Consider the following 56597-nt stretch of genomic DNA (forward strand, 5'->3'; position numbering starts at 1 on the left):
TGAACGGACCCCGTAAAGTTGGACGGGTAACTTAGGCCGCCAAGGGCTGAGTTCTGTACTTCACGGGACTCAGCCCTTTTAGTTTGAGCTTGATGCGGTCGTGATTGTAGTAGTGAATGTATTGGCGCAGGCCTTGCTGTAGCTCCTCGACGCTGGCGAACTTGTTCAGGTAGAAGAACTCGGACTTCAGGGTCCCGAAGAAGCTTTCCATAACGGCGTTGTCAAGGCAATTGCCCTTGCGTGACATGCTGGGACGGATATTGCGCTGCTTGAGCATCCGCTGGTAGGCCGGCATCTGGTACTGCCAGCCTTGGTCGGAATGCAGGACCGGCCGGTCCTGCGGACATAGGCGCCGGAACGCTTTCTTCAGCATGCTGCTCACCATCTCGAAGGCCGGCCTGTGGGCGGTCTCGTAGGCGATGATTTCGCCGTTATACAGGTCCAGCACCGGGGAGAGGTACAGTTTCTCGCCAGCCACGTTGAATTCGGTCACGTCGGTTACCCACTTCTGATTCGGACGCCTGGCCCGGAACTGCCGTTGCAGAACGTTGGGCGCGACACGGCCTACCGTGCCCTTGTAGGATCGGTATTTCTTTGGCCGTACCAACGACTTCAGTCCCATCTCGCTCATGAGGCGCTGGACCGTCTTGTGGTTGACGATCATGCCGCTTTGCCGGATTGCTGCTGTGATGCGGCGGTAGCCATAACGGCCCATGTGTCGGTCGAAGAGGTCGCGAATGCGCGCTTTCAGGCCCGCATACTTGTCTTGGGCCTGGAGCACCGCCTGCTGGTAGTAAAACGTGCTGCGCGCCAGCCCCGCCGCCTTCAGTAAGCCGACCAATGGATACTGCTGCCTCAGCTCAAGCACTATTTGCGCTTTTTGGGTTGCGCAGATGTCTTGTTCGCTTGAACCAAGGCGTCGAGCTTTTTTAGATACGCCACCTCCGCGCGCAGGTTCTCGATCTCCTTGAGCAAGTCCTTGCGGGAGCGCTCGTCGTCGGGGACTGGGGTGTCGGTTGCAGGCTTGCGAGGCGTGGCTTGTGGCATCGTCTTGGGGCGCCCGCGAGGTCGGGGCGACAGGGCATCCATACCGCCACTATGATAGCGGCGCTCCCAGACCCCAATGCAGCCAGGGCTGCGAATGTCGAACAAAGCGGCCGTCTGTCCGATCGACAAACCATCTCGCCACATGCGCCGCAGCACCGCCAATCTGAATTCGGCGCTGTAGTGGCTGAATTTTTTGCGCAGCCCGTCTCGGCCATGCTGTCGGTAGCTGGCCACCCAACGCTCCACCAGACTATGGCCAATACCATGCTCGGCTGCGATTGCGTTGAAGCCGGCTCGACCGGCCAGGTACTGCCTTACCACTCTGAGCTTGAATTGCTCATCGTACTTCGCCATGAAAAACACCCCAAAGGTTGGATGGATGTCCAACTTCTGGGGTGCAGTTCATTAGCGCCCGTTGTGACTTTCGTGGGGTTTCAGGTCAGCCCGTTGTCTCGGACTCCGGACCGTCGTCCGGCGGCACACGCGACGCTAGCACCTTGTCGATGCGCTTGCCGTCCATGTCGATGATCTCGAACTTCCAGTCGTTCCACCGCACCGTATCGGCAGTCTGCGGCAGGCGGCCAAGCAGCAGCAACAACATGCCCGAAAGCGTGTGATAGCGCTCCTTGTCCTCTTCGGGCACGGAGCGCAGGCCGGTGCGGTCCTTTAGCTCGGGAATCGGGATCAGGCCGTCGAGCAGCCAGGAGCCGTCGTCGCGCTGCACCGCCCATTCCTCTCCCGCCGTCTCGGTCTTGAACTCGCCCGTGATGGCTTCGATCAGATCCTGCAGCGTGACCAGGCCCAGAACTTCGCCGTATTCGTCGATCACGAAGGCAATCTGGCCGCCCGACGAGCGGAAGTTCTCCAGCAATTCCATGCCCGTGACGCTTTCGGGCACGAACACGGCCGCCTGCAGTACGGCCGTCAGGTCGGCCTTCTCGCCGCGCAAACGGCGGCCCAGCAGCTGACGCGCGCTGACCACACCCAGGATGTCATGCATGCCACCCCGCACCACGGGAAAGCGAGAGTGATCCGATTCCTCGATGCGGCGCAGGTTATCTTCCTCGCTCAGTTCGACGTCCAGGTACACCACGTCACCACGGGGCACCATCAGCGACGCCAGCTGGCGATCGTCCAGGCGGAACACGTTGCGGACCATCGTGTGCTCGTGCCGTTCGATGACACCCGCTTCCGAGCCTTCCACAAGCAGGGCGTGAATTTCCTCTTCGGTCACGGCCGGGCCGCGGTCGGACTTGACGCCCAGCAGGCGCAGCACCAGTTGCGTGGAGCCAGACAACAGCTTGACGAACGGTTTCGATGCCGTCGCCAGAATGGAAATGGGACGTGCGACCAGCCGTGCGATGGCTTCCGGCGCCAACTGGCCCAGGCGCTTCGGCACCAGCTCGCCCAGCACGATCGAGAAATACGTCAGTCCCGCAACGACGATGGCCGTAGCCATATAGCCTGCCGTGGTGGACGGGATGCTGAAGCCCTGCAGCCATACGGCCAGCGGCGCTGCCAGCGTCGATTCGCCGACCACGCCATTGAGCACGCCGATCGACGTAATGCCGATTTGTACGGTGGACAGGAAGCGGGTGGGGTCCTCGCCGAGCTTCACTGCTTCCATCGCGCCGCGATCGCCGTCTTCGATCTGGCGTTGCAGACGGGCCTTGCGGGCCGTGACCAGCGCGATTTCAGACATGGCGAACAGGCCGTTCAGCAAGATCAGCGCCAGTAGTATGGCTATTTCCATCAGGGTGCGCGCCCTGCGCGCGCGGGAATTGAAAAATCAGAGCATACCATCCGCATGTGACGCCGCATCCGTTGTTGTGGCTCACGCATCACCCAATTGAGGGTGCACGATTCATGCCGTGAGCGGCTGCACCTCGCGGTCGATGGCCGGGCCGGCCTGGGCACGGGCCACGCGCAGCGCATAGCTGGCCTCGAGCCGCGTCCAGAACTCGGCCGACGTGCCGAAATAGCGGGCCAGCCGTAGTGCGGTCTCAGGGGAAATCGCGCGTCCGCGCCAGACAATGCCCTCGATCCGGGCCACCGGGACCCGGAGCGCCAGTGCCAGGGCGCTGGCCGACAGCTCGCTGGGCACCATGAATTCATATAGCAGGATGTCACCGGGCCGGGTGGGCGGGATCGGATCGCCAGCCGTGACGGGGGTGAAGTCGGTGTCGGGTAGGTCTTCTCGCTTGATGGTCATGCCACCTCCTCGGGCCGGTATTGCACGATCTCGACATCCCAGGCGTTGCCATGCGCAAAGCGGAAGCAGAGGTGCCAGATGCCCTCGATCCGCACGCGCCATTGCCCGGACTTTTGTACGAACATGGGCACTAGCTCGTTTGCAGGCGCCGCCAGCAGGTCTGGCGGTGATGTCACGGCGTCCAGCATGGCGAGCTTGCGCAGGGCGCCTGGCTGGATGCTGCTGGGCAGCGTATGGACATGGTGGCCGCAGAAGACAGCGGCCGTCGACTTGTTGGCGAGGGAGCGGATCATGGCGAGCGTTTACCGATGGGACGATGCGGCAAGCTTAAGGATCGCGCCTGGCCAACGGAATGCGACGAATCTGAAAAGCAAAGGCCGAGAAGACGTTCGAAGCGCGTCGCGCGCGGCTCAGTGAATATTCGTCATTACCTCTCAGGTAGTCGTTGGCCGGCCGCCGGTGTGCTGTAATGCATCGCATGGAAACGCTCACGCCCGGCTCCGAGGCCGCCATCGATTTTCCCGGACTCCTGCGCTACTGGCGCGGCAAGCGCGGTTACAGCCAGCTGGCGCTGTCGCTGGCGGCCGGGGTGTCCCAGCGCCATATCAGCTTTCTGGAATCGGGCCGCGCCCGGCCCAGCCGCGAGATGGTGCTGGCGCTGGCGGACCGCCTGGGCGTGCCGTTGCGGCAGCGCAACCGGCTGCTGCTGGCCGGCGGCTTTGCACCGGCCTACAGCGAAAACACGCTGGCGGCGCCCGCGATGCAGATGGTGCGGCAGGCCATCTCGCTCATCCTGACCAAGCAGGAGCCGTATCCGGCTGTTGTGCTGGACCGCTTCTGGCATCTGATCGATGCCAACGATGGCTACCGTCGCATGCTGAGCCAGCTGATGGGTAATCGCACGCCGGCCACGCTGGACGGCGAGGGTGGCCGCATCAACCTGATGCTGGCGGTGTTCGATCCCAACGGGCTCTGGCCGGTGCTGGAAAACGCGCGCCAGGTGGGGCGCTACCTGTTGCGCCGCGTGTGGCAGGAGTTGCAGGTGCAAGCGCATGACCAGACCGCGCGTGAAATCTTCCGCCGTATCGCCGAATGGCACCCGGACCTGGTCGATACCGGCGGCGTACTGCTGGTGGAGGACGATCCGGCGGAAGGCCCGCTGCCGCCGGTGCTGCCTGTGATCGTGCATGCCGGGCGCTTCCGAGCGTCGCTGTTTTCCACGTTGACCACGCTCGGCAACCCGCAGGACATCACGCTGCAGGAATTGCGGATCGAGTGCTTCTACCCGGCCGACGATGCGACGAAGGCGCTGTTCGAAGCGCTGGCGGCCACACCCGTGCCGTCGAATAACCCTACGGCATCGTAGTAAGGCCAGAAAAGCACAGTCGTGCTACCATCGCCCGGCCGCTGTGGCATGCATGTCACGGCGGCTTCGTTACGTCTTCAGGGCGGGGTGAAAGTCCCCACCGGCGGTATGTGGCAATTGCCGAAAGGCAGGGTCGCCACGAGCCCGCGAGCGCCCGCACTCCCGTGCGGGGTCAGCAGACCTGGTGAGAAGCCAGGGCCGACGGTCATAGTCCGGATGAAAGAAGATGGGCGGCATTCGCATGGCATTCCCAGGCGCGTACGGCGTTGTCCGTCCGCGTGGGCGGAGCGTTGTGCGTTGCCGCTGATCATTCCCCTGAAACGCCCTTGGAAACTTTATTGCACGGAGCGTTTCATCAATGCTGACTCTCAACAAAAGCCATCTTTCCGAACTGGCCGCCGGTGACCTTGCCGTGGCCGATGCCGACCCGCGTCCGCTCGACGAGCGCATTGCGCAGGCGCTTGACGCCATGCGCGAGGGGCGTCCCGTCGTACTGCTGGACGACGACGACCGCGAGAACGAGGCCGACCTGATCCTTGCCGCCGAACGCCTGACCAACGCCAACATGGCGATGATGATCCGCGAATGCAGCGGCATCGTCTGCCTGTGCCTGAGCGCCGAAAAGGTGCGCAAGCTCGGCTTGCGGCCGATGGTCGAGAACAACCGCAGCCAGTACGGCACGGCGTTCACGGTTTCGATCGAGGCGCGCGAAGGCGTGACCACCGGCGTCAGCGCCGCTGACCGCATCACGACGATCCGCGCCGCGATTGCCGACGATGCGGGCACGGACGCCGTTGTCAGCCCGGGGCATGTGTTCCCGCTGGTGGCGGTGGATGGCGGTGTGCTTCAGCGCCGCGGCCATACCGAAGGCTCGGTGGAGCTGGCCCGGATGGCCGGTCTGTCATCGGCGGCAGTGCTGTGCGAACTGATGAATCCGGATGGCACGATGGCACGCCGCGCGGAAGCGCTGGCATTCGCTGAGTTGCATCGGTTGCCCGTGCTGACCATCGCCGATCTGGTCGCGTGGCGCGAGTTGCATGGCTGAGCGAAGCAAGATTGACGGGCGACTGCTCCAGGGCAAACCGGGGGCAGAAATCGCGCAATCGCGACGTGCGGATTGGCTTTGTCGGGAGATTCCGCACTTCCCAGGGCTGTCGTGACCAGTGGGTGCTGTGCGAAAATGCGCGGGCTCTTCCCGTCCTTAAGAGGGTTTCCTCCGATGTTTTCCCGCATTTTCGTACGCACGGTCCTGCTCGCCGGTGCGTGTCTCAGTCTTGCGGCGCATGCCGAATCCAGTGGCTCGCCATCTCTTTCCAGCACCGCTCGCCCAGCCGCGGCGAGCGCGCTGTACCAGTGCCAGGGGCCGAATGGCGGCACCGTGTTTCGTGCTTCGCCGCGCGATGGTTGCACGCTGGTAGCCTCGCCCGACCCCGCCGCGCCAGACCCACAGCGCTGGTTGCCGCTGATGGGGGCCAATGGCGTGATTTCCTATCTTGATCAGACTTCGATTCGCCGTCGCGGCACGGAGGTGGGCGTGGTGCTGGTCCACAATTCACCGCCTGGCGTCATCAAGACCACGAGCGGCGACATGATCCGTTCCTCGCTGAAACGGATGGTGCTCAACTGCGCCACATCGATGTATTCGGTGATCGAGCAGACGCTGTATGCCAAGCGCTATGCGCGTGGCGAGTCGCTCTACACGATCCGCGCGTCGCAGGCAGGCATGCCGCAGCCAGCGGTGTCCGGCACGCTGGCAGGCGAACTTGTGACGCGCCTTTGCCATTGAGCGCTGGCGCAAGACGCCAGCGCGATACCAGCTTCAGCAGGTCAGCTTACTCGGCAACATGCCGGGCTTTCCACGTGCCGTTCGACTGCTTGCAGAACCAGCCCGACCACGCCTCGGTGGCGCTGCCGCGCTTGAGGTCCGACTTCAGCCGGCGGCAGGTCTGACCGTTGTCGGTCTTCGTGGCCACGGGAGTGATCGTCCCATCCACGGCCTGGCGGCGGTTCTCGGCCGGGTAGTGCCATTCCACCACCTTGTTGTCCTCGGTGTCGTTGAGCGCCGTGCGGACGGAGCTCTTCAGCGAGGCCGCTTCCTTCTGGGTGAGCGTGCCGACGATGCTGCCGGACAGGTAGGTCTCGAAATAGGCAAACGCGGGCTGCATGGTGCCCAGAAGCAGGGCGCAGCCAAGGCTGGCCGCCACGGCCAGCCGGGTTTGTCGCGAAGTGCGCATGACAATTCCTTTTCGGATGAATAACGTAAGTGACGGTGCCGATTGTAAGCGTGCCGTACGCGTTCCGGTGCATCGAAATGCACAAGCCGATGGCATGCGCACCAGAGTCAGGCCGCCGGGTCAAACAAGCCTGAGCGCCGGTTCAGCGCGCCGGCCCTTGCATGACCTATCCTTGACTTTAGCCTTTAAGCGCACGCGCGGAGCGGCGTCCGGCCCACAGGCGAGACATTTTGTTGCAAACGTTGCGGCGTCGAAACGTGACTTTTAAGTCTCGAATTGTTAAGGTTTCGCATCGCATTGCAACAATCCCGACAAACGTTCGTTGCCCGACGCACTGATGCACTGGTGTCGCTCATCGGTCGATGCGCCTGACGCAACGCACTATGGTCCGTCTTTTGCTGTAGCCACTCGTTGAAGTCTTCCAACGTATTCCGCGGCGACCGTATCGTCCGGTCGCCTGATTCCCCGCCAACCCTGCCAACGGCCTTCATGTCCGCAAATCCGACGTCGTTCCGCCCGATCCAACGCCCGACCGCAGCGCCCGCGCGCCGCTTATCCGGCAGGATGGCGGGGCTGGGCCGCTGGATCGGCGGCGGCATGCTGGCCGTGCTGGCGTTGACCGCGCACGCCTTCGACTTCGAGACGGTGGCGGCGCGCGCGCGCCAGTTGTCGGCGTCGCCGTACAAGCCGCCCAAGGCGCAGGAACTGCCGCGTGAGTTGAAGGAACTGTCGTACGACCGCTATCGCGAGATCGAGTACAAGCCCGAGCGCTTTGCCTGGCGTGGCGCACGTCTGCCGTTCGAGATTTCGTTCTTTCACGAAGGCATGGTGTTCGACCAGCCCGTGAAGATCAACGAGGTGGTCAGCAACAGCGTGCGCGAATTCCGGTTCGATCCTGCCGCGTTCAACTACGGTAGCCACCGCGTCGATCCGGCCAAGCTGAAGGGGCTGGGCTTTGCCGGCTTCCGGCTGATGTATCCGCTGAACCAGGGCAAGCGCAAGGACGAACTCGCATCGTTCCTGGGCGCCAGCTACTTCCGCGCGGTGGGCAAGGACCAGTGGTATGGCTTGTCGGCACGCGGCCTGGCGGTGGATACGGCCTTGAACTCAGGCGAGGAGTTTCCGCGCTTTACCGAGTTCTGGATCGAGCGCCCGGCAGCCAATGACAAGCAACTGACGATCTATGCGCTGATGGATTCGCGCCGCATGAGCGGGGCCTACCGGTTCATCATCAAGCCCGGCAACGAGACGGTGATGGAGGTGAAGTCACGGTTGTTCCTGCGCGAGCACGTGACCAAGCTCGGCCTGGCGCCACTGACCAGCATGTATCTGTTCGGCGAGAACCAGCCTTCGGGGAATCCGGACTTCCGGCCCGAGATTCACGACTCCGATGGCCTGTCGGTACAGCTCGGCACGGGTGAATGGATCTGGCGTCCGCTGGTCAATCCGAAGCGGCTGCTGGTGACGTCGTTCGCCGCGACCAATCCGCAGGGCTACGGCCTGATGCAGCGCGACCGCAGCTTCGACAACTATCAGGAAATCGGCAGCTGGTATGAGCGCCGGCCTAGTGGGTGGGTGGAGCCGAAGGGCAACTGGGGATCGGGCCGCGTGGAGCTGGTGCAGATTCCGACGCCGGACGAAACCAACGACAACGTCGTGGCGTATTGGGTGCCGGACAGCCCGCCCAAGCCCAAGCAGGCTTTCGATTACGAGTACCGACTGAAATGGCAGAAGGACGGCGAGAACCTGCCGCCGCTGTCGTGGGTCACGCAGACGCGCCGCGGCCAGGGCCTGACGCGCAAGCAGGACGACACCAGTTTCTCGCTGGTGGTGGATTTCGAAGGACCGGCGTTCAAGAAGCTGCCCGAGGAGGCGCGTCTGGACCCGGTGGTATCGGCGGACGCCAATGGCGAACTGCTCAAGACAACAGTCCAGCGCAATGAGGCCACGGGTGGCTGGCGCATGACGATGTTCATGCGGCGCAAGGATGAGAACAAGCCGGTTGAGTTGCGCGGCTATCTTCGCAACGGCAATACAACCCTATCCGAGACATGGAGCTACATCTTACCCCCAGGCTAAAGCAGCGCCCGGCCCAGGCGGCGGCGGCATGCCAGCGCTATGTCGATCGCCTGCCGGCTTCACCCGAACTGCGTAGTGAACTGCTGGCCGATACTCCGAAATCGCTGATGTCCAGCGTGCCGGCAGAGGGTATCGAAGTGCCATCGGCCATGATCGAATTGCAAACGCGCCTGGCCGGCCGCGACCCGAAGGACAAGGAAGCTACCGATTTGATTCACGGCAGTGCCCCAGGCGGGGCAACCTACGCATCGGTGGGCCGTCGCTTTGCGATGGCTTATGGCAACCCGCAGGTGGACGGCAAGCCGTTGCTGCAGCGGCATGACGACGGCACCGTGCGCGTGGATACCGGGCCGGAACCCGAGCGCGCGTCGATGGTGCCGCGCCAGTGGCCGCCGCATATCGTCTGGGGCGGCATTCGCAACACCTGGCGCAAGCTGCTGGGTCGCCCGCCCGTGCCGGAAACGTGGGATACGCTGCATGACGGCCCCGATGCCGAGGGCAAATGGCATCCGGCCGGATCGCACCGCCGCTGGTTTCTGCTGTTCCTGGTGGTGGTGCAGACCATCACGGCCACTTTCTTCATGTCCAAGGTGCTGCCGTACCACGGCGCGGACCCGCTCGAAGTGGCCATTTTGTCGCTGTTCGCGATCCTGTTCTCGTGGGTGTCGGCTGGTTTCTGGACCGCGATGATGGGGTTCCTGGTGCTGTTCAAGGGCGGCGACAAGCATCTGATCTCGCGCAGCGCCGCCAGCGATGCGCCGATCGATCCGTCCGCGCGCACCGCGATCATCATGCCGATCTGCAATGAGGACGTGACGCGCGTCTTCGCAGGGTTGCGCGCCACGTATGAATCGCTCGAGCGCGCCGGCGAATTGCAGCACTTCGATTTCTTCGTACTGTCCGATAGCGGCAATCCCGACCTGCGCACCGCCGAGCATGACGCCTGGATAGAGCTGTGCCGCGCGGTCGGTGGCTTCGGCCGCATCTTCTATCGCTGGCGCCGTCACCGCGTGAAGCGCAAGACCGGCAACGTGGCGGACTTCTGCCGCCGCTGGGGCAGCAAGTATCGCTACATGATCGTGCTCGATGCCGACAGCGTGATGAGCGGCGACTGCCTGGCCACGCTGACGCGCCTGATGGAAGCCAACCCCGGCGCCGGCATCATTCAGACCGCACCGCTGGCCGTGGGCCGCGACACGCTGTACGCGCGCGTGCAGCAATTCTCCACGCGCGTATATGGTCCGCTGTTCACGGCGGGCCTGCATTACTGGCAGCTTGGTGAGTCGCACTACTGGGGCCACAACGCCATCATCCGCATCAAGCCGTTCATGGAACACTGCGGCCTGGCGCCATTGCCCGGCAAGGGGCCGCTGTCCGGTGAAATCCTCTCGCACGACTTTGTGGAAGCCGCGATGATGCGGCGCGCGGGATGGGGGGTGTGGATTGCCTATGACCTGCCTGGTTCGTTCGAGGAATTGCCGCCGAACCTGCTGGACGAGGTCAAGCGCGACCGCCGCTGGTGCCAGGGCAACCTGATGAATTTCCGCCTCTGGATGAAGCAGGGATTCCATGCCGTGCACCGTGCCGTGTTCCTGACCGGCATCATGGCCTACGTGTCGGCGCCGCTGTGGTTCCTGTTCCTGCTGCTGTCCACGGCCGCGCTGGCCAAGCACGCGCTGGTGCCTCCCGAGTACTTCACCAAGCCTTACCAGTTGTTCCCGACCTGGCCGGAATGGCATCCGGAAAAGGCGCTTGCACTGTTTTCGGCCACTGCCACGCTGTTGTTCCTGCCCAAGCTGGCCAGCGTGATCCTGTTGCTGAAGGATGCAAAGCAGTATGGCGGCGTGGTGCGCCTGTTCCTGAGCATGCTGATCGAGATGACGCTGTCCGCGCTGCTGGCGCCGACGCGCATGCTGTTCCATACCAAGTTCGTGATCGCGGCCTACAGCGGCTGGGGCATTTCGTGGAAATCGCCGCCGCGTGAAGATGCCGAGACCACCTGGGGCGAGGCGTTCCGCCGCCACGGCGGGCATACCCTGCTGGGGCTGGTGTGGGGCGCGGGCGTGTACTGGCTGAGCCCGGGCTTTATCTGGTGGTTGCTGCCGATCGTCGGCTCGCTGGCCTTGTCGATTCCGTTGTCGGTCATGCTGTCGCGCGTCTCGCTGGGCCGTGCCGCCCGCCGCGCCGGCCTGTTCATGATTCCCGAGGAAACGAACATGCCGCGCGAGATCGTGGAAACGCAGCAGCATGTGGAGAGTGCCCGGGAAACGCCGCGCTTTGTCGATGCCGTCGTGGACCCGGTCACCAACGCGCTGATGTGCGCGACGGGCACAGCGCGCACGATCCAGCCGGAGCCGGCCAGGCTGCAGCACGCATCGCTGGTGCAGCATGCGTTGACGCATGGTCCCGGTTCGCTGTCGCCGGCGCAGAAGCATGTGCTGCTGGGCGACCCGTTCGCGCTGTCGAAGCTGCACGAACTGGTGTGGGGATCACCGCTGGCCGATGCGGCGTGGAAGGAAACGCGGGTGCTGATGCGCCGCGCTCCGAACGTGCTGCCATTGCGGCCCCGGGCGGTGTAACTGGCCACCACGGCAACAAAAAAACGGCAGGCGCCAAGCCTGCCGTTTTTTATTGCCGTTCGCCGTTTGGTGTACCGGTTGTTCCCGCTCCCGCTGCGGGATTCGTAGTGTTTTAAACTTCAGCGCAGCGCCGACACGCAGATCGGCGCATTGATGTAGACATCGCCCACGCGGCGTTCGCCGCGGTCGTTACGGGTCATGTAGCGGAACATCATGCTGACGCCGATCTTGGTCAGAATTTCCACGTCGCGGTTCGCGCAGATATTGCGCTGGAGCGGGGCGGCGTAGTTCACCTCGAAGCTGGCCAGGTCGAGCATCGGCCCGCGATAGTTGGTCAGCTCCAGCTGGAACAGCACGTGTTTGCCCGGTATCGACTGGCACCGGCGCAGGCGCGTTTCCCCATCGATCTCGATTGGCAGGGCGTCGTTGAGCTGGCGGCAGGCGCGCGCCAGCACGCTGTCCGGGCGATTGGTGTTGCGCAGCAGTTCGGGTACACCGGCAGCGCCGGTGTTTTGCCCGGTGGCCGCGCCTTTGAGCATGCGTGACAAGGCTTCGGCTTCGTCGACCACCACGGGCGCGGGCAACGGAGCCGATGCCAAGACGGGCGGCCTGCCAGGCGCGGCCCATGCGGGCAACGGCGGCAAGGCTGCCAACGCAACCAGGCTCAGCGAAACAATAAACGGCTTATGTCGTATGGTCATGCAGGATAACGTTGCCGGGGACGGGTCCCGTGATCCGTCTCCCGCGATGCGTCTGACTGCGTGGTCTGGATTACATCCGTCCCGACAGGCACGCATTGTACCCTCCACCTTGGTGCACGTGAAAGCCACGCCACCCGTCACGCCGCACCCGCAGACGGTTTGCGGCAGATTTCCCACGCTACTTCCGGCGACTTGACGCGCGCGCCGCCAGACGCTTGCGTGCTATGCAACAATTGCCGCTTGCCTAACCGGAACCCCTTCATGACTTCCTCTGCAAGTACGCATGCCAACGCGCGCTTTCCGCTCTGGCTGCTGATCTGCGCGTCGTTGACCGCCATCGCGCCGCTGTCGATCGATATGTACCTGCCGAGTTTTCCGGCACTGGCCGCCGATCTGCATACCGATATCGGGCGGGTCCAGCTGACACTGGGGACGTTCCTGGTGGGGCTGGCGATCGGGCAGGCATTCTATGGCCCGGTCAGCGACCGCTTCGGCCGCAAGGCGCCGCTCTATGCGGGGCTGACGATTTATGGCGTGGCGGCGGCAGGGTGCGCGATGGCATCGAGCGTGGAGTCGCTGATGATCTGGCGCTTTCTGCAGGCGCTGGGTGGTTGTACCGGGCTGGTGGTGTCCCGCGCGGTGATCCGCGACCGGCTCGAGGCGCGGGAGTCCGCGCGCGCGTTCTCGTCGCTGATGCTGGTGATGGGGTTGGCGCCGATCCTGGCGCCGCTGATCGGTGGCGCCGTTCTGGCGGCCACGGGCTGGCGCGCGATCTTCTGGATCCATTGCGGCGCGGCCGTGCTGCTGCTGTGGCTGGTCCATGCGCGCATGGAGGAGTCGCTCGATCCGCAACGCCGCCGCACGCTGCACCCGGGCACGGTGCTGGGCGCCTACTGGGAGTTGCTGCGCGACCGCGAATTCCTCGGATATTCGCTGGCGGCGGGATGCGTGCAAGGCGGCATGTTCGCCTACATTGCTGGCTCGCCGTTCGTGCTGATCGAACTGCATGGCATCGATCCCTCCCACTACGGCTTTGTTTTCGGAGCCAACGCGTTCGGCCTGATCGCGATGTCGCAGGTCAACGCGCGGCTGGTACGGGCCCGCGCGCTGGACGACGTGCTGCGCGTCGCGCTGCTTGCGCCTTGCCTGGCGGGCCTGACGCTGGCGGCGGCCACGCTGCTGGGCGTGGCCACGCTACCGGTGCTGCTGTGCTGCTTCTTCGTGTTCCTGGCCGGGCTGGGTTGCATCACGCCAAATGCCTCGGCACTGGCGCTGGCGCATCAGAGTCATCGAGCCGGTACCGCGTCGGCGTTGATGGGTACTCTCCAGTTCGGCTTCGGCACGCTGGCCGGCACCGTGGTCAGTGTCTGGCACGATGGCACGGCGCTGCCGCTGGCCGTGGTGATGGCGGTCTGCGGCAGTGGTGCCGTACTGCTACGTCTGTATGGGCATGCCGGCATCCGCAAGCCCGCCTGATCAAGCGGCCTGGTTGGCCGGATGTGTCAGCGGTACGGCCGGAACGTTCTGCATGACCACCATCTGTGCCGGCATCGGTGCCGCGAAACCCGCCGCACCGAAGCTGTCGCGGATCGTGCGGTTGGTATCGAAGTACACCTGCCAGTAATTGTCGTTGTGGCAGTACGGGCGCACGGCCAGCACCGGGCCGACCAGTGTGAATTCCAGAATCTCCACGTCGACTGCCGGTTCGGCCAGAACGTTGGGGATGGCAGCCACCTTTTCCTTGAGTAGCGCGATGGCCGCCGCCGCGTCGGTGGTGCCGGCCAGCTGCGCCTTCAGCTCCACGCGCCGGAACGGATTGGCCGTGAAATTCTGGATGGTGTCGCTGAAGATCTTGTTGTTGCCGACCACGGTCAGCACGTTATCGGGGGTGTCCAGCGAGGTGGCAAACAGACCAATCTCGCGCACCGTGCCAGTCACGCCGCCGATGGTCACGAAATCGCCCACCTTGAAAGGCCGCAGGACGACCAGGAAGGCGCCGGCGGCGAAATTGGCCATCAGCCCCGACCACGCCATGCCGATGGCCACACCGGCTGCCGCGATCAGTGCCGCGAACGTGGTGGTCTGAATGCCGAAGTAGCCCAGGATGCCGATCACCAGCACCACGTTCAGCGTGACAGTGACGATCGATCCGACATAGCGCAGCAGGGTGGGGTCCACGCTCTGCTTGGCCAGCGAATTCTGCACCAGTCGCACGACAAAATGGATCAGCCAGCGGCCGACGACCCAGAAGGCCAGGGCGGCCAGGATCTTGACGCCGAATATGGCGGCGTAGCCGTAGACGATGTCGCGGAGGCTGGCAAGCGAGGTGGTATCCATGAACATGCTCCTGTGATTTACGGGCACGAAAAACCAGGGACAGCAAAACCGTTAAGCGCTGTCGATAATGTCAGGACCACAAGGCACGCCTGTGTCGGCGTTTACGGGAATGGCAAGGGCATTATTGGGCGCCCGCTTACGAAAGTTCAAGTCAATCTTTTGCGAGCGCCAAGTAAGAACGGCCGGGCATTTGCCCGGCCGTCATCGGCTACAAAGCGTTGAAAATCCGTTGTTTACCAGTTGGTTTCACGCTCCGGCGTGGCCGAGATGCGGTGCAGCGTCAGGTCGGCGCCATTGAATTCTTCTTCGGGGTCCAGGCGGATACCCACCAGCTTTTTCAGGGCGCCGTAGACCACTGTGCCACCCACCAGGGCGACGACGATGCCCATCAGCGTGCCCGCGATCTGGGCAACCAGCGACACGCCACCCATGCCGCCCAGCAGGCGGCTGCCAAAGATGCCGGCGGCAATGCCACCCCAGGCGCCGCACAGCCCGTGCAGCGGCCAGACGCCCAGCACGTCATCGATGTGCCACTTGTTCTGGGCCAGCGTAAACAGATGGACGAACAGCACGCCCGCCACGGCGCCGGTAACCAGTGCGCCCAGCGGATGCATGATGTCCGAGCCCGCGCATACCGCGACCAGTCCGGCCAGCGGGCCGTTGTACGAAAAGCCGGGGTCGTTGCGGCCGGCGGCCCACGCCGCCAGCGTGCCGCCAACCATCGCCATGAGCGAGTTGATGGCCACCAGGCCGCTGATCTTGTCGATGGTCTGCGCGCTCATCACGTTGAAACCGAACCAGCCCACCGCCAGTACCCAGGCACCCAGGGCCAGGAACGGGATGTTCGACGGAGGGTGGGCGCTGATTCTGCCATCCTTCTGGTAGCGGCCACGGCGCGCGCCCAGCAGCAGCACGGCGGGCAGGGCGATCCAGCCGCCCACCGCGTGAACCACCACCGAACCGGCAAAGTCATGGAACGGTGCGCCGGCCACCGACGCCAGCCAGTCCTGCACGCCAAGGCGGTTGTTCCAGACGATGCCTTCGAAGAACGGATAGACAAAGCCCACCAGCACGAATGTCGCAATCAACTGAGGATTGAACCGCGAACGCTCGGCAATGCCGCCCGAAATAATCGCCGGAATCGCCGCGGCGAACGTGGCCAGGAAGAAGAACTTGACGAGTTCATGGCCGTTCTTTTCCGCCAGTGTCTCCGCGCCGGAGAAGAATTGCACACCGTAGGCGATCGTATAGCCGATGAAGAAGTAGGCCAGCGTCGAAACCGCAAAATCGACCAGGATCTTTACGAGTGCGTTGACCTGGTTCTTCTTCCGGACCGTGCCGAGTTCCAGAAAGGCGAACCCGGCGTGCATCGCCAGCACCATGATTGCGCCCAGCAGGATGAACAATGCATCCGTGCCTGTCTTCAGGTTGTCCATCGTTACCTCATGCTCAAAATGGGAGCACGAGTAAGCAATTTGCGTTCCAGAATTGGGCGTAAAACGGGGAGCGCGGCGCCAAATCAGGGCGCGCCGCACTTTGCTGGCGTTTGTGCTCCGCAGCGCGAAGATTGCCGATGCCCGGATTCGGGGCGTCAATGCGCCAAAACGACGCATTCGATGACATGCGAAAGACCTGAAATGGTGCGTTTAAAATTTACGCACCAAAATCGAGCGCCACCCTTGTCTCCGACTGGTCTGAAAAAGCAGTCGGAAATTGCGCATTCCGGTGATCAATCGGCAACTTCCTGCCTGGTGCATAAAGTGCGCCGTCCGATACGTCCTGTTTCAGAAAAGTGATCTCCCGATTCGGGAAATAAAGGGGTAAAACACCCGCTAAGTCTTGTCAGAGAACGATTTCCGGCAGTTTCCGTTGCATTGGTGCCACTGGGGATTGCTCAAGGCTCAAAGGGCAGATTAGACTGCGCCGATCGGACTTTTGCCACTTGGCAAAAGTCCGGTGACGACGACCAAACAAGGGAAATCAGCCATGAATAAAGGTGAACTGGTATCGGCCATCGCCGCGGAAGCAGAACTCAGCAACGCCGCCGCCGAGCGCGCGCTGAACGCTGCGCTGGACAGTATCAAGAAGGCAGTGGCCAAGGGTGACTCCGTCACGCTGGTGGGTTTTGGCAGCTTCAGCTCGGGCAAGCGCGCCGCCCGTACCGGTCGCAATCCGCGTACCGGCGAAACGATCAAGATCCCGGCCGCCAAGACGGTGAAGTTCTCCGCCGGCCAGGGCTTCAAGGACGCCGTGAACAAGAAGAAGTAAGCGCATCGCGTCCGCGGAGTAAAGAAAGCGGCCTGCGGGGCCGCTTTTTTGTTTGTGCGGCTGGTTCTTTCCATTTCCGCCCGTACGACAGAAATCGCAGATCCGATATGCCATTGCACGGCGCACCGGGTTACACTGCCCGCGCCTCAGGCTCGAATTCTGGATTTTCTGCGATGAATGATCTGTCCCACCAGCTGTCCATGACCGTGCTGATGACGCCGGACATGGCCAATTTTTCCGGTAACGTCCACGGCGGCACCATCCTCAAATACCTGGATATGGTGGCTTATGCGTGTGCAAGCCGCTATGCCGGCCGCTACGTCGTCACGTTGTCGGTCGACCAGGTGGTGTTCCGTCAGCCGATTCACGTCGGCGAACTCGTGACGTTCCTGGCCGCTGTGAATTTCACGGGCCGCAGTTCGATGGAAATCGGCATCAAGGTGGTGACCGAGAACATTCGCAGCAAGGTCGTGCGCCATACCAACAGCTGCTATTTCACGATGGTGGCCGTGGACGATAACGGCACGCCGGCCGAAGTGCCGCCGCTGCAGCCGCGCGACGAAGTGGAGCGCCAGCGCTTTGAAGCGGCCAAGCAGCGCCGCGCCCTGCGCCAGGAAATGGAACGCCGCCACGACGAGATCAAAGGGGCGGCAACCGAATGACGCCCACGTCGTTGCGTACTGTCTCGATCTGGGGCGCCGCGTGCGGTTTGGCCGCGCTGATGGCCACCGCTCAAGCAGAAGAAATCGGCAGCGTTTCCACCAATTTCCGCGTGACCGGATCGGACAAGGTCGTGATCGAAGCCTATGACGATCCGGCAGTGGAAGGTGTGACCTGTTACGTGTCGCGCGCGCGCACCGGTGGCATCAAGGGCACGCTGGGCATGGCCGAGGATCCGCCCGAGGCATCGATTGCATGCCGCCAGGTCGGCAACATTGCGTTCAAGGGACCGGTGAAGCAGCAGGAGGATGTGTTCTCCGAGCGGATGTCGGTCCTGTTCAAGACGCTGCACGTGGTGCGCGCCGTGGACCGCAAGCGCAATACGCTGGTCTACCTGACCTATTCCGACCGCATTGTCAGCGGCAGCCCGCAGAACGCCGTGACGGCCGTTCCGGTGCCGGCGGCCACGCCGATTCCGGTGAAGTAGACGCCGATACCCCGATACCCCGATACCCCGATGGTTCGCGCTCCTCTCCCACACGGCGGCAGAGGGGCGCGAAAACATCGAATCACTCGAACAGCTTTCTCAGGTTCGACTTCAGTATCTTCCCGTTCGGGTTTCGCGGCAGCATGTCGTCCCGCACGATGATCCGCACCGGTACCTTGAACGCCGCCAGCTGCTGGCGCACGAAATCCTGCAGCTCGGCCTCGGTAGCCCGCGCGCCCGGTTTCAGGCTGACAACGGCACCGGGTTCCTCGCCGAGCGTGCGGTGCGGAATGCCGACCACGGCCGCGTCCATGATGGCCGGGTGCGCGTACAGCGCGCTTTCCACCTCGATGCAGTAGATGTTCTCGCCGCCGCGAATCAGCATGTCTTTCATGCGGTCGACGATGTAAAGAAAGCCATCGTCGTCCAGGCGCGCCACATCGCCGGTATGCAGCCATCCGTCGACGAACGTTTTGGCGGTGGCTTCGGGCTTGTTCCAATAGCTGTGCACGACGTTGGCCCCGCGCACCATCAGTTCGCCAATCTCGCCCGGCGGCAGGGCATTGCCAAAGCCATCGTCGATTTTCATTTCGCCGATTGGCAAGGCGGGACCGCTGCTTTCCGGCCGATGGATGTACTCCTCCGCGCTGTGGCTCGTGAACGTGGCCGATGTCTCGGTCATGCCCCAGCCGATGCCCGGCACTGCCTGCGGAAAGGCTTCCTTGATGCGGCGGACCAGTTCCGGTGAAGCGGGCGCGCCGCCGTAATGCATGTTCTCCAGCGACGACAGATCGAATTCCCCGCGTCGCGGGTGCTCGATGATCTGCCATGCAATGGTGGGCACGCCGCCCGCCGACGTGCAACGTTCGCGCTCGATCAGTTCCATCGCCCGCAGCGTGTCCCAGCGATACTGCAGCACGATCTTGCCACCGCTGGCCAGCGCGCCATTCAGCACGGACATGCACCCCGTGACATGGAAGAACGGCACGGCGAGCAGGGCGGCTTTCTGCGGAGCGTCGGGGTTCGGTTCGGGCACCGGCTCACCGCGCCGCAGCAGGTTGCGCAGCGGACTGAACTGCGCGCACACCGCCACCGAGCAGGCGTTGCGATGGGTGCCAACCGCGCCCTTCGGCTTGCCCGTGGTGCCCGACGTGTAGAAGATCGTGGCATCGTCCTCGGGATCGAGCGGAACCTGTGGCAACGATTGCGAGGGCAAGGACGTCCACGCATCGGATTCGCCGATTACCGAAGCCAACGGCACGATGCGCGGGTCGTCGAATGTCGTGCCGGCCGGAGTGCGCGACACATAGATGCGCTCCAGCGCCGGGCACTCGGGCAGGTGTTCCAGGATGCGATCAAGCCGCTCGTGATCGACGATGGCGATGCGGCTTCCGGAATCGGTGAGTCCATATTCCAGTTCCGGCCCCGTCCACCACGCGTTCAACGGCGTGACGATGACGCCGGTCAGCAGGCCGGCGTAGAGCGCCACCGGCCATTCAGGGAGGTTGCGCATGGCCACGGCCACGCGGTCACCCTTGCGCACGCCGTCGCGCACCAACTGGTGGGCCAGTGCGGTGGCAGCCAATGCGAACGCGCGATAGCTGACGCGTTCGTCCTCGTAGACCACGAAGGTCTTCTCGCCCCAGGCCGCGGCAACCAGGAAGAGGTCGCGCAGCGTGGGCGGCGCATTCTTCCAGACCGTGGTGGGAATGCCCCGGATTACGCGCGTCTCGGTTTCGAACGGCGCCCCTGGGGCGGTCAGCCGGGCGTGCGCCTCGGCAATCGACATGGCCGGCCACTGCGGGCCGGCCTGCAAAGGTTGCTGCGGATGCTGCGACATGCGTGGCCTCCCGCGCGGATTGGACAAATCAGATCGTCACGCCGCCGTCCACCACCATCGCCTGGCCCGTCATGAACGTGCTGGCGGCCGAAGCCAGGAAGCATGCCGCGCCGGCGATCTCGACCGGTTCGCCAATGCGGCGCAGCGGGGCGTTCTCGGTCGACTGCTTGTAGCGCACCGGATCTTCCCAGAGCGCCTTGGCGAAGTCGGTCTTGATCAGTCCCGGCGCGATGCAGTTCACGCGCACATTGTGCGGCCCGAACTCCACCGCCAGATTGCGCGCGAGCTGGAAATCGGCTGCCTTCGAAACGTTGTAGACACCGATCGTGGGCGATCCGCGCAGGCCGCCAATCGACGACACGATGATGATCGAGCCTTCGCGGCGCTCGATCATCTGCGGGGCCACCATCTGGATCAGCCAGTGGTTCGAGATCACGTTGTTGTCCAAAACCTTGCGGAACTGGTCGTCCGACACGCCGCTCATCGGCCCGTAATACGGGTTCGATGCGGCATTGCAGACCAGCACGTCGACCTTGCCGAAAGTGCGGTTGGTTTCGTCGACCAGATGCTGCAACGCCTCTTTCGACGAAATATTCGCGGCAACGGCCAACGCGGTGCCGGCCCCGTGCTGCGCGTTGATGGCGTCGGCCACTTCCTGGCAGGCCTCGATCTTGCGCGACGAGATGACGACCTTGGCACCCTGCACGGCCATTTGCTCGGCAATGGCCCGGCCAATGCCGCGCGAGGATCCGGTGATGATGGCAACCTTGCCCGACAGATCGAACAATGACATGGTGTCTCCTGATATGGATGGGCTGCGGTACGTGCCGCGCCCTGAATCGTGAATTGGCCGGGACATTATGGGCAGCCGTACCCCCTCAGTCCACAGGCCGACCAGCGTGTCGGGGCCGATATCAGCAAACTTTCTGCGGGCAATTCATACGATGCATGAACTGTGCCGCAGCGCGGAATGCCCGGGGTCGCGGCCCGCGCATGCCGAGGTTCGGGCGGGGCGGGATGCCCCGGGCGCCCGCTAGCGTGCCACCAGTACCGCCGGCAACCGTGCCGCCAGCGCCGCCCGCAGATCGTCGTCGATCCGGATGCCGAAGCGGCCAGCCAGCACGTCGATGACGTCATCGGGCGTGGCCAGCTCGGTTTTTTGCACGCTGCCGTCGGGTATGCGCTCGGTCAGGTTGCCGTTGCCGAGCGACAGCCGCGCACCGTCGGCACCGGTGCGCGCGGCAATCAGCATCTGCGTGAAGTGGCTGTCGGGATGCGTCGACACGTACCAGTTACGCGCCACATAGTCGATTCGCGGCTGCGGTGTCAGGTCGAAGCGGTACAGCACTCGCCACGTATCTGCGTCGTCAGCGTTTGCATCCGGTGTCCCGGCGTCCGGCGCGTCGGGGTTGCGCACGGCCAGATCGAAGGAATGGAAGGCGGTACCGGCGGCTTCGGGCGCGGTCGTCAGCAGGCGGTAGGGCGAATCCGCGCCGGCCGGCAGCGAAAGTGCGAGTGCGCGGTCGGGCGTGGGGCCGCCAAAGCCGACGTCCGCCACATAGCTTTCGTGCGCCACTTCCACGCGCAGCAGCATGTGCGACAACCCCGTCGGCCGCTCATCAGGAACGTTCCAGCGCACGCGGGCGGCCAATGGCACGACCGCATAGCCAAGCGCCTTGAGCCCGGCGCAGAACAGCGTATTCAGTTCGAAACAGTAGCCACCGCGGCCCCAGTGCACGAGTTTTTCGAACACCGCGGGCAGGTCGATGTTCACGGGCCAGCCCACCAGCGGGGTCAGGTTTTCAAACGGAATATGCGTCAGGTGGCCGGCAATCAGCGCGTTCAGGGTATCCAGCGTTGGCTGCGGCGCGGCGTCAATGCCAATGCGCCGCAGCCAGGCGTCGCGCTGGTCGGAAGTCAGGGCGGGTATTTCGTCGATGGCACGCATGGCGATGGGGGCGGCGGAATTAGTAGGGCGGCTCGAATGCCGGGGAAGTCCTCTTCCAGAGCACGCGGCGCATCACTAATATAAATCCACATCAAATCCGAGCCGGCAGTGTGGTTTGGCGTCATGGCGCAAAAACCGCTGCCGGCCCCTCGAAAACAGGCCTCGAAGACAGGCCGCAAACAGGAGACTGCCCCGTGAAAACCCTGATCGATCATCTGTCGAACTATGCGGCGTACCACCGCGATACGCGCAACGTGTTCACGCATTTCATCGGCATCCCGATGATCGTGCTGGCCGTGACCGCACTGCTGGGCCGGCCCCTCATGGCCCTTGGCGACGGCGGGTTGTTCGTGACGCCGGCCATCGTGGTCTACGTACTGTCCTGCCTGTTTTACCTGCGCCTGTCGTTCGGATTCGGCGTGGCGATGGCTGCGATCCTGGCCGTCTTCGTCTGGGCAGGCGCGTGGATTGCCGCGTTTTCCACCGCTGCGTGGCTGGCTTCGGGCATCGGCCTGTTCGTGGCGGGATGGGTGATCCAGTTCGTCGGCCACTACTTCGAAGGGCGCAAGCCGGCGTTCGTCGACGACCTCGTTGGCCTGCTGGTGGGTCCGCTTTTCCTGGTGGCGGAGACCGCTTTCGCGCTGGGACTGGCACACGAAACGCGCGATGCGATGGCTGGCCACGCGCATTGATTGCGGAAACTTTTGCGCGTTCGGCGCGTCTGTCATACGCGAAAGTGGGGGGACGTAAGGCTCCGCAGCGTGTTGGCTGACGCAAACCAGCGACAAAACCCGGGGTTTTCACTTGGTTTGACCTACAGCATGTTAGAAAACCCCTTTACTTCCGGCTGTTTCCGCTATGATTCAGTGCGTGCCGGCAAGCACGAATCGCAACGATGCAAAGCGCTAACGCAGCGGACATTGCGAATCGGCCGGGACCTCAATCTTCAACTCTCGTACATTGATATGGCGACCAAAGCGAAACCGACCGCGAAGACTGCAACCAAGCCTGCTGCCAAGAAGGCCGCAGCACCCAAGGCACCCGTGAAGGCTGCCGCAAAGAAGGCCGCCGCTCCGGCCAAGAAGGCTGCTCCCGCCGCTGCTCCGACCGTGAAGCCGCTGAAGGACACCTTCAACAAGTCGAGCCTGGTCGCTCACCTGGTAGCGCAAACCCAGCTCGAAGCCAAGGCCGTGAAGACGGTGCTGGCCCACCTCGAAAACACCATCGTTAGCGCGCTGAACAAGAAGGGCGCTGGCGAATTCACGCTGCCGGGCCTGCTGAAGGTGACCGCGCAGCAAGTGCCGGCCAAGAAGAAGCGCTTCGGCAAGGACCCGTTCACCGGTGAAGAGCGTTGGTTCCCGGCCAAGCCGGCCAGCGTCAAGGTCAAGGTCCGTCCGCTGAAGAAGCTGAAGGACGCTGCTGCCTGATACGCAGTCCCTTTGGTAGTCGCTTGCCTGATGCCTGCCCCGTGCAGGCACCGGGCAGCTTAAGACCCCGTGTTCGAAAGAATGCGGGGTTTTTTGTTGGCGTCGGTGATGGCGCCGTCCGGTTCTTGCGCCGTCTCTCGGCGGCTACCGTGGACCCGTGCTCTCAGGGCGCCGGGTTGCCCGTTTGCGTTTGCGCCAGCGGCGGGTGGGTGCCGGCAAGATCGAAGGGGCCGCGCTTGAAGCTGCATACCCGACATGCCGTTTCTGCGATGACGTCGAGCGCCCGCGAGAAACCCGATGGCCGGTACACCGCCGAATAGACCAGCGGCGGCGGCATGGGATCGGTGCGCACCACGCGCAGCAGACCGGCTTCGATATCGTTGGCGAAATAGTCGATGGCCAGCTGGCTGATGCCCAGGCCTTCGATGGTCAACTCCCGCAACACCGTCAGGCTGTTGGTGGAAAAGACCTTCTTGAACCGGAACCCGTGCTCCTGGTTCCACGGCCCGTAGAACGCGTTCTTTGCGGAACCCACGGCCTGTTCCAGCACCGGATACTCGGCGAGTTCGTCGGGTTTTAGCGGGCGATCGGGAATGCCGAGCTTCGGGCTGGCCATCCACGGGTCTTCCACCTGTCCCACCGCCACGCACCGGTACGCAGCGCCCCAGTATTTGCCGGGCAGGATGGTCAGGTCGATCGTATTGGCTTCCAGCTCGGCAAAAAGGCTCAGGCCAGCATCGACCACCGGTTCGATCTGAAGCGCGGGATGCTGCGACTTCAGCTCGCGCAACAGCCGCGTCAGCCAGGTCAATGCAACCAGCTCGGTCACGCCGATGCGGAAGGTGCCGCGCACCTCGTTATCAAGGCCGACCTCACGGCTGATCCGTTCCTTGAGCCCCATCGACTCTTCGGCAATTGGCATGAGCCTTGCACCGGCCTGCGTGGGTACCAGGCCCTTGGGCATACGATGCACGAGCTGCACGCCAAGCGCTTGCTCAAGCTCGATCACGCGCTTGGACACCGCCGATTGCGTCGTAAACAGCTTTGCCGCCGCGACGGTGAAGGACGCATTGGTGACGCTGAAATAGAAAGCTTCGAGTTGCTTGAAAGTTACATTCATGCGCGCACCGGGCGATGCTGTCGGAAGAAACAGGGCATCACTATGGCTCATCGCACGAACAAATGGAATAGCGAGGGGCGAGCATTACTCGTTTGTGGCATAGCGCGGCGGCTTACATACTGGCAGCCATCGATCCACACGCGAATCACCATGCTGAAGCTTTCCGACAGACTCAATCGAATCAAGCCGTCGCCGAGTTCTATGGCCGGACAGCGCGTGCGCGAGCTGCGCGCCGCCGGCCGTGACGTTATTGGCCTGACGGCTGGCGAGCCGGACTTTGCCACGCCGGCCCATATCTGCGAGGCGGCCCTCGCGGCGATGCAGTCGGGCAAGACCGGGTACACCGACGTCGGCGGAACCTCCGAGCTGCGCGAAGCCGTGGCCCGCAAGTTCGCACGTGAGAACGGGCTGCACTACAAGGCTGGCGAAATCATCGTCAGCACCGGCGCCAAGCAGGTGATCTTCAACGCGATGCTCTGTACCGTGCAGGCCGGGGACGAGGTCATCATTCCCGCGCCATACTGGGTGTCGTACCCCGATATCACGCTGTTTGCCGGCGGCACGCCGGTGTTCGTTCCCGGCACGCCCGAAACCGGTTTCAAGCTGACGCCCGAGGCGCTGGAGCGCGCCATCACGCCGCGCACCCGCTGGCTGATGCTGAATGCCCCAAATAACCCGAGCGGTGCCGCGTATCGCCGCGAAGAACTGGTTGCGCTGGGCGAGGTGCTTGAACGGCATCCCCACGTCTGGATCATGACCGACGACATCTACGAGCACCTGATGTACGACGGCTCCGGCTTCTTCACGATCGCGCAGGCCTGCCCGCAGCTGGCCGATCGCACGTTGACCATCAATGGCGTCTCGAAGGCTTACGCCATGACCGGATGGCGCATCGGATACGCGGGCGGCCCCGCGGCGCTGATCAAGGCCATGACCAAGCTGCAATCGCAAAGCACCTCGTGCGCCAACGCAGTAGCCCAGGCGGCTGCGGTGGCGGCGCTCGAAGGCCCGCAGGACTTCATCACGAGGAATCGGGACATCTACCGCCAGCGCCGCGACTTCATGGTCGATGCGCTGAACCGGATCGACGGCATCTCATGTGAGCCGCCGGCCGGTGCGTTCTACCTCTTCGCGTCGTGTACCGGGCTGTTTGGCCGCGAGTCCGCCAATGGTGTCAGGATTGAGAATAGCGAGCAGTGGGGCGCCTGGGCGCTCGATTCGGCCGATATCGCCTTCCTGGCCGGTTCAGCCTACGGGGTCGACACGCACTTCCGGCTGTCGTTTGCCACAAGCATGGAGGTGCTGGCCGAAGGCGCGCGGCGCATTGCGAACGCCGCCGAAGCCCTGCGTGCCGTAGCAACGCCATGACACGAACATAGACAGAGATTGCGAGCAGGGTCCATAGAGACCCGCCGCGATGATCCACAGACAGCCTCTCCAGCGCACGTTTCCCCCTACGACCACAAATCCGACATCATGCGCAACCTGCCAAATTTTTCCATCCGTCCACGTTTCATTCGGGGCCTGGCCGCCGGACTGGCGCTTCTTGCCGCCACGCACGCCGCCGTGGCGCAGGACGCCTGGCCGACCCGTCCCATCCGGATTCTCGTAGGGTTTTCGCCGGGTGGCTCGAATGACATCGTTGCCCGCCTGATCGCGCCGAAGCTTGCCGATGCGCTGGGCAAGCAGGTGCTGATCGACAACCGGCCCGGCGCCGGGGGCAGCATTGCGGCGGAAACCATGCTCAAGGCACCGGCCGATGGCTACACGCTGATGATCTGCACGCCTGGAACGCTGACGATCCAGCCGTTCCTGCAGAAGATGAGTTTCGACGCGCAAACGGACATCGTCCCCGTCACGCTGATCGCCAACACACCCTATATAGCGCTCGTCAACGCATCGTTGCCCATCCATAACGTCAAGGAGTTGATCGCCTACGCCAAGGCCAATCCGGGCAAGCTGAACTATGCCTCGTCGGGCAGCGGCACGACCGGGCATCTGGCCGGCGAAATGTTCAAGTTGCGGACCGGCGTGGACATCGTTCATGTGCCGTACAAAGGCACGGGCCAGGCCATCGCGGACCTGCTTGGCGGGCAGGTTTCGCTGATCTTTGACCAGCCGATCAGCTCTCTGCAGTACGCAAAGTCGGGCAAGTTGCGTGTGGTTGGCGTTGCCGCCGCGCAGCGCCTGAGTTCGCTGCCCGATGTGCCGACGTTTGCCGAGGCAGGGGTGAAGGATTTCGAGCCGGTGCCCTGGACTGGCCTGTGCGCCGCCAAGGGAACGCCGGCGCCGGTTGTCGCGCGGTTGCAGAAGGAAGTGCAGCAGGTGCTGCGCCAGCCCGAAATCGCGCAGCGGCTGCAGCAGGATGGCATGGAGGTGGTGGGCAGTACGTCGGAGAAATTCCGCGATTTCCTGCAGGCCGACAGGCAGAAGTGGTCTGGCGTCATCAAGGCTGCCAACGTGGCGCTGAACTGAGAGAACATCGATGAGTAACAGTCAGGACTTCCGCGCGATCGTGACCGAGATCGCGCGTGTTCCCCCGCAGCTCGTGGCACGGGCTTCGCACTTTGCTTCGTCGATTCTGGCGGACGTCAATGGCCGGCGCGGCGGCATGCATGGGCGCGTCGCGCCAATGGACCCGCGATTCCGCATTTGCGGGACGGCAGTGACCGTGGACGTCCGGCCCGGTGACAACCTCATGATTCACGCGGCCATTGCGCTGGCCCGGCCCGGCGACGTCATCGTCGTGGACGGCAAGGCTGACCAGACCTGCGCGCTGATGGGGGCCATCATGGCGAACCAGTGTCTGGCATCCGGCCTGGCCGGCGTTGTCCTGGATGCCGCCGCGCGCGATTTCGATGAAATCCGCGAGCTTGGCTTTCCGATGTACGCGGTTGGCACGAATCCGAACGGACCCACCAAGCTCGTTCCGGGGCTGATCAACCATCCGGTCCAGTGTGGCGGCGTGACCGTGCACCCGGGCGACCTCGTGGTGGGCGATGCCGACGGCGTGGTCGTCATCGAGCGCGAGAAGGTGGCGGAGATACTCGATCTGGCAGCGGAAAAGCTCGAAGGCGAGCGCAAGCGCATCGCCAATATCCAGTCCGGTGCCGAGACCAGGCCCGCATGGCTTGCGTCCGCGCTGGCGGCGTCTGGCGTGCTGGCGCCGGGGCAGGTGCTGTAGCGCCCGGCGGCGACAGCCTCGGGCGCTAGCGCTGCAGGCAACCCAGCAGCACATCGAACGCCGGTCCGATGTGCTCCTCGGGCACGCATGCATAGCCGAGCAAGAGGCCCTTCTGCACTTCGCCGCCGGTGTAATAGCGTGACAGCGGCCGCACCACGACGCCACGGACACGCGCGGTTTCGGCGATGGCCACATCGTCGGCATCGTCGGGCAGCCGCAGTACCAGGTGCAGGCCGGCGTTGCTGCCTTGCGGGTTCAGGGCCTCGGGGCCGAGGTAGCGCTCGATGAGATTGGCCAGCACCGCGCGGCGCCTGGCATAGAGCGGTCGCATCCGGCGGATATGCGCGGCATAGTCGCCGGCCTGCATGAACTCGGCCACGGTGGCCTGCGTCATCAGGTGGCCGGCGCGGTACAGGTCCGCGTGAGCGGTCTGGAACGGGGCGGCCAGCTCACGTGGCAGCACCAGATAACCCATGCGCAGGCCCGGATACAGCGTCTTGCTGAAGGTGCCGATGTAGATCACCGGGGCGTCGGGTTCCATGCCTTGCAGCGAGGGAATGGGCTGGCCCGAGAAACGGAACTCGCTGTCGTAGTCGTCTTCCACTATCCAGCTGCCGCGCTGGCGCGCATATTCCAGCAGCGCGCGCCGCCGTCTGAGGCTCATGACCGCGCCCATCGGATACTGGTGCGACGGCGTCACGAAGATGAAGCGCGGTGCGGAGGTGTCGGCGGCGTCCGTATCGGGCAAGGTCAGACCCTCGTCGTCGACGGCCCTTGGCACCATGCTGATCTCGGACATATGCAGCACGCCGCGAATGCCCCAGTAGCCCGGCTCTTCCACCCATGCCTGATCGCCAGGCGACCCCAGCAGCCGAACCACGAGGTCAATCGCCTGGTGGATGCCTTCGGTAATCAGCACCTGTCCCGCATCGCAGCGCACCGACCGCGCCACCCGTAAATGGGCGGCCACCGCTTCACGCAATTGCGGCAGCCCGCCGCCGTGGCTGTAGCTGAGCCACTCCGGCTGCGGATTGCGCCACAGCCGCGCCGAAATCTGGGCATAGCGCCGGTGCGGGAACCGGCGCAGGTCCGGCACCCCAGGCATGAATGCCCCCCATTGCGTGGGCGATGCGGATGCATTGGCCAGCAGGCGTTGTCCGCGTGTGGAAAGCCCGGGCATGGCCTGCGAGTGGGCCGTGGCCACGGTGGCCGCCTTGGCATTGAGGAAACTCTCCGGTGCGGTATCTGCCACAAAGGTGCCGCTGCCCGTGCGCGCACGCAAATACCCTTCAGCCAGCAACTGCTCGTACGCAAACATCACCGTGTTGCGTGACAGGCTCAGCTCGGCGGCAAGGTCGCGCTGCGGCGGCAGCCGCGTGGCCGGCGCCAGGCTGCCATCGAGGATGGCGCCACGAATGCACTCGTAGAGGCCCCGGTTCAGGGGCTTGCCGAAGGCCGACAGGCCCTCGGGTCCCATGCGCTGGAGCAGCAGGTCACCGCAGATCGACTTCAATTGGCACCATTGGATTTCTGGAAGTGGCGCTGGATTGTAGAGCCAAATCTGATTGAAATGGGCGACATCGCCGCTATCGGCGCCAACCTGCCACTTCGCTCCCCCGTACCATGAAGAACATCGAACTGAATCAACGTCGCAGCCTTGCCACGCCTCGCGGTGTCGGCGTGATGTGCGAGATGTATGCCAAGCGCGCCGAGAATGCGACGCTCTGGGACGTCGAAGGGCGCGCCTATACCGATTTCGCGGCCGGCATTGCCGTGCTGAACACCGGTCATCGCCATCCGCGCGTGATGCAGGCCGTGGCCGCGCAGCTCGAATGCTTCACCCATACCGCGTACCAGGTCGTGCCGTACGAAAGCTATGTGTCGCTGGCCGAGCGCATCAACGCGCTGGTGCCAATTACCGGGCTGAACAAGACGGCGCTGTTCACCACTGGCGCGGAAGCCGTGGAGAACGCCATCAAGATTGCCCGCGCCCATACCGGCCGCCCGGGCGTGATTGCATTCTCCGGCGCGTTTCACGGCCGCACACTGCTGGGCATGGCGCTGACCGGCAAGGTGGTGCCCTACAAGGTGGGCTTCGGGCCGTTCCCGTCGGACATCTACCACGCGCCATTCCCGAACGCGCTGCATGGCATCGGCACGGAGCAGGCATTGCAGGCGCTGGAGACGCTGTTCAAGACCGATATCGACCCGCAACGCGTAGCCGCCATCATCGTCGAGCCGGTGCAAGGCGAGGGCGGTTTCCAGCCCGCGCCCGCGGATTTCATGCGTGGCCTGCGCGCGGTGTGCGACAAGCACGGGATCGTGCTGATCGCCGATGAAGTGCAGACCGGCTTTGGCCGTACCGGCAAGCTGTTTGCGATGGCGCATTACGACGTGCAGCCGGACCTGATCACGATGGCCAAGAGCCTGGCCGGAGGCATGCCGCTGTCCGCTGTGTGCGGCCGCGCGGCAATCATGGACGCGCCACTGCCCGGCGGCCTGGGCGGCACGTATGCGGGCAACCCGTTGGCCGTGGCCGCCGCGCATGCGGTGCTCGACACGATTGCCGAGGAGCATCTGTGCGAACGCGCCGCCGAGCTGGGCGCCCAACTGAAGGCGCACCTCGAAGCGTTGCGCCCGCAATGCCCGCGCATGGCGGAAGTGCGCGGCGTCGGTTCGATGATTGCCGCCGAGTTCTGCGACCCCGCCACCGGCGCGCCGGATGCCGAGTTTGCCAAGCTCGTGCAGGCCCGCGCGATGGAAGCTGGCCTGATCCTGCTCACGTGCGGCACGTACGGCAACGTCATTCGCTTCCTGTATCCGCTCACGATTCCGCGCGAGCAATTCGATGCGGCGCTGGCCGTGCTGGCCGGAGCGCTGACGGCATAGGTAACCCGGCGCAAACCACCAAAGGAGAGTGCCAGGCACTGATGCAGTGCCCTGGCACCAGGAGACAGCACCGGCCTCTGCCGCACCGGCAAAAACATTCATTCATCCGGTGCGCAACACCCGCAAACTTCATCGTGTTGAAGGGGGCGGATGAGGCTCGTGTCGAAGACGCAGCGCTGCCAGTGGCACGCATATTGCGGACTGAACGAGGCCATGCCGTGTGTTCACGCGGATGACCAACGTTCGAATCAATGAGGGTACAGACATGCGTTTCTCTTCTTTCCGGGCACTACTTTCCATCACCATGCTCGCGGCGTCGTCCGTGGCGCTGGCACAGACGGCGCGCGACTGGCCGACGCAACCGGTGCGCATCGTGGTGCCGTTCCAGGCCGGCTCCGCAACCGACCTGATCACCCGGCAACTCGGCGCCGGACTGAGCAAGGAATACGGCCAGACCTTCGTCGTGGAAAACCGGCCCGGCGCGGCCGCGATGATCGGCAGCGAAGCGGCGGCGCGCGCGCCCGGCGACGGTTATACGTTGCTGATGTCCGGCCCGGCATCGATGGTGACGAACCGCTTCCTCTACAAGAAGCTCAGCTACGATCCGGATGCGTTCGAAAAGGTCGCTGTCGTGGCCGTTACGCCCAACATCCTGCTGTCCAACCCTTCGCTGCCGTTCAAGACGCTTCCGGAGATGGTGGCCTATGCCAAGGCCAATCCGGGCAAGCTGACGTATGCGTCGTTCGGCACTGGCACCACCTCGCATATCGCCGGTGAAATGCTGAAGGCCGCCGCGGGTATCGACATCGTGCACGTGCCGTACAAGGGCGCGGGCGAAGCCATTCCGGCGCTGTTGTCGGGGCAGGTGTCGATGTACTTCGACACCATCATGACGGGGCTGCCGTTTGTGAAGGGCGGCAAGCTGCGCGCGCTGGGCATGTCCACGGCCCGCCGGTCGCCGCAGGCGCCCGAGATTCCCACCATCGCGGAGCAAGGCTATCCGGGATTCGATATCGCGCCGTGGTACGGCATTGTCGCGCCCAAGGGCACGCCGGCCGATGTGGTGGTCAAGCTCAATACGTCGATCAACAAGCTGCTCGGCACGCACGATTTTCGTGAGAAGCTGGCTGTGACCGGCGCGGAGCCGCGTGGCGGCAGCGTCAGCGACTTCACCGCCATGATCAACGCCGAGATCCCCCGTACCGAAAAGCTCGTCAAGCAGTCTGGCGTGGCGCTGCAATAAGGCCGCGCTGTCATTCGTTGTGGCGCTGCGTTGTTGCAGCGCCGTGTCTCACATCCTGATCCGATTCTGCCCATGTTGCCTTTCGACTGGTCTTTCCCCTATCCCTCCCAGAAGATGCCGCTGCTGGCCGCCAACGCGGTGAGCACCAGCCAGCCGCTGGCTGCGCAGGCTGGCCTGCGCATGCTTTACGAAGGTGGCAATGCCATCGACAGCGCCATTGCCAGTGCCATTGCGCTCACGGTGGTGGAACCCGTCATGAACGGCATTGGCGGCGACATGTTCGCGCTGGTCTGGCACGAGGGGCAGCTCTATGGCCTCAACTCCAGTGGCCGCGCCCCCGCAAAATGGACGCTCGATCGTTTCGCCGGCCGTGACCGCATGCCGTCGGTGGGCTGGGATACGGTGACCGTTCCGGGCCAGGTGGCCGGATGGAAGGCGCTGTCGGCCCGCTTTGGCAAATTGCCGTTTGCGCGGCTGTTTGCGCCGGCCATCGAATACGCGGAGCACGGTTTCTTGGTATCGCCACAGATCGCGCGGCAGTGGGCCGCGCAGGTGCCGGTGCTGCGCGAACAGCCGGGTTTCGCGCAGGCCTTCATGCGTGATGGGCGCGCTCCGCAGGCTGGCGAACGCTGGCGCTTTCCGGAACAGGCCGCCACGCTGCGCAAGATTGCCGAGAGCGACGGCCAGAGCTTCTACAAGGGCGAACTGGCGCAGCGCATCGCGGCATTCGCGGAAGAAACCGGTGGCGCGCTGCGTGGCGAAGATCTGGCGGCACATGAGCCGGCCTGGGTCGAGCCGATGAAACAGGACTTCCGTGGCTATACGCTGCATGAGATTCCGCCGAATGGGCAGGGCATTGCCGCACTGATCGGTCTGGGCATTCTCGATCGCTTCGACCTGGAAGGCATGGGCGTGGACAGTGCGGACTTCTACCATGTCAGCATCGAGTCGATGAAGCTGGCATTCGCGGACCTGCACCGGCACGTTTCCGATCCGGCGACGATGCAGCACGCGCCCGCGTCATTCCTCGATCCGGCGTACCTGGCGGAGCGCGCGGCGCAGATCGATCTCAGGCGCGCGGGAACGCCTTCGGCCGGCACGCCGAAGACCGGCGGCACGGTCTACCTGGCCGCCGCGGACGCCGCGGGCTCGATGGTGTCGTTCATTCAGTCGAACTATCGCGGCTTTGGATCGGGTGTGGTGGTACCGGGCACAGGCATCTCGCTGCACAACCGTGGCGAAGGCTTCAACCTGAAGCCGGGGCACGCCAATTGCGTGGCCCCGCGCAAGCAGCCGATGCATACGATCATTCCGGGTTTCGTCACGCGCAACGGTGCGCCGGTGATGGCGTTTGGCGTGATGGGCGGCTCCATGCAGGCGCAAGGCCATGTGCAGATGATGGCGCGGCTTGCTGCGTTCGGTCAGAACCCGCAGGCAATGAGCGATGCACCACGCTTCCGTGTGGAACATGGCCCGGTGGTCAACGTGGAAGCGCATCTGCCGCCCGACGTTGTGGCCACGCTGCGCGAACGCGGGCACCGCGTGGAAGTGGCGCCGCGTGACAGCCTGGAGTTCGGCTCCGCGCAACTGATCTACAAGGCGCCGGATGGCTATATTGCCGCGTCGGACTCGCGGCGCGACGGGCAGGCCGTCGGGTTCTGATCGTCGGGGCGCCGTGGCCCGCATGGACTTGTGAACGCATAACCTTCTGCGCGTTTGTTCGTTCGTGCCGGGCGCGGCGGCCGCTAGAGTCGATGGCTTGGATACCATCCTGCCCCTCGGGCCATCGACATGAGCACATCCCCAGCCTCCCTGCCAGCAGCGGCAGCACCCGATATCGCCAGCCGTCGCCACGTAGCGGTGAATAACCTGATTGCACTGGCGCGCGCGTCGCTCGGCAGCGAAGCGGTGGCCGACAAGGCGCGCCTGGAACCAGTCGCGCGCGCCCTGGAGCAACTGGGCCTGCAACGAGAGCTGTTTCCGGCGGAACACTTTCCGGTATCCACCGATAATCCCGCGCAGGTCTACCGGCTGGCCGAGGATCTGGATGGACGGTTCGCGCTCTATGTCTCGGCCGGGTTGCCGGGCAAGGCTCAGCCGCCGCACGATCACACTACCTGGGCGATCATCGCCGGCATCAGCGGCCGCGAGCGCAACAACTTCTATGCACGCGAGCGCACGGACGATCCGACGCGCGACACGCTGCGGGAGATCGACGAATCCGATGTCGTCGCGGGGTCGTCAGTGACCTTGCTGCCCGACGACGTGCATACGATCGAACTGATCGGGGACGAACGCGGGCTGCATCTGCATTTCTATGGCCTTGCGCTGGACCGTCTGGCCGGGCGCGTAGTGTTCGAAAGCAAGGCAGGCGGCACCTACCGCCGCTTTGGGCCACCCCGGCGGCTTGCGGCGCCGGTGACCGATGCTGCCGCGTTGAAAGCGGCGCTGGCCGACGGCCATGAAATCGCATTGCTGGACGTGCGGGAGACCGGCGTCTTTACCAAGGGTCATGCCCTGCTGGCCGCGTCCGCGCCGTTGTGGCGGCTGGAGCTACTGATCGATCGGCTGGTGCCGCGACGCGATACCCGCATCGTGCTGATTGACGGCGGCGAGAATGCCGATGCGCTGGCGCATCAGGCCGCTGCAAAACTCGTGCGGCTGGGCTGGGGCAATGTTTCGGTGCTCGAAGGCGGCGTGGTGGCATGGGCGGCCGCCGGTAACGAACTGTTCACCGGTAGCAATGTACCCAGCAAGGCGTTCGGCGAGATCATCGAGCATGAAAAGCACACCCCGTGGATCGATGCGGACGAGCTGCATCGCCGTATCGAACGCGGCGAGGACATCGTTGTCGTGGACAGCCGCACCACGGAAGAATTCGCCGATTTCAGCCTGCCGTTCGCGCATAGCCTGCCCGGTGCGGAGCTGGTCTACCGGATCGGCGAACTTGCGCCGAACCCGGAAACGCTTGTGGTGGTCAACTGCGCCGGGCGCACGCGCAGCATCGTCGGCGCCCAAACCTTGATTGACGCTGGTATTCCGAATCCGGTGGCATCGCTCAAGGACGGCACGATGGCGTGGCTGCTGGCCGGCCGCGCTCTGGCGCAGGGCCGCGTCACGCCATTGCCCGAGCCGTCGACCACCACGGTCGACAGTGCGCGCACCCGCGCGGAACGTGTTGCCCGAACCGCGGGCGTACGGCGTATCGACGCAGCGGAGCTTGCGCGGCTCGAATCGGAAGCGGGCGTCCATACGCTGTATCGCTTCGACGTGCGCACGCGCGGGGAATACGAGTCCGGCCACCTGGCCGGCTGGCGCTGGGCGCCCGGCGGGCAACTGGTGCAGGCCACCGACGAATATCTGGCCACGCGCCGCGCCCGTATCGTGCTGGCCGATTTCGATGGCGTGCGGGCGTTGACCACGGCGGCGTGGCTGGCGCAACTTGGAGGCCGGGAGGTTTATGTATTCGCGCCGCCGGTTGATGCGGAGCTGGTCACCGGGCCGGAGCCGGTGCGCGTGCTGGCGTCGCGCCCGGCTGCGGCATCGGTATCCGCGCAACAGGCGTCGCAACGGCTTGCGTCGGGCACGGCAAGACTGTTCGACGTGGAGCGGCGCTCGGCCTACGAGAAGCGCCACGCCGCCGGTGCATTCTTCGCCGTTCCAGACCGGCTTGAAGCGCTGATCGCCGGAGTTCAGCCCGATCACACGATCCTGCTGACGTCATCCGATGGCGTACTGGCGCGCGTTGTGGCAGCGGAACTGGCCGCACGCACCGGCCGCGACGTGCGATACATCGGCGGTGGCACGCAGGCATGGGTCGCTGTCGGGTTGCCCGTGGAGGCGGGCGGTGACCGTGTCCTGACCGGCGACGATGACTACTGGTTCAGCCCTTATCAATATGCGGACGTCGCCAAACGCAATGCTGGCTTCCAGGAATACCTGGACTGGGAGGTCGGCCTCGTGGCGCAACTGGAGCGGGAAGGGGATATTGGTATCAGGCTGATTGCAGCCGCCTGACAGGCCGCGGAGACCGCATGCGATATGCGGTCTCAAGTTTCTGCTGAAAATGTCGTTAATGATCCACATTGCGTAAAGTTTCGTGGATCGTATGGTCGCCATCTCTTCCGTAAGTACCCAAGGAGTCGGCACGCGGGATGCCTTTGCCGTCCCGGCAGCCGACGCCAATGTTCAGACGCAGTCCCAGACGCCGTCCGCAACGACGGTCACGTTGGGGCAGACGACGCCCGCGCCGCCCAACTGGCCGACCTATTCGGTCAAGGATGCCGCGCCCACGCCGCTGTGGCAGCGCGCGGTGAACGATCCGATTTCCATCCGTATGGCCGGCAATATGTCCGCTTCCAAGCTTTCCGCGCGATTCGGCGGGCTTGGCGAGGCATTGCTCAGAGACCTTGCCGCCGGGAGTACGGGCTTCTCGCAATCGGTGATCCAGCTGCCGGCCGGCGAGCCTGCCGATGCCGTTGCGTCATCGAGCTTTCAGGCGCACTCCGCCAACGAGATCCAGTTGACCATCACCACGCGCAGTGGCGCCACGGTGGGTATCACGCTCGGCAGCGACGGCGATCGGCTGCGCGTACAGACATCGGTGAAGGACGGGCAGCTCAGCCAGGGAGAACTCGGCGCGCTGGGCAAGCTCTCGGCATCGTTTCAAAAATCGGTCGACGCGCTGACGGAGGTGCCGCCGCGCGTGGATCTGAATGGCCTGATGCAGTACGACGCCACGCAGTTCGCATCGGTACACCTCCAGGCGAGCATTTCGCTGGGCAACAACCAGTCCCAGACACTCGACTTCCAGGCCGATGACCGGCAACGTTCGATGACGTCGATTGGCCCGACCGGCACCGTGAAACTTGCCGTCGACACGACAACGCCCGCGATTTTCGGCACGGCCGCGCAGCAGGCCAAGGCCATCAGCCAGTACCTGAAGCAGTTCGACGATGCGAAGGCGCGCGGTCAGGGGGACGCTGCGTTGATATCGATGTTCAAGGATGCGTTCAGCGCCTTGCATAGCCAGTACAACACGGCCAGCGCGCAGCAGTCGCGCGTGACGTTCAGCGCTGGCGATCACGGCATGCTGACTGGGTTGGCCGATTTCTCGGCGTCGATCTCGCAGACGGCAACGTCGCCCAATCCGTTGCGCTCGGACGAGCGCGACACGTTCGACTACGCCGTCTCGCAATCCACGCAGTTGCTTGGCCGTGGCCAGGCGGACCGGGGCGCAAAGCAGCAACAGCAGTCAAGTCTCGATGCCAGCTACCATCGGGCATTGTCAGCGGACACGACGCTGTTCCTGACGGAGAGCCCGTATTCCCAGAACTACTATTACGAGCAGATTCACGACAAGGCCAGCAGCGAATCCGAGTTCGCCTATCGCAAGGGTGAACTGGTGAAGGCTACGCTGACGCAATCGGCCGATCAGTCCCGGCATACGCAGAAATACGTGATGGGCCGTCTCGAACAGGACTCGACCACGCCGTCATCGAAATCCCACACGACCGATGTGCTGGCGCTGGTCAAGGCCGCTGAAAAGGCCAGTAACGCCGGCTTGCGGCGCAATGCCGAACTGCGCGACAACGTGCTGTCGAGCATGCATGACAAGATCCTGCTGGAGTCGAACCCCGCGCAGTTGATGGCATAGGCGGTGCGCCGGGGATATCCCGGCGCGGAAGTCGCTTAACGTCGGTCGTATCAGGCGATGGTCTTCAGGAAGGCTTGCCGCAGGTCCGCAATCAGATCGTGCGGATCTTCCAGCCCGATGTGCAGACGGATGACGGGCGCGTTTCTGCCGTGCGCCTGCCAGCCGCGGGATGCATTGAGCCGGTCGGGCGGGGCCACCAGCGCCAGGCTCTCGTAGCCGCCCCACGATGCGCCGATCGAGAACAGCCGCAAGGCGTTGATGAACCGGCCGGCCGCCGCATGATCAGCGCCGTGCAGCGCGAACGAGACCAGGCCGCTGGCACCGCTGAAGTCGCGCTTCCAGAGTGCGTGACCGGGATCGGTCGGCAGGGCCGGGTAAAACGTGCGCGCTACCAGCGGCTGCTGCTGCAGCCATTGGGCGACCTCGGTGGCGTTGCGCTGATGCTGCGCGAGCCGCACCGGCAGCGTACGGAAACCGCGCAATGCCAGGTAGGCATCGTCGGCGCCGATGGTCAGGCCCAGTGCCTCGTGCGCGGTGGCAATGCGCGCCGCCAGTTCAGGACTATCGACGATCACGGCACCCTGCATCACGTCCGAATGGCCGGCGATGTACTTGGTCGCGGCCTGGACCGAGATATTCGCGCCAAGCTTCAGCGGTTGCAGGTACCAGCCACCGCTCCACGTATTGTCGACGGCAACGGGCACGCCTTTCGCCCGGGCGATAGCCGAGAGTGCGGGCAGGTCCAGCACATCGAATACCAGCGACCCCGGCGATTCCAGATAGACGAGCCGCGTCTCGGGGCGAATCAGCGCGTCGAGGTCGTCATGCGCCGGCGAAAAATACTCCACCTTCACCCCAAGGCGTTGCAGCAGCGTCTGATCTACCCGGCGCAGCGGCGCGTAGACGGTGTCCGATACCAGCGCGTGATCGCCGGGGCTGAGCAGCGCCAGCAGCACGAGCGTGATGGCGGACAGCCCCGAAGGCGCCAGGAAAGCGCGGTGGCCACCTTCGAGCGTGCACAGCGCGTCTTCCAGCGCTTCATGCGTATCCAGGCCATGACGGCCGTAAGTGGCAACGCGCTCGCCGTCCGCGCGGCGATGGTGGCGGTCGGCCAGCGTCTCCACCGTGTCGAAACGAACGGTACTGGTGCGCACCACCGGGACGTTGACGGGGCCAATGCCATCGCGCAGGCGCGCGCCGCCCGCGTGTAGCAGCCTGGTATGGATGTCGTCGGCAGGGTTCTGGGTCATCGATGCTCAACCTTGTGTGGAAGGGACGAACGCCGCGTTGAATTCGGCGGGCAAGCGCGGAATGGCGCCCAGCGCACGGCGCAGGAATGCCCGGGTGCGCTCATGAGTCGGGTTGCCGAAGATCTGCTCGGGCGGGCCATGCTCGACGATGCGGCCGGCCTCGGTGAAATAGATGTGGTCGCTGATTTCGGCGGCAAAGCGCATTTCGTGCGTGACCAGCACGCAGGTCATGCCATCCTCGACCAGTTCGCGGATGACGGTCAGCACTTCGCCCACGGTCTCCGGATCGAGTGCCGATGTGACTTCGTCGAACAGAATCAGCTCGGGCCGCATGGCCAATGCGCGGGCGATGGCCACGCGCTGCTGCTGTCCGCCCGACAACTCGCCAGGGTAGGCGTGGGCCTTGTCGGATAGCCGCACCTTGCCCAGCAGCGCATGGGCCTCCTGCTCGGCTTCACGCCGGCTGCGTCCGATCACGCGCGTCGGGGCGATGACCAGGTTCTCCAGCACGGTCAGGTGCGGAAACAGGTTGTACTGCTGGAATACAAAGCCCACGCGCTTGCGCAAGGCGATCAGCTCATCTTCGGTGCGCAACGCTTCCACCGCCGTGTCGCCCACGCGGATGCGGCCCTGTTGCGGCCGCAAAAGCCCGGTGATGCATCGCAGGATCGTGCTCTTGCCTGAGCCTGACGGGCCGATGATGGTCACGGCCTCGCCGCGTCGGACTTCGACGTCGATGCCTTTGAGCACGGCGTTGTCGCCAAAGGTCAGGTGCACATCGTGCAGGGCCACGAGTGGGGCGGCGGTCACGGGCGCCTGCGGGTGACGCAGGAATGAATCAGTGGCGTTCATGGCGACGCTCCAGCGCACGCGTGGCGCGCGCAATCGGATAGCAGTATGCGAAAAACAGGGCCAGCAGCGTGAAATAGACCAGCACCGTGAAGTCGGTGCTGGCCACGGTGTTGCTGGCCACCTGAGCGGTGTCGACCACATCGTGCACGCCTACCAGCGAGGCCAGCGACGTGCTCATGGTGATGCTCGCGTAGAGGTTCATCCACGGCGGCAGCATGCGGCGCACGCACTGCGGCAGCACGATAAGGCGAAAGATCTGGCGCCGCCGGAATGCCAGAGACTGGGCGGCCTCCCACTGCGCGCTCGGGATCGACTGGATCGCACCCCGGAAAATCTCGGCCACGTTGGCGCTGGCAGGCAGCGCAAGCCCGAGCACGACCTTGATCCAATCGGGGAACGGCACGGTCCAGTGCGCAATGTGCAGCTCGAACGGGAACACATAGGTGGTGAAGTACACCAGCACAAGGATGGGCGCGTTGCGGAACGCCTGCACCCAGAGGCGTGCCAGATGACGGACCCAATTCCGGGTCGACAGCGACAGCGCGCCGACGACAAGCCCCGCCAGTGTGCCGAGCGTCATCGACAGAATGCTGATTTCGATGTTGGCCCACATGCCGCGCAGCAGGGCGGTCGACCACGTCCACAGGTTGCGGAACGCAGCCGGTGTGCTGCCGGTGGCGGTCCAGAAACCGATGATGGCGATGACGCACAGCGCGGCCAACGTCCACGGATTGCGCAATGCGTCGAAGCCGGGGCGCTGCGCCGGGCGCCAGGGTAGGGCGATTGGCTTACTGGCCATAGCCGGGCATCCTTAATTGAAGTTCCAGCCATCGCCCCGCGCGACTGACCAGCCAGGTCAGTACGCCAAAGAACACCAGAATCAGCAGCAGTAGTTCCAGCACGTTGTCGCGCTGGGTCCAGATCATGATCGATTCATAGGTGACATCGCCGACGGCAATGGCTGACGCCACCGCAGTCATCTTCACCAGATCGACCAGGTTGTTGACCAGCGCCGGCAATGCGAAGCGCACGGCCAGCGGCAGTTCCACCTGTAGCAGCAGTTGCCGGCGGGAGAAACCCAGCGAGCGTGCCGCTTCCAGCGTGACGCGTGGCACGGCCTCGATACCGGCACGCAGCGCCTCGGCATGAAAGACGGCCTTGTGCAGCGACACCACGGCAACAACCCAGAAGAACGGCGTGAGCGGATTGCTGCCGCCGTGGCTGTTCAATTGCTGGGTGATCAGCATGTTGAGTACCAGAAAGCCGCAATAGAGCTGCACCAGCGTGGGCGTGTTGCGGGTCAGTTCGACGAACGCACGTGCCGGCGTGGCCAGCACCTTCCGTCCCGACGTCAGCATGGCCGCCAGCACGGCGCCGGCGATGAGGCTGCAGGGGATGGTCAGCGCGCAGAGCTGCAGTGTCACGACCAGGCCGTGCAGGAATGCCGAACGTTCGGCGTCATCGAGCAAGAACGCATAGTTGAGGCCTAGCGGCTTGAGCGCGGCCACGAGCGAGGTGTCTGCCCATGCTGCATGGGCCAATCCAGGACCGCTCAGGAGCAGCGCCGCGATCAGAAGATGCCCGCTCATTGTTGCCCCTGCCATCAGCCCTGCTGCTTGAACTTTGCCTGCAGCTCGGGCAGCAGCGGCTGCGGCGGCGTGATGCCGAGCCGCTTCTCAGTGCCGATCAGCCAGCCGCTGCGATGCCATTCCTGCACTACCTTGTCCACCGCGGCCACGGTGTCCGTGTCGCCCTTGCGTGCCCATACCACCGACGGCGCCGGCAGGATCTCGGTCGGGATCGGCGCGGCGTAGTTGGCCCACTCGGTATTGCTGCGCAGCAGCGGGTGAATCAGCGTGGCGTCATGCACGGCCGCCACGCATTGGCCGCCGCGCAGCGCGAGCAGCGATTCCGACGCGGTCTTGAAACCGCGTACCTGTGCGCCGTACTGTTCCTGCAATGGCTTTACAAAGCTGCTGCCCTGCGACGCGCAGACGGTCTTGCCACGCAGGTCTTCCCATTGATGAACGCCGCTGGTCTTGAGCACGGCGACGGTGCCGCCCACGCGATAGAACGGCGTGGGTGCATAGGACAGCAGCTCGCCACGGTCGGCGTTGTACTCCATCGATGCAATCAACAGGTCGACCTTGCCTTGCTGCAGGAACTGCACCCGGTTGGACGGATTCACCTGGACAAGGTCGGCCTCCACGCCGAGCCGCTTCGCCAGATCCCGCGCCAGCTCGGGATTCCAGCCGACGAGTTGCTGCGTGGCAGGGTCGATCGAACCGAACGGGCCGCCGTTGACCAGCACGCCGATGGATACCTTGCCGCGTTGCTTGATCTTGTCGAGCGTGGCATCGGCCCATGCGGCTTGCGTGGCGAGGAGTGAGAGGGCGATAGCGGCAATGGCGCGCGTGCGATGGATGGCGGTCATGAGCGAATGTAGGGCGAATGGAGTACGAGTCTGGGAATGGCGGGAGGGGCTGCCTTCCGCCCGGACAAAAAAGTCTTCTGGATATGGATGGATAGGCTGGCGGCGCGGTGCGCGCCGCATCAGTTCAGCTTGATACCTGAAGAAGCGATGACCGCCGCATAGCGCGGCAAGTCCTTCGACAGCGTGTCGTCGAGTGCCTGGGCGGACGACGCCACCACGACAAAGCCAGCCTCTTCGAGCAATTGCTTCGTGGCCGGTTGCGCCAGTACCGCTGTCGCGTCGCGGTTGATCCGTTCGATCACGTCGGCCGGTGTGGCGGCTGGCGCGAGCAGGCCCTGCCAGCTTTCCACGGCAAAGCCCGGCGCGCCGGCTTCGGCCATCGTGGGCACCTGCGGCAGCGCTTTCGACCGATACGGTGTGGTGACGGCGAGGGCGGTCAGCCGGCCATTGCGTACATAGTCGGTGACGGCGGCAAGCGTAATCAGCGTGGCATCGATATGGCCGCCGAGCAGGTCCAGCGTGGCGGGTCCGCCGCCGGGGTAGGGAATGTAGTTGACCTGGATGCCAAGCTGGCGTGACAGCATTTCATGCGCGACGTGTGCGATGCCGCCATTGCCTGGCAGCCCCAGCGCGAGTTCGCCAGGCTTGCGCCGCGTCAGTGCCAGATAGTCCTGGAAGGTGCGCACGCCAAGATCGGGACGCACCACCAGGATCTGCGGACTGACCACCGCCTTGATGACGCCACGAAATGCATGGTTGGTGTCATAGGGCAGGCGCTTGAAGAGCGACGCGTTCAGTGTCACGCCTTCGCCGCCTAGCAGCAGCGTGTAGCCGTCTGGCGCCGCGCGTGCCACTTGTGCCGCGCCAATCGTGCCGCTGGCGCCGGCCACGTTTTCCACCACAACGCTCTGATGCCATTGCTCGCTGAGTTTCTGTGCAAGCGTGCGCGCCAGCTTGTCCGCACTGCCGCCAGCCGCCACCGGCACGATGATGCGGACCGTCTTGGTGGGAAAGGTGCTGCCGGGCGTATTGGCGAAGGCCGGGCTGGCAAAGGCGGCCACTATGGCGAGCGATGCAAGTACCAGTCGGCGGAGATGGAGAGCGAAAAGAACTGGCAGGGCGTGGCGCGGCATGATCAAGTCTGGTGTGGCGATGTAGCGAAGCCACCAGCTTATGGAGTGCCGCTTGCGAGGCGAACAAATCTTTTCGTACTTCGATATGCGTGCCGAAGCGTTGCTTCAAGCGCGCGGCGAACGGTTCATCGTCCGATCCGCGGGGTCGGGGTCGTGATGCGGCGGATACAGCGGATAGCGCAGCGCGGCGTAGACGAGCACCACGGTGCAGATGGCGGTGAACCAGTCGAGAAGGTCGGTCATGGCGGTGGCTCCTTGATGCCATCTTTGGGATGCGACGACGCGCACGTCAAGGAATGTTTCCAGTTAAGCAAATCCGTTTTCCGTGGTGGAGTGGCGCGCGCGTGTCTGCCTCCGGTGCGCTTATCTGTACGCGCTGAAATTCGCGGCTACCCGCTGCCTCAGGAAATCCCCCGCGGTGATCGGTGGATGCTGCTTTGCAGGTCCTTCGATGAGGGTGTTGCGGTTGGCCTGGCAGAAAAACGCCAGGCTATAGCGCGGCCCCATGTACTCACCCGGTACAGGATTGCGCACCCGGTGGAAGTTCGATGGCAGTTGATCGTCGCTCCAGCGCATCAGCATGTCCCCGATGTTGCACGTGATGACGTCCTCGTCCGGCGGAATCGGTGTCCATGCCTGGGCATCCATCTCCTTGCCGGGACACACCTGCAGTCCGCCCTGTCCCTGGCGCTGGAACAGCAGCGTCAGGCAATCGAAGTCGGTATGCGCGCCGGCGCGCCAGAGGTCGAGCTTGTCCTGCGCCTCGGGTGGAATCGCGTAGTAGTGCAGCAGGCGCAGCGTGCTTTGATAGTCGGGCGCGGCCGGGTCATGGGCGCGGGTGAAGAAGTCGGCATCGAAGCCGAGCTTGCTGGCAAAGCAGGACAGCACCTTCATGCCCACGTCCCAGCATTGCCGCTCGAACGCGAGCATCGTTTCGCGGAACGCCGGCAATTCGGTGTCGGTGGGCCAGAGTGCCGCCATATGGGGGCGCGTGATTTGGTACGACTCCTTCTGGTCGGGTGTGCCGGTGGACGGGCGTACCTGCGCGCGGGTTTCCCAACCGGCATTGTTGGCTTTCTGCAGCGGATAGCGGGCTTTCACCGATTCGGGCAGTGCGAAGAACCGCTCGGTCATCGCAAACGCCTCGCGCACGGCGGTCAGGTCGATACCGTGGTGTTCGAGCTGGAAGAAGCCGATGCCGCTGGCGGCTTGCCACAGTTGATCGGCGATTTCGGCTTTGCGCTGGTCAAACCGGGAGAGATCGATGCGGCGTATCTCGCGCGTGTCGGTCTCGGTGCCGTGGGCACCCATGCGCGATTCGCGCGCCAGTTCGTGCAGGAGCAGGGTAGTGTCGGTCATGTCGTTCCGGGTTCAGGAGAGGTTGAACGGGTCCGGCCGGACCACGGAACGCCAGATGCATGGGAGGGTTTCCCGGCTCTCGACCTCCGCGGCGGATGCGGACATCAAGAGCAATTTCCTGCCGCCTGCCCGTTCCATGCGGAACGCGGAAAGGACGGTTGAACGCTTCTACTCTTCGGGACTGGGCAATGCAGATTTCGGGCCAGCCATTGCGAGGTGGAATCCCGATGGGTTCACCACGATGGCGCGTGCGACGGCCCAATACCGTGCGCGGGTGTGTGCGCCGGTGCAAAAAAAAGAGCCGACAGTGTCGGCTCTTAACGCTTCAACTCAATACAGTCTGCTGAGGCTTACTGCGGTCCCAGCTTCTTGATCAGGGCGTCCAGCTTGGCAACTTCTTCTTCGGTCAGATCGGTCAGCGGCGCGCGCACCGGGCCTGCATCGTGGCCAACCAGCTTGGCGCCGGCCTTCACGATCGACACGGCGTAGCCGTGCTTGCGGTTGCGGATGTCCAGGTACGGCAGGAAGAAGTCGTCGATCAGGCGGCCGATCGTGGCGTGGTCGTCGGCGGCCACGGCACGGTAGAAGTCCATCGCGGTCTTCGGGATGAAGTTGAACACGGCCGACGAGTACACGGGCACGCCCAGCGCCTTGTAGGCAGCGGCGTAGACTTCGGCGGTGGGCAGGCCGCCCAGGTAGGCCAGGCGGTCGCCCAGCTTGCGGCGCACGCGCACCATCGCCTCGATGTCACCCACGCCGTCCTTGAAGCCGATCAGGTTCGGGCACTTGTCCACGACCTTGGCCAGCAGATCGGCACCGATGCGCGAGTTGGCGCGGTTGTACACGATCACGCCGCACTTGGTGGCCTTGCAAACCTCTTCGATGTGGTTGGCAATGCCGTCTTCGCTGGCTTCGGTCAGGTAGTGCGGCATCAGCAGGATGCCGTGGGCGCCCAGGCGCTCGGCTTCCTTTGCGTATTCGATGGCCACGCGGGTCGGGCCGCCGGCGCCGGCCAGGATGGGCACCTTGCCACGGCAGGTTTCCACCGCGGTGCGGATTACGTTCGAATAGTCCTGCTGCGTCAGCGAGAAGAACTCGCCCGTGCCGCCAGCGGCAAACAGGGCCGATGCACCATACGGAGCCAGCCATTCCAGGCGCTCGATATAGGTGTCGGCGCGGAAGTTGCCTTGCGCGTCGAAATCGGTGACGGGGAACGAGAGCAGGCCTTCCGAGATAATCTGCTTAAGTTCTTGCGGTGTAGTCATGTCGCTCTTCCTGATCGCCACATGGCGAATGATGGTTTAGGTGTGGAACTAGGCCGGTTTGTACCTCGTTCCATCGTTGTGGATGTTTCGAGATAAGTCATCGTACAACTAACAGCTTGACCATGCAAGCGGTATGGAGAAAACCGAGGGAAAACCCCGGTTTGGTGGACCGGATCAGGTGACATCGGGGCCGGTTTCGATAGCCGCGGGCGGGGCGGGCCAGCCGGGGCAGATCGCCGCGAACCCGCAAGCCAATTGAAAGGGAAGGGAAAAACCTGTGCACCGCGACACCGCGAAATGCACCAGGTCAGGGTAAACGCGCACTGCGGTGGACGGAACCCCGTCTCTATAATTCCGGTCGTACGACGACATATCACAAGCCGGTCCCGACGCATTCCCGCATCCAGGTCTACCGGCTGTGAGGAGACCCAGATGAACGCAACACCCACTACAAGCGCTGCCGCCGCATCCGGCGCCCGCCGCACCAACGTCCGCTACTGGATCCTCGCCCTGATCTTTATCGTGACGACGATCAATTACGCCGATCGTGCCACGCTGTCGATCACCGGCCCTGCCATGCGCGAGGAGTTCGGCTTCTCGGCCGTGCAGATGGGCTATATCTTCTCCGCCTTCAGCTGGGCCTATGTGATGGCACAGATTCCGGGCGGCTGGCTGCTCGACCGTTTTGGCGCGCGCCGCATCTATGCTTTCAGCATTTTCCTGTGGTCGTTCTTCACGCTGCTGCAAGGCTGGATTGGCGTGTTCGCCACCATCGGCCAGGCCATCACCGTGCTGTTCGCGCTGCGCTTTGCAGTGGGCCTGGCCGAGTCGCCGGCCTTTCCGGCCAACGCGAAGGTCGTGGCCAGCTGGTTCCCGACCGCCGAACGCGGCACGGCATCGGCCATTTTCAACGCCGCGCAGTATTTTGCCGCCGTGGTGTTCACGCCGCTGATGGCCTGGATCGTCCATAGCTGGGGCTGGCACCACGTCTATCTGTGGATGGGCATCATGGGCATGCTGCTGGCGCTGGTCTGGCTCAAGGTCATGCGCAGCCCGGCCACGCATGCAGGCGTGAACAAGGCCGAGCTGGAACATATCGAGCAAGGCGGCGGCCTGATTCATATGGGCGAAGGCGAGGAAGCCAGGCAGGGCGGCAAGGCGGCGAATCCGGCCGGCTGGTTCTACGCCAAACAACTGCTGAGCAATCGCATGCTGGCTGGCGTGTACCTGGGCCAGTACTGCATCAACGTGCTGACGTATTTCTTCCTGACGTGGTTCCCGGTGTACCTGGTGCAGGCGCGCGGGATGTCGATCCTGAAGGCGGGTTTCGTGGCATCGCTGCCGGCCATCTGCGGTTTCCTGGGTGGTGTGCTGGGTGGCGTGATTTCGGACACGCTGCTGCGTCGCGGCCATTCGCTGACGCTGGCTCGCAAGGTGCCGATCGTGGCTGGCATGCTGCTGTCGGTGTCGATGATCGCGTGCAACTACGTCGATGCGGAATGGCTGGTGGTGGGCATCATGGCACTGGCGTTCTTCGGCAAGGGCATCGGCGCGCTGGGCTGGGCCGTGGTGGCCGATACGGCGCCCAAGGAAGTGATCGGCCTGGCCGGCAGCATTTTCAACACGTTCGGCAATATTGCCGGCATCGTGACGCCGATCGTGATCGGCTATATCCTGAGCGCCACGGGTTCGTTCAACGGCGCGCTGGTCTTTGTGGGCATCAATGCCCTGGTGACCGTGCTGAGCTACCTGGTGATCGTCAAGGACATTCGCCGCGTCGAACTGAAGCACCCCCAATAAAGAAGGAATCCCCATCATGTCGGACCTGTCGGTACAGAACGCCCAGGCTGCGGAGCAACGTCCGCCGCTGTACATCCGCATCCACGCCAATGACAACGTGGCCATCGTCGCCAACGACGGCGGCCTGGGGGCCGGCACGGTGTTTCCGTGCGGCCTGACCCTGGTGGAGCGCGTGCCGCAGGGCCACAAGGTGGCACTGGTGGACCTGAAGAAGGGTGACGCGGTGACGCGCTACAACGTGACCATCGGCTATGCGCTGCAGGACCTGCCGCGCGGCAGCTGGGTCAACGAGCGCGTGATCGAGATGCCGGTGGCCCCTGGCCTGACCGACCTGCCGATCAGCACGCGCCTGCCGGAACCGCTGCCGCCGCTGGACGGCTACACGTTCGAGGGTTTCCGCAATCCGGACGGCTCGGTGGGTACGCGCAACATCCTGGCCATCACCCAGACCGTGCAGTGCGTGGCCGGAGTGGTCGATCACGCGGTCAGGCGCATCAAGGCGGAACTGCTGCCCCGGTATCCCAATGTCGATGACGTGATTGGCCTGGAGCACACCTATGGCTGCGGCGTGGCCATCGACGCGCCCGATGCCGTGGTGCCGATCCGCACGCTGCGCAATATCGCGCTGAACCCGAACTTCGGTGGCACCGCGATGATGGTGAGCCTTGGCTGCGAGAAGCTGCAGCCGGACCGCCTGATGCCGCCGGGCACGATCCCGATCCAGACCGGCGCCGGCGAAGTGCAGGTGGGCGTGGTCTGCCTGCAGGACGACAAGCACGTGGGTTTTGGCTCGATGATCGACTCGATCATGGAAATGGCCATCCCGCATCTGGAAAAACTGAACGCCCGCAAGCGCGAGACCGTGCCCGTGTCGGAACTGGTGGTCGGCGTGCAATGCGGTGGCAGCGATGCGTTCTCGGGCGTGACGGCCAACCCGGCCGTCGGCTACGCCACGGACCTGCTGGTGCGCGCAGGCGCCACGGTGATGTTCTCCGAGGTGACCGAAGTGCGCGATGGCATCGACCAGCTCACCTCGCGCGCCGCCACCCCGGAAGTGGCGGAGGCGATGATCCGCGAGATGGACTGGTACGACAAATATCTGGATCGCGGCCGCGTGGACCGCAGCGCCAACACGACGCCGGGCAACAAGAAGGGCGGCCTGTCGAACATCGTGGAAAAGGCGATGGGTTCGATCGTGAAGTCGGGCAGCGCCCCGATCTCTGGCGTGGTGTCGCCGGGCGAACGTGTGAAGACCAAGGGCCTGATCTACGCGGCCACGCCCGCCAGCGATTTCATTTGCGGCACGCTGCAACTGGCGGCCGGCATGAATCTGCACATCTTTACCACGGGCCGCGGCACGCCGTACGGCCTGGCCGAAGTGCCGGTGATCAAGGTGGCCACGCGCAGCGACCTCGCGCGCCGCTGGCATGACCTGATGGACGTCAACGCCGGCCGCATCGCCACCGGCGAAGCCACGATCGAGGACGTGGGCTGGGAACTGTTCCGCCTGATGATCGACGTGGCCAGCGGCCGCAAGAAGACCTGGGCCGAGCACCACGGGCTGCACAACTCGCTTGCGCTGTTCAATCCGGCGCCGGTGACCTGATGGGTTGATGGTCAGGTTTTGCGTTGCTGCTGCTGTTGTCAATGTAAGTAATTCGCTGGGCGATTCAGCTGTTTTGCTTTGCTGCGTCGCGTCCAGCGAATGACTTTATCTGGTCGGCCAAAGCGCGCGACGTAGATTTTCGATCACGCCCGGTGATCGACGATCTTCCTCCCTTATCTTGAGGAAGATCTCGGCACACTTGTTCCGTTGCTACCAGCGATGCTGATACATGGCCGTCAGAGTGATGCCGGCCGCCGGCAGATGGCTTGTGTTGTTGCTGTTGCGCAGAAGCTGGCTGTATAGCGGGTAGTAGTAGCGGTTCAGAAGGTTCTGGATACCAACAGTGACGGTGTCTTTCTTCGTGACCTGGTAGCTGCTGATAAGGTCCAGTGTCGTGTAACTTGCGACATCGCGGCGCCCAAAGCTATCCGCGCCGTTCAGGCGGTAGTCGTGCGCTGCGAAGAACGTAGCCTGGAGCCGGTTGTTCCATTGCGGAACTGGGCGAAACTGCACGTAGCCGGTGAGCTTTAACGGCGGAATGCGATAGCCGGTCAACTGCTGGTCGCTCATGCCCTGAGGCGTTTCACGGCCGCGCATCCAGGTAATCGTGCCACCCGTGCCCCAGCGTTCGTCATTCGAAAGATAGTCTGCTGCCGCTTCCACCCCGAAAATCTTCTCGGCAGTACGGGTGAGAATCAACCCATTGTTAAAGCTCTGCACGTCACCGAGGTCCGAGGTCGTGTAGAAAATGGCCAACGAACCCAGCGTATTGCCAAAGCCCCCGCGCCAGCCGAGTTCGTAGTTGTTCGTCTTGACGGGTTTCAGGTCTGACGATCCGATATCGAAGCCGGCCCGCGCGTTTCGCACCTGCAGGCCGATGTCGGGGAGGTTGAAGCCTTGGCTGAACGATGCGTAGAACTCATGATTCTTGACCGGCTTGTAGGCCACGCCGATGTTGCCAAGGACCGCACTGTAGTCCACCGATCCGCCTTTGACCGTTGCGGGATTGGCGACACGTGATTGCGAAAGGGGGACAAAGTCGTCGAAGCTTGCCCGCGCGTACTGATAGCGAAGGCCGCCTTCAGTGGACCATTGCTCGTTGAACTTGTGCTGGAGCTGCGCGAAGCCACCGATGCTGCGGGTGGTAATCGGCGGCATATACGTCAGCGTGCCAATCTTGTTGAAGACGCGTCCGCCGCTGGCGTCGTATGCGGCGGGATTGAAGATGTCGATGGGCATGTCGCTTCGTTCCTGCTCGAAGTCCATACCCCAGATGACACGCGTCGTCTTGGCCGCCCCGATTGGCGTCTTGATGGTCAGGCGACTGCCAAAGACCTCCGAGTTCTGGGTGGCCTGGTCGACATTGCCACCGCGGGTCGCGACGGCTCGCGCGTCGAACGGTGTGAAACGCGTGAAATAGTCGCGGTAATAAAACTGCGCCGAAACCAGGCTGCCAAGCAGGTCGCGGTGCTCGTATTCCAGGTTGACGAGCGTGTTGCGAATCTGGTTCTGGTCAGCCAGTTGCAGACCGTCGATGGCACGCGCAGGCACGCTTCCCGCCGGCAGTTTCGCAACGCTTGGGTCCGAGGCCCAACGCGTGTCCTGGCTGGCGTTGAAGTGACTTACCGCTAGCTGGACGCGTTGGTCCGGTGCAAAGCGCAGGCCAAGCTTGCCGCCAACGTTGTAGTTGTTCGAATCGAAGAGATCGCCCTGACTGGGTTCCGGCGCAATGCGTTGCCCTTTGGCATCGTAGGCGTTGCCAATATGACGGCCTCCCACGTCAAAGGCGTAGTCGACAATGTCGGCGCTGCCCGAGAAATGCTGCTGGACGTTGGCGCTTAACCCATCCGCGCGTAGGCGTGTGAGCGGGGTGCTCATCGATACCGTCGTGTCGGCGTTGAATTCGCCACCCGCCGGGCGCGTCGTAATGGAGACAATACCCCCAGTCGCGCCGCCGCCGTAGATTGCGCTACTTCCGCGCAGAACTTCAACGCGCTCGACCAGCGCCGGGTCGATGTTCGCCAGGTTGCGGGCGGAGTCACGATTGGTATTGAGAGGAATGCCATCCAGCAGGACGAGCATCCCCCGGCCGCGAAGCGTCTGGCCGAAATCCGTGACGGTATGACTGGAGTCCGCCATGCCGGGGATGACTTTGGCCAGGACGGTTGCCAGACTGTCCGATCCGGTTTTGAGTTCTTCCAGTTCGGCGCGCTCGATGATCGTGGACTGGCGCGTCGGGCGTACCAGGTCGCTTGAGGTTCGTGACGCCGTCACTTCGACAGGCGCGAGCGTTGCCACGGCTTCGCGACCTGGACTCGCCACGATTGCCTCGGCTGCGGCCGGCGGCGTCGCGGAACGCGAATCTGCCGTCGGTTGAAGCACGAAGCCCTGGTTGCCATTACGTTGGTAGCGGAGATTGCTCCCCTTGAGCAGTGTGTCCAATGCCTGCTCGGGCGGCATGTTGCCGTGCACCGCTGGAGCCCGCTTGCCCGCGACCAGTGCCGGGGAGAAGAATAGTTGCAGGGATGTCTGTCGGCCAAGTTGCAACAGCGCGTCGGATAGCGGTTGCGCCTCGATGTGGACGGTGACTGGCGTGCCGCCGCCAGACTGCGCTGCAGCGGGCAAGGCCGCAATGCTTGCCAGGAGAGCTGCCATCAAGGTAGCCGTCGACCCAAACCGTCCAATGCTGCGGGCCGATCGCGTCGTCCGGCCTCTCGAAGTTTCAAAGTACTGTGTCACGTCAGGTTTCTTCTAGGATTTTTGCTGGATGGAGCGCCTGCCAGAGGCAGACAATCGATCGGGAAGACGTAATCCAAAGAAGAAACCTGAATCCTTAGCGCAAAAATACTTCGGCGCTGCCGTCAGGTAACTGGCGGACGCCAACTGGAAGCATCTGTGGCAACGCGGCCAGGAGACCGTCGGTGTCGTCCGAGCTGAAGACACTGCTCACGCGCAACGCGCCCGCGGCACCATCGGCAACCCGTACTGGCTGGCGCCGGTAACGCGAGACTTCCACCACGACATTTGCCAATGGCGCATCGTTGAACACCAGTTTGCCGGTTCTCCATGCCAGGGCGGCGGCCAAGTCCACGGGAGAGGGGGACGCGACCGCGCCACGACCGTCCACGGTAGTACCGAGGCCAGCTGACAAGCGCGAAGACTGGTCGTCGCCAAGGCCTTGCACGATAACGGAGCCGGACTCGACGGCGACGTCAGTCCGAGAGGCGCTGCGGCGAACATCGAAGCGCGTGCCAGTCACGGTGATCTTGCCTGTGCCGGCCTGAATCACGAACGGCCGGGAAGCATCGTGCGCGACTTCAAACATGGCTTCGCCATCGAGTAGATCCACGGACCGCTCACCCGTGGCGGCAATCCGTACCACCATGCGAGTCCGGGTATTGAGCTGCACGCTGGAGCCGTCCGGCAGGCGTAACGTCTTGCGCTCGCCGGGCTCAGTGCGATATTCGCTGCCACCAATAGTGTTGACCGGCCCGGCGTTGGAGGCCAGTTGGGTCGAGGCGTCATGCTGGTGCCAGCCGAGCCATGCCAGGCCGAGCGCCAGTGCCGCCGTGGCCGTGTAGAGGGCGGCGCGCAAAGAGGGCGACCGGCGGGCCGAACTTTGGCTGGGTGGGCGAACGTCCGAGGCCGGATGCCATTCTGCTTCCGTGGTTTCCGGGCCGGCTGCAAGGTGCCGCAGTCTGGCGGGATCGATTGCGCCTGCAGCGGTCCAGATGCGCTGTAGTGCGGCATACTCGGCCCGATGCTCGGGGCTCTCCGCGAGCCAGATCGACAGCGCTTGTTGTTGCTCCGGACTGAAATCCGGGTCCCTTGCCTGCGAGAACCAGCGTGCTGCCGTCGTGCGAAGATCGTCTGGAGCGCTCATGCAGTCAACAGCGTTGGGTTATTGCGTTCGCGTCTGTCAGGGCAGGCGTCGCACGGAAGTGGGAAAGCGGACATCGTGGGGCCATCAATGAGGTGCGAGCGGACCCAATCGGTCTCGCAAGTGACGCATCGCGCGAATCATATACTTCTCGACCATGTTCTTCGAGATGTCCAAGCGTTCCGCGATTTGCTGCTGCGAGCATCCATCCAGTCGCTGCCAGACAAATACTTGGCGGCACTTCAACGGTAATTCGGCCAGAGCGGCCTCGATTTTGCCAGCTAGTTGTACGGCGTGCAGGTCTGCCTCGGGGTTGCCGGTCTCAGCGTGAAATGACTCGACGTTGTCGAGCGGTACCTGTTCCCAGGAGCCTTGCTTTCGCAGGGAGTCCACAGCGATATTGCGGGCCGTTTGGTGCAAATAGGCTCGAGGCTGATCTGGAGTGGTGCCTGCTTCAAGAACACGCAAGACTGCTTCTTGCGACAAGTCCTCGGCCTCATGGCGGTTGCTTAGTTTGCGCGTCCAGGTCCCGAGCAGTTCCTGGTAATGTGCATACAATCCAAGCGCACGTAGGGGCGACGAAGACATGACCTAGAGCGCTTTGGAGGTGGCTGGTGTCAGCCCGAGGTTGCACGACGATTGATGCGCCGACGCTTTCTCAAAGGTCCACGTACGCATAGCTTCCATTGCTCTATTGCCGCCCCATGTCTCTCGTCGCAAATGGGACGTATTATCATCTGCGTGGGAGGGAAGGTCAAATCGGCCAGGCCCTTAACGCATGTCCCAGGCGGCCCCTTGCTGCGTCCGGAACCCTCCTTCTGAACTCAAGGGAGCAGTCGGGAGTCTGGCGCCGCATCGCGGTGCAAAAGGCGGGGTAGGTAGAAAAAACGGCGCAATCACTGCGCCGTCTTGCTTTGGGCCGATACGCGTACTCGCGTATTACATATGGATGTTCAGCGTCATCACGGCCGAGCGTCCCGGTGCCCAGGTGGCATAGATCGGATAGGCCGACGAGTAGTACTTCTTGTCGAAGATGTTCTGCACGTTGAGCTGCAGGTCCATCGTCTTGTTCAGGCGGTAGGTAGCTACCGCATCGAAGCGTGCATATCCTGGCGTCCACTTGCGCGACGTGGCGGCCACGGACGCATACGTGAGGCTAGAGAACGTGGCACCGCCACCAATCGACAGTTGCGGCAGCACATCGTAGTACGTCCAGAGCGTCAGGTTGTGCTTGGGCACCATGACCATCGGCAGGCCCGAAGCCGTCGGGTTGGCCGGACCGGCGTCGGTGGTGATCGCATCCAGGTACGAATAGCCGCCGAACACGCGCCACTTGTTCGTGATGTTGCCGGCCACGCCCAGTTCGGCGCCGCGCACGCGCTGGCTGCCGGCGTTGACGATGCCGCCCAGGCCATCGCTCACGCGGGCATTGGTCTTGTCGGTCTGGAACACGGCCGATGTCAGTGACAGGCGTTGGTCGAGCACATCCCACTTGGCGCCGACTTCGATATTGCGACTGCGTTCCGGCGACAGGTTCTGGTTGGTCGCGGTGATCTGGTCCGTGCCGCCGCCGAGGCCGCTGTTGGCGCCAGGCGGATTTGCCGAAGTGCCATACGACGCGTACAGGCTGACCGTCTGCACCGGCTTGAAGACCAGGCCCAACTGGTAGCTGAACAGGTTCGACGTGTTGTTCAGATCCGGCGCACCGGCTTGCGTGGCCGACACATCGAAGCGATCGAAGCGCGTGCCGGCGTTGAACAGCCACTTGTCGCTGAGCTTGACGCTGTCGAACAGGTAGGCCGATGCCACGTTGGTGTGGGTATGCGTCGGCGCGCCGGGGAAGCCCTTGTCGCCATTCAGCACGGCGCTGCCGGTCCACGGTGCATCGGAATTCCAGGCGCCGATGGCGGTGCAGTTGTAGGCCACGGTGCAGGGGCCGCCCGAGCGGATGTTGTTACCCGCGCTATCGCTGACCAGATAGCCCTCGTAGAGGCTACGTTCCCAGCTGAATTCCAGGCCCGCGGTCAGCGTGTGCTGCATGCCCCAGAGCGTGGTCTTGCCCGAGACTTCGGTCTGGTTCGACACGCTGTTGGTGGCGTACTTCCCGCTCTTGGCCTGCAGTTGCAGGATGTTCGACGTGGCGTTCAGGAACTGCGGGTTGGTGGCGATGTAGTCCAGCGTGGATCGGCCGAACATCGTCGTATTGCGCAGCTTCCAGTCCTCGGTCAGCTTGTGTTCGACGCGGATCTCGGCCGTGTCGGTCTGGCCGCGTCGATAGTCGCGGTTGTTCAGGCCGTAGAACTGCGAGCGCTGGATGCCGCTGTTGGCGCCCGGCGTGCCGCCCGTCGAACGGAACGGCACGCTGAAGTCCGGCATGTCATACGAGTTCAGGTGGTAGTAGCTGACATAGACCGTGGTCGGCGTGTTCAGGCCAAAGGCCACCGACGGCGACACGCCCCAGCGTTTGCTGTAGACGTCATTGCGCCCCGGCTGGTTGGCGTCGAAGCCCATCAGGTTCAGGCGTACGGCGGTCTCGTCGTTGATGCGGCGGTTCATGTCCACCGTGGCGCGCTTGTACGACTCCGTGCCCAGGCCCAGGCTGGCGTTGGTGAAGTCGTCCAGGCGCGGCATCTTGGTCACGATGTCGATGCTGCCACCCACCGCGCCACGGCCGGCGTAGACCGAATCCGGGCCCTTGATGACGCTGATCTGCTCCACGGCGAACGTTTCGCGGTTCTGCACGCCGGAGTCGCGCATGCCATCCACGAAGATCGAATTGCGCGATTCGAAGCCCCGGATCACGGGACGGTCCGCCGACGGGTTGGCCGCCGCATCGCCGCCCAGGAAGGTCACGCCCGGCACGGTTTTCAGGGCATCGGCCAGCGTCGTGGCGTTGGTCTGCTTGATGACCTCTTCCGGGATGACCGTCACCGAACGCGGGGTGTCGAGCAGCGGGGCGACGAACTTGTAGGACGGCAGCGACTTGGTCTGCATCGGCGAATCGGCCGAGACCACCGCGGTCGGCAGGATTGCTTCAGACGGCTTGGCGGCCGGATCCGAGGCGGTCTGTGCGGTGGCGATAACGGGAAGGGCGAGGCCGGTGCAGGACAAGGCGCACGCATACGCGATGGCGCGCATGCGCGATTGGGTGGGAGCAAACATCGTGGAAATACAGAAGAGAAGTGACTTAAAAGCTATGCCTTCTATCCATCGAGCCGTCGGCGTCGACCGCCTGCGTCACGATAGTGAGAATGCTTATTATTAACGACCGCGATGTTAGTCCTCCGTCGCAATCATGTAAACAGATCCTTCAAAATCTGTTTCGGATGAAGGGCTGCTCTCGTGGCCTCGCGGGTCGAGGCATTGGGCGAGCTGCAGTCGCCCGTCGGCTGCCGAGCCCGAGGTCTACCCTGGGCCGTTCAACCTTTCTAGTTCGAGACCAGCCGGCCAGGCAAAGTCACGGAAATTCGCGTGCCGACTTTCTGGATCTGGTCGACGTATGCAATCTGAATTTCACCGGCGAGGCGGTCCGCAATTGTCTTCACAATGGAAAGGCCCAGGCCAGAGCCTCGCGATGCCGTCCCGGGCGTCCGGTAAAACGGCTCAAGGACTTTGATGCGCTCTTCGATAGGAATTCCTGGCCCCGAATCACTGCAGGTCAGGACGACCCGGTCGCGCTCGGAGGTAATCGACAGGTCGATGGCACCGCCTGCGGGCGAGTAGCGGATGGCGTTGTCCACG

Annotated in this window: 48 protein-coding genes and 1 riboswitch (1 of these 49 running past the window's edge); of the genes, 21 read left to right on the plus strand and 27 right to left on the minus strand. The window is 63.9% G+C overall.

Annotated elements, in window-relative coordinates; translation table 11 throughout:
* Positions 1-31: 31 nt before the first annotated feature.
* From AC3FLX_RS29330 to AC3FLX_RS29345, 4 genes are all read right to left on the minus strand, one after another.
* Positions 32-1401, minus strand: a protein-coding gene (locus AC3FLX_RS29330; RefSeq protein WP_488693732.1) for an IS3 family transposase whose coding sequence is annotated in 2 segments (ribosomal slippage) — positions 32-933 and positions 933-1401 — 1371 coding nt in all. Because the reading frame shifts where the segments join, the coding sequence is not laid out codon by codon here.
* An 85-nt stretch (positions 1402-1486) separates the two neighbouring features.
* Positions 1487-2800 (minus strand): hemolysin family protein, encoded by a 1314-nt coding sequence (locus AC3FLX_RS29335; protein ID WP_488700852.1) that lies wholly within the window; start codon positions 2798-2800, stop codon positions 1487-1489.
* Between the two features lie 111 nt (positions 2801-2911).
* Positions 2912-3259: a HigA family addiction module antitoxin gene (locus tag AC3FLX_RS29340; protein WP_488700853.1), complete on the minus strand. Its 348-nt coding sequence runs from the start codon at positions 3257-3259 to the stop codon at positions 2912-2914.
* Positions 3256-3552 (minus strand): type II toxin-antitoxin system RelE/ParE family toxin, encoded by a 297-nt coding sequence (locus AC3FLX_RS29345; protein ID WP_488700854.1) that lies wholly within the window; start codon positions 3550-3552, stop codon positions 3256-3258. Before AC3FLX_RS29345 ends, AC3FLX_RS29340 begins: the two co-directional genes overlap by 4 nt.
* Positions 3553-3737: 185 nt before the next feature.
* Here AC3FLX_RS29345 and AC3FLX_RS29350 point away from each other — a divergent pair, with 185 nt between their 5' ends.
* From AC3FLX_RS29350 to AC3FLX_RS29360, 3 genes are all read left to right on the plus strand, one after another.
* On the plus strand, positions 3738-4625 hold the full coding sequence (locus AC3FLX_RS29350; RefSeq protein ID WP_488700903.1) for a helix-turn-helix domain-containing protein: 888 nt from the start codon (positions 3738-3740) through the stop codon (positions 4623-4625).
* A 69-nt stretch (positions 4626-4694) separates the two neighbouring features.
* A riboswitch (FMN riboswitch) is annotated at positions 4695-4857 on the plus strand.
* Between the two features lie 126 nt (positions 4858-4983).
* Positions 4984-5670, plus strand: a complete 687-nt coding sequence (gene ribB, locus AC3FLX_RS29355; RefSeq protein ID WP_488700855.1) for a 3,4-dihydroxy-2-butanone-4-phosphate synthase — start codon at positions 4984-4986, stop codon at positions 5668-5670.
* Between the two features lie 174 nt (positions 5671-5844).
* Positions 5845-6411, plus strand: a complete 567-nt coding sequence (locus AC3FLX_RS29360) for a surface-adhesin E family protein (protein ID WP_488700856.1) — start codon at positions 5845-5847, stop codon at positions 6409-6411.
* A gap of 46 nt (positions 6412-6457) precedes the next feature.
* Here AC3FLX_RS29360 and AC3FLX_RS29365 read toward each other — a convergent pair whose 3' ends face one another.
* Positions 6458-6859 (minus strand): hypothetical protein, encoded by a 402-nt coding sequence (locus tag AC3FLX_RS29365; protein ID WP_488700857.1) that lies wholly within the window; start codon positions 6857-6859, stop codon positions 6458-6460.
* 489 nt (positions 6860-7348) lie between these two features.
* Between AC3FLX_RS29365 and AC3FLX_RS29370 the strand changes: the two genes are divergently transcribed.
* Positions 7349-8938, plus strand: coding sequence for a glucan biosynthesis protein G (locus AC3FLX_RS29370; RefSeq protein WP_488700858.1), 1590 nt, complete (start codon positions 7349-7351; stop codon positions 8936-8938).
* Entirely contained in the window at positions 8911-11517 is a 2607-nt protein-coding gene (gene mdoH, locus AC3FLX_RS29375) for a glucans biosynthesis glucosyltransferase MdoH (protein ID WP_488700859.1), read from the plus strand. Before AC3FLX_RS29370 ends, mdoH begins: the two co-directional genes overlap by 28 nt.
* 119 nt (positions 11518-11636) lie before the next feature.
* Here the strand turns inward: mdoH and AC3FLX_RS29380 are convergent, their stop codons facing one another.
* Complete coding sequence (locus tag AC3FLX_RS29380) at positions 11637-12218, minus strand: hypothetical protein (RefSeq protein WP_488700860.1); 582 nt, start codon at positions 12216-12218, stop codon at positions 11637-11639.
* Positions 12219-12479: 261 nt separating this feature from the next.
* Between AC3FLX_RS29380 and AC3FLX_RS29385 the strand changes: the two genes are divergently transcribed.
* A complete protein-coding gene (locus tag AC3FLX_RS29385; protein WP_488700861.1) occupies positions 12480-13694 on the plus strand; it encodes a Bcr/CflA family multidrug efflux MFS transporter in 1215 nt (404 codons plus the stop codon).
* Here the strand turns inward: AC3FLX_RS29385 and AC3FLX_RS29390 are convergent, their stop codons facing one another.
* Both AC3FLX_RS29390 and AC3FLX_RS29395 read right to left on the minus strand, forming a co-directional pair.
* Positions 13695-14555 carry a mechanosensitive ion channel family protein gene (locus AC3FLX_RS29390; protein ID WP_488700862.1) on the minus strand — a complete coding sequence of 287 codons (861 nt, stop codon included), beginning with the start codon at positions 14553-14555 and terminating at the stop codon, positions 13695-13697.
* Positions 14556-14788: 233 nt separating this feature from the next.
* Positions 14789-15991, minus strand: a complete 1203-nt coding sequence (locus AC3FLX_RS29395; protein WP_488700863.1) for an ammonium transporter — start codon at positions 15989-15991, stop codon at positions 14789-14791.
* 550 nt (positions 15992-16541) lie between these two features.
* Between AC3FLX_RS29395 and AC3FLX_RS29400 the strand changes: the two genes are divergently transcribed.
* The 3 genes from AC3FLX_RS29400 to AC3FLX_RS29410 all read left to right on the plus strand — a co-directional run bounded on the left by AC3FLX_RS29400 (position 16542) and on the right by AC3FLX_RS29410 (position 17970).
* The gene (locus AC3FLX_RS29400) at positions 16542-16823 is read left to right on the plus strand and encodes an HU family DNA-binding protein (RefSeq protein ID WP_008651272.1); all 282 of its coding nucleotides are present in this window, start codon (positions 16542-16544) and stop codon (positions 16821-16823) included.
* A 173-nt stretch (positions 16824-16996) separates the two neighbouring features.
* Positions 16997-17485, plus strand: coding sequence for an acyl-CoA thioesterase (locus tag AC3FLX_RS29405; protein WP_488700864.1), 489 nt, complete (start codon positions 16997-16999; stop codon positions 17483-17485).
* Between the two features lie 59 nt (positions 17486-17544).
* A complete protein-coding gene (locus AC3FLX_RS29410) occupies positions 17545-17970 on the plus strand; it encodes a CreA family protein (protein ID WP_488700904.1) in 426 nt (141 codons plus the stop codon).
* An 82-nt stretch (positions 17971-18052) separates the two neighbouring features.
* Here AC3FLX_RS29410 and AC3FLX_RS29415 read toward each other — a convergent pair whose 3' ends face one another.
* The 3 genes from AC3FLX_RS29415 to AC3FLX_RS29425 form a co-directional block, all read right to left on the minus strand.
* Positions 18053-19810, minus strand: a complete 1758-nt coding sequence (locus AC3FLX_RS29415) for a class I adenylate-forming enzyme family protein (RefSeq protein ID WP_488700865.1) — start codon at positions 19808-19810, stop codon at positions 18053-18055.
* Positions 19811-19838: 28 nt separating this feature from the next.
* The gene (locus AC3FLX_RS29420; RefSeq protein ID WP_488700866.1) at positions 19839-20603 is read right to left on the minus strand and encodes an SDR family oxidoreductase; all 765 of its coding nucleotides are present in this window, start codon (positions 20601-20603) and stop codon (positions 19839-19841) included.
* Positions 20604-20843: 240 nt separating this feature from the next.
* Positions 20844-21758, minus strand: a complete 915-nt coding sequence (locus AC3FLX_RS29425; RefSeq protein ID WP_488700867.1) for an arylamine N-acetyltransferase family protein — start codon at positions 21756-21758, stop codon at positions 20844-20846.
* A gap of 194 nt (positions 21759-21952) precedes the next feature.
* Here AC3FLX_RS29425 and AC3FLX_RS29430 point away from each other — a divergent pair, with 194 nt between their 5' ends.
* Both AC3FLX_RS29430 and AC3FLX_RS29435 read left to right on the plus strand, forming a co-directional pair.
* Positions 21953-22450 carry an Mpo1 family 2-hydroxy fatty acid dioxygenase gene (locus tag AC3FLX_RS29430; protein ID WP_488700868.1) on the plus strand — a complete coding sequence of 166 codons (498 nt, stop codon included), beginning with the start codon at positions 21953-21955 and terminating at the stop codon, positions 22448-22450.
* 273 nt (positions 22451-22723) lie between these two features.
* A complete protein-coding gene (locus AC3FLX_RS29435) occupies positions 22724-23185 on the plus strand; it encodes an HU family DNA-binding protein (protein WP_488700869.1) in 462 nt (153 codons plus the stop codon).
* A 163-nt stretch (positions 23186-23348) separates the two neighbouring features.
* Here the strand turns inward: AC3FLX_RS29435 and AC3FLX_RS29440 are convergent, their stop codons facing one another.
* Positions 23349-24305, minus strand: a complete 957-nt coding sequence (locus AC3FLX_RS29440) for a LysR family transcriptional regulator (protein ID WP_488700870.1) — start codon at positions 24303-24305, stop codon at positions 23349-23351.
* 150 nt (positions 24306-24455) lie between these two features.
* Here AC3FLX_RS29440 and AC3FLX_RS29445 point away from each other — a divergent pair, with 150 nt between their 5' ends.
* The 3 genes from AC3FLX_RS29445 to AC3FLX_RS29455 all read left to right on the plus strand — a co-directional run bounded on the left by AC3FLX_RS29445 (position 24456) and on the right by AC3FLX_RS29455 (position 27489).
* The gene (locus AC3FLX_RS29445; RefSeq protein WP_488700871.1) at positions 24456-25673 is read left to right on the plus strand and encodes a pyridoxal phosphate-dependent aminotransferase; all 1218 of its coding nucleotides are present in this window, start codon (positions 24456-24458) and stop codon (positions 25671-25673) included.
* A 108-nt stretch (positions 25674-25781) separates the two neighbouring features.
* Positions 25782-26780, plus strand: coding sequence for a Bug family tripartite tricarboxylate transporter substrate binding protein (locus tag AC3FLX_RS29450; protein WP_488700872.1), 999 nt, complete (start codon positions 25782-25784; stop codon positions 26778-26780).
* 10 nt (positions 26781-26790) lie between these two features.
* Complete coding sequence (locus tag AC3FLX_RS29455) at positions 26791-27489, plus strand: RraA family protein (RefSeq protein ID WP_488700873.1); 699 nt, start codon at positions 26791-26793, stop codon at positions 27487-27489.
* Between the two features lie 25 nt (positions 27490-27514).
* Here AC3FLX_RS29455 and pdxR read toward each other — a convergent pair whose 3' ends face one another.
* Complete coding sequence (gene pdxR, locus AC3FLX_RS29460; RefSeq protein ID WP_488700874.1) at positions 27515-29002, minus strand: MocR-like pyridoxine biosynthesis transcription factor PdxR; 1488 nt, start codon at positions 29000-29002, stop codon at positions 27515-27517.
* A gap of 110 nt (positions 29003-29112) precedes the next feature.
* On the opposite strand from pdxR, the gene AC3FLX_RS29465 reads away from it, so the two are divergent.
* From AC3FLX_RS29465 to AC3FLX_RS29485, 5 genes are all read left to right on the plus strand, one after another.
* Positions 29113-30378, plus strand: a complete 1266-nt coding sequence (locus AC3FLX_RS29465; protein WP_488700875.1) for a 4-aminobutyrate--2-oxoglutarate transaminase — start codon at positions 29113-29115, stop codon at positions 30376-30378.
* A 265-nt stretch (positions 30379-30643) separates the two neighbouring features.
* Entirely contained in the window at positions 30644-31621 is a 978-nt protein-coding gene (locus AC3FLX_RS29470; RefSeq protein WP_488700876.1) for a Bug family tripartite tricarboxylate transporter substrate binding protein, read from the plus strand.
* A gap of 72 nt (positions 31622-31693) precedes the next feature.
* Complete coding sequence (locus AC3FLX_RS29475; RefSeq protein ID WP_488700877.1) at positions 31694-33283, plus strand: gamma-glutamyltransferase family protein; 1590 nt, start codon at positions 31694-31696, stop codon at positions 33281-33283.
* A gap of 129 nt (positions 33284-33412) precedes the next feature.
* Positions 33413-35638, plus strand: coding sequence for a rhodanese-like domain-containing protein (locus tag AC3FLX_RS29480; protein ID WP_488700878.1), 2226 nt, complete (start codon positions 33413-33415; stop codon positions 35636-35638).
* A gap of 91 nt (positions 35639-35729) precedes the next feature.
* Positions 35730-37277: a hypothetical protein gene (locus tag AC3FLX_RS29485; RefSeq protein ID WP_488700879.1), complete on the plus strand. Its 1548-nt coding sequence runs from the start codon at positions 35730-35732 to the stop codon at positions 37275-37277.
* A gap of 50 nt (positions 37278-37327) precedes the next feature.
* Here the strand turns inward: AC3FLX_RS29485 and metC are convergent, their stop codons facing one another.
* The 9 genes from metC to kdgD form a co-directional block, all read right to left on the minus strand.
* On the minus strand, positions 37328-38527 hold the full coding sequence (gene metC / locus AC3FLX_RS29490) for a cystathionine beta-lyase (protein ID WP_488700880.1): 1200 nt from the start codon (positions 38525-38527) through the stop codon (positions 37328-37330).
* 6 nt (positions 38528-38533) lie between these two features.
* Complete coding sequence (locus AC3FLX_RS29495) at positions 38534-39379, minus strand: amino acid ABC transporter ATP-binding protein (RefSeq protein WP_488700881.1); 846 nt, start codon at positions 39377-39379, stop codon at positions 38534-38536.
* Positions 39366-40178, minus strand: coding sequence for an amino acid ABC transporter permease (locus tag AC3FLX_RS29500; RefSeq protein WP_488700882.1), 813 nt, complete (start codon positions 40176-40178; stop codon positions 39366-39368). The genes AC3FLX_RS29495 and AC3FLX_RS29500 overlap by 14 nt, the downstream gene beginning before the upstream one ends.
* Entirely contained in the window at positions 40168-40968 is an 801-nt protein-coding gene (locus AC3FLX_RS29505; protein ID WP_488700883.1) for an amino acid ABC transporter permease, read from the minus strand. The genes AC3FLX_RS29500 and AC3FLX_RS29505 overlap by 11 nt, the downstream gene beginning before the upstream one ends.
* A gap of 14 nt (positions 40969-40982) precedes the next feature.
* Positions 40983-41813: a transporter substrate-binding domain-containing protein gene (locus AC3FLX_RS29510; protein ID WP_488700884.1), complete on the minus strand. Its 831-nt coding sequence runs from the start codon at positions 41811-41813 to the stop codon at positions 40983-40985.
* 119 nt (positions 41814-41932) lie between these two features.
* Positions 41933-42946: a Bug family tripartite tricarboxylate transporter substrate binding protein gene (locus AC3FLX_RS29515; RefSeq protein WP_488700885.1), complete on the minus strand. Its 1014-nt coding sequence runs from the start codon at positions 42944-42946 to the stop codon at positions 41933-41935.
* 105 nt (positions 42947-43051) lie between these two features.
* On the minus strand, positions 43052-43189 hold the full coding sequence (locus tag AC3FLX_RS29520) for a hypothetical protein (protein WP_488700886.1): 138 nt from the start codon (positions 43187-43189) through the stop codon (positions 43052-43054).
* Between the two features lie 120 nt (positions 43190-43309).
* On the minus strand, positions 43310-44305 hold the full coding sequence (locus AC3FLX_RS29525; RefSeq protein ID WP_488700887.1) for an isopenicillin N synthase family dioxygenase: 996 nt from the start codon (positions 44303-44305) through the stop codon (positions 43310-43312).
* A gap of 350 nt (positions 44306-44655) precedes the next feature.
* Positions 44656-45570, minus strand: coding sequence for a 5-dehydro-4-deoxyglucarate dehydratase (kdgD, locus tag AC3FLX_RS29530; RefSeq protein ID WP_215531104.1), 915 nt, complete (start codon positions 45568-45570; stop codon positions 44656-44658).
* 432 nt (positions 45571-46002) lie between these two features.
* Here kdgD and AC3FLX_RS29535 point away from each other — a divergent pair, with 432 nt between their 5' ends.
* Entirely contained in the window at positions 46003-47370 is a 1368-nt protein-coding gene (locus AC3FLX_RS29535) for an MFS transporter (RefSeq protein WP_488700888.1), read from the plus strand.
* Between the two features lie 16 nt (positions 47371-47386).
* Positions 47387-48976 (plus strand): galactarate dehydratase, encoded by a 1590-nt coding sequence (gene garD, locus AC3FLX_RS29540; protein ID WP_488700889.1) that lies wholly within the window; start codon positions 47387-47389, stop codon positions 48974-48976.
* 210 nt (positions 48977-49186) lie between these two features.
* On the opposite strand, the gene AC3FLX_RS29545 is transcribed toward garD, so the two are convergent.
* From AC3FLX_RS29545 to AC3FLX_RS29565, 5 genes are all read right to left on the minus strand, one after another.
* The gene (locus AC3FLX_RS29545; RefSeq protein ID WP_488700905.1) at positions 49187-51631 is read right to left on the minus strand and encodes a TonB-dependent receptor; all 2445 of its coding nucleotides are present in this window, start codon (positions 51629-51631) and stop codon (positions 49187-49189) included.
* A 178-nt stretch (positions 51632-51809) separates the two neighbouring features.
* On the minus strand, positions 51810-52859 hold the full coding sequence (locus tag AC3FLX_RS29550) for a FecR family protein (RefSeq protein WP_488700890.1): 1050 nt from the start codon (positions 52857-52859) through the stop codon (positions 51810-51812).
* Positions 52860-52943: 84 nt separating this feature from the next.
* Positions 52944-53444, minus strand: coding sequence for an RNA polymerase sigma factor (locus tag AC3FLX_RS29555; RefSeq protein ID WP_488700891.1), 501 nt, complete (start codon positions 53442-53444; stop codon positions 52944-52946).
* Between the two features lie 351 nt (positions 53445-53795).
* The gene (locus AC3FLX_RS29560; protein WP_488700892.1) at positions 53796-56018 is read right to left on the minus strand and encodes a TonB-dependent receptor; all 2223 of its coding nucleotides are present in this window, start codon (positions 56016-56018) and stop codon (positions 53796-53798) included.
* Positions 56019-56284: 266 nt separating this feature from the next.
* Positions 56285-56597 carry the 3' portion of a sensor histidine kinase gene (locus AC3FLX_RS29565; protein WP_488700893.1) on the minus strand. 1052 nt of this gene lie beyond the right edge of the window, so 313 of the gene's 1365 nt are visible here — the last part of the coding sequence; its start codon lies beyond the right edge, outside the window — the gene reads right to left on this strand; its stop codon occupies positions 56285-56287.

The organism is Cupriavidus sp. 291-E7, assembly GCF_057798835.1.

What these genes read in the sequence shown, in the direction of transcription:
- AC3FLX_RS29535 (WP_488700888.1), top strand. Translation starts at nt 46,003, where the DNA reads ATGAACGCAACACCCACTACAAGCGCTGCCGCCGCATCCGGCGCCCGC.
- AC3FLX_RS29435 (WP_488700869.1), top strand. Translation starts at nt 22,724, where the DNA reads ATGGCGACCAAAGCGAAACCGACCGCGAAGACTGCAACCAAGCCTGCT.
- AC3FLX_RS29350 (WP_488700903.1), top strand. Translation starts at nt 3,738, where the DNA reads ATGGAAACGCTCACGCCCGGCTCCGAGGCCGCCATCGATTTTCCCGGA.
- AC3FLX_RS29465 (WP_488700875.1), top strand. Translation starts at nt 29,113, where the DNA reads ATGAAGAACATCGAACTGAATCAACGTCGCAGCCTTGCCACGCCTCGC.
- AC3FLX_RS29370 (WP_488700858.1), top strand. Translation starts at nt 7,349, where the DNA reads ATGTCCGCAAATCCGACGTCGTTCCGCCCGATCCAACGCCCGACCGCA.
- AC3FLX_RS29335 (WP_488700852.1), bottom strand. Translation starts at nt 2,800, where the DNA reads ATGGAAATAGCCATACTACTGGCGCTGATCTTGCTGAACGGCCTGTTC.
- AC3FLX_RS29520 (WP_488700886.1), bottom strand. Translation starts at nt 43,189, where the DNA reads ATGACCGACCTTCTCGACTGGTTCACCGCCATCTGCACCGTGGTGCTC.
- AC3FLX_RS29380 (WP_488700860.1), bottom strand. Translation starts at nt 12,218, where the DNA reads ATGACCATACGACATAAGCCGTTTATTGTTTCGCTGAGCCTGGTTGCG.
- kdgD (WP_215531104.1), bottom strand. Translation starts at nt 45,570, where the DNA reads ATGACTACACCGCAAGAACTTAAGCAGATTATCTCGGAAGGCCTGCTC.
- AC3FLX_RS29485 (WP_488700879.1), top strand. Translation starts at nt 35,730, where the DNA reads ATGGTCGCCATCTCTTCCGTAAGTACCCAAGGAGTCGGCACGCGGGAT.
- AC3FLX_RS29505 (WP_488700883.1), bottom strand. Translation starts at nt 40,968, where the DNA reads ATGAGCGGGCATCTTCTGATCGCGGCGCTGCTCCTGAGCGGTCCTGGA.
- garD (WP_488700889.1), top strand. Translation starts at nt 47,387, where the DNA reads ATGTCGGACCTGTCGGTACAGAACGCCCAGGCTGCGGAGCAACGTCCG.
- AC3FLX_RS29385 (WP_488700861.1), top strand. Translation starts at nt 12,480, where the DNA reads ATGACTTCCTCTGCAAGTACGCATGCCAACGCGCGCTTTCCGCTCTGG.
- AC3FLX_RS29440 (WP_488700870.1), bottom strand. Translation starts at nt 24,305, where the DNA reads ATGAATGTAACTTTCAAGCAACTCGAAGCTTTCTATTTCAGCGTCACC.
- AC3FLX_RS29480 (WP_488700878.1), top strand. Translation starts at nt 33,413, where the DNA reads ATGAGCACATCCCCAGCCTCCCTGCCAGCAGCGGCAGCACCCGATATC.
- AC3FLX_RS29475 (WP_488700877.1), top strand. Translation starts at nt 31,694, where the DNA reads ATGTTGCCTTTCGACTGGTCTTTCCCCTATCCCTCCCAGAAGATGCCG.
- ribB (WP_488700855.1), top strand. Translation starts at nt 4,984, where the DNA reads ATGCTGACTCTCAACAAAAGCCATCTTTCCGAACTGGCCGCCGGTGAC.
- AC3FLX_RS29395 (WP_488700863.1), bottom strand. Translation starts at nt 15,991, where the DNA reads ATGGACAACCTGAAGACAGGCACGGATGCATTGTTCATCCTGCTGGGC.
- metC (WP_488700880.1), bottom strand. Translation starts at nt 38,527, where the DNA reads ATGACCCAGAACCCTGCCGACGACATCCATACCAGGCTGCTACACGCG.
- AC3FLX_RS29450 (WP_488700872.1), top strand. Translation starts at nt 25,782, where the DNA reads ATGCGCAACCTGCCAAATTTTTCCATCCGTCCACGTTTCATTCGGGGC.
- AC3FLX_RS29470 (WP_488700876.1), top strand. Translation starts at nt 30,644, where the DNA reads ATGCGTTTCTCTTCTTTCCGGGCACTACTTTCCATCACCATGCTCGCG.
- AC3FLX_RS29340 (WP_488700853.1), bottom strand. Translation starts at nt 3,259, where the DNA reads ATGACCATCAAGCGAGAAGACCTACCCGACACCGACTTCACCCCCGTC.
- AC3FLX_RS29455 (WP_488700873.1), top strand. Translation starts at nt 26,791, where the DNA reads ATGAGTAACAGTCAGGACTTCCGCGCGATCGTGACCGAGATCGCGCGT.
- AC3FLX_RS29510 (WP_488700884.1), bottom strand. Translation starts at nt 41,813, where the DNA reads ATGACCGCCATCCATCGCACGCGCGCCATTGCCGCTATCGCCCTCTCA.
- AC3FLX_RS29390 (WP_488700862.1), bottom strand. Translation starts at nt 14,555, where the DNA reads ATGGATACCACCTCGCTTGCCAGCCTCCGCGACATCGTCTACGGCTAC.
- mdoH (WP_488700859.1), top strand. Translation starts at nt 8,911, where the DNA reads ATGGAGCTACATCTTACCCCCAGGCTAAAGCAGCGCCCGGCCCAGGCG.
- AC3FLX_RS29410 (WP_488700904.1), top strand. Translation starts at nt 17,545, where the DNA reads ATGGCCACCGCTCAAGCAGAAGAAATCGGCAGCGTTTCCACCAATTTC.
- AC3FLX_RS29515 (WP_488700885.1), bottom strand. Translation starts at nt 42,946, where the DNA reads ATGCCGCGCCACGCCCTGCCAGTTCTTTTCGCTCTCCATCTCCGCCGA.
- AC3FLX_RS29545 (WP_488700905.1), bottom strand. Translation starts at nt 51,631, where the DNA reads ATGGCAGCTCTCCTGGCAAGCATTGCGGCCTTGCCCGCTGCAGCGCAG.
- AC3FLX_RS29420 (WP_488700866.1), bottom strand. Translation starts at nt 20,603, where the DNA reads ATGTCATTGTTCGATCTGTCGGGCAAGGTTGCCATCATCACCGGATCC.
- AC3FLX_RS29360 (WP_488700856.1), top strand. Translation starts at nt 5,845, where the DNA reads ATGTTTTCCCGCATTTTCGTACGCACGGTCCTGCTCGCCGGTGCGTGT.
- AC3FLX_RS29500 (WP_488700882.1), bottom strand. Translation starts at nt 40,178, where the DNA reads ATGGCCAGTAAGCCAATCGCCCTACCCTGGCGCCCGGCGCAGCGCCCC.
- AC3FLX_RS29405 (WP_488700864.1), top strand. Translation starts at nt 16,997, where the DNA reads ATGAATGATCTGTCCCACCAGCTGTCCATGACCGTGCTGATGACGCCG.
- AC3FLX_RS29345 (WP_488700854.1), bottom strand. Translation starts at nt 3,552, where the DNA reads ATGATCCGCTCCCTCGCCAACAAGTCGACGGCCGCTGTCTTCTGCGGC.
- AC3FLX_RS29365 (WP_488700857.1), bottom strand. Translation starts at nt 6,859, where the DNA reads ATGCGCACTTCGCGACAAACCCGGCTGGCCGTGGCGGCCAGCCTTGGC.
- AC3FLX_RS29525 (WP_488700887.1), bottom strand. Translation starts at nt 44,305, where the DNA reads ATGACCGACACTACCCTGCTCCTGCACGAACTGGCGCGCGAATCGCGC.
- AC3FLX_RS29425 (WP_488700867.1), bottom strand. Translation starts at nt 21,758, where the DNA reads ATGCGTGCCATCGACGAAATACCCGCCCTGACTTCCGACCAGCGCGAC.
- AC3FLX_RS29555 (WP_488700891.1), bottom strand. Translation starts at nt 53,444, where the DNA reads ATGTCTTCGTCGCCCCTACGTGCGCTTGGATTGTATGCACATTACCAG.
- AC3FLX_RS29400 (WP_008651272.1), top strand. Translation starts at nt 16,542, where the DNA reads ATGAATAAAGGTGAACTGGTATCGGCCATCGCCGCGGAAGCAGAACTC.
- AC3FLX_RS29445 (WP_488700871.1), top strand. Translation starts at nt 24,456, where the DNA reads ATGCTGAAGCTTTCCGACAGACTCAATCGAATCAAGCCGTCGCCGAGT.
- AC3FLX_RS29560 (WP_488700892.1), bottom strand. Translation starts at nt 56,018, where the DNA reads ATGTTTGCTCCCACCCAATCGCGCATGCGCGCCATCGCGTATGCGTGC.
- AC3FLX_RS29550 (WP_488700890.1), bottom strand. Translation starts at nt 52,859, where the DNA reads ATGAGCGCTCCAGACGATCTTCGCACGACGGCAGCACGCTGGTTCTCG.
- AC3FLX_RS29415 (WP_488700865.1), bottom strand. Translation starts at nt 19,810, where the DNA reads ATGTCGCAGCATCCGCAGCAACCTTTGCAGGCCGGCCCGCAGTGGCCG.
- AC3FLX_RS29495 (WP_488700881.1), bottom strand. Translation starts at nt 39,379, where the DNA reads ATGAACGCCACTGATTCATTCCTGCGTCACCCGCAGGCGCCCGTGACC.